Source organism: Nesterenkonia halotolerans, assembly GCF_014874065.1.
GTDB lineage: Bacteria > Actinomycetota > Actinomycetes > Actinomycetales > Micrococcaceae > Nesterenkonia > Nesterenkonia halotolerans.
In genome coordinates this window covers 1891226-1948896 of the sequence record NZ_JADBEE010000001.1, presented here as the reverse complement: position 1 = coordinate 1948896, position 57671 = coordinate 1891226, and the positions used below count along the sequence as shown (strand labels likewise).

Annotated in this window: 54 protein-coding genes and 2 tRNA genes (2 of these 56 running past the window's edge); 27 read left to right on the top strand and 29 right to left on the bottom strand. The window is 65.8% G+C overall.

All coding sequences use genetic code 11. The features are described 5' to 3' along the window. Positions 1–966, top strand: the 3' portion of a protein-coding gene (locus H4W26_RS08850; protein ID WP_192591691.1) for a glycerate kinase. 225 nt of this gene lie to the left of the window's left edge; the window shows 966 of its 1191 coding nt (coding positions 226–1191); the start codon falls outside the window, past its left edge; its stop codon occupies positions 964–966. Positions 967–1040: 74 nt separating this feature from the next. On the opposite strand, the gene H4W26_RS08845 is transcribed toward H4W26_RS08850, so the two are convergent. The 5 genes from H4W26_RS08845 to H4W26_RS08825 all read right to left on the bottom strand — a co-directional run bounded on the left by H4W26_RS08845 (position 1041) and on the right by H4W26_RS08825 (position 4389). Next, positions 1041–1811 carry a SurA N-terminal domain-containing protein gene (locus H4W26_RS08845; RefSeq protein WP_192591690.1) on the bottom strand — a complete coding sequence of 257 codons (771 nt, stop codon included), beginning with the start codon at positions 1809–1811 and terminating at the stop codon, positions 1041–1043. An 84-nt stretch (positions 1812–1895) separates the two neighbouring features. Then, entirely contained in the window at positions 1896–2222 is a 327-nt protein-coding gene (locus H4W26_RS08840; protein ID WP_192591689.1) for a DUF202 domain-containing protein, read from the bottom strand. After that, positions 2222–2599, bottom strand: a complete 378-nt coding sequence (locus H4W26_RS08835) for a YidH family protein (RefSeq protein ID WP_192591688.1) — start codon at positions 2597–2599, stop codon at positions 2222–2224. Before H4W26_RS08835 ends, H4W26_RS08840 begins: the two co-directional genes overlap by 1 nt. Positions 2600–2678: 79 nt before the next feature. Beyond that, positions 2679–3869, bottom strand: a complete 1191-nt coding sequence (locus H4W26_RS08830; protein WP_192591687.1) for a pirin family protein — start codon at positions 3867–3869, stop codon at positions 2679–2681. A gap of 97 nt (positions 3870–3966) precedes the next feature. Further along, positions 3967–4389, bottom strand: coding sequence for an organic hydroperoxide resistance protein (locus tag H4W26_RS08825; protein ID WP_192592100.1), 423 nt, complete (start codon positions 4387–4389; stop codon positions 3967–3969). Between the two features lie 100 nt (positions 4390–4489). Here H4W26_RS08825 and H4W26_RS08820 point away from each other — a divergent pair, with 100 nt between their 5' ends. From H4W26_RS08820 to H4W26_RS08810, 3 genes are all read left to right on the top strand, one after another. Beyond that, on the top strand, positions 4490–5869 hold the full coding sequence (locus H4W26_RS08820; protein ID WP_192591686.1) for a galactokinase: 1380 nt from the start codon (positions 4490–4492) through the stop codon (positions 5867–5869). Positions 5870–6065: 196 nt separating this feature from the next. Beyond that, positions 6066–6257 carry a hypothetical protein gene (locus tag H4W26_RS08815; RefSeq protein ID WP_192591685.1) on the top strand — a complete coding sequence of 64 codons (192 nt, stop codon included), beginning with the start codon at positions 6066–6068 and terminating at the stop codon, positions 6255–6257. A 52-nt stretch (positions 6258–6309) separates the two neighbouring features. Beyond that, on the top strand, positions 6310–6864 hold the full coding sequence (locus H4W26_RS08810) for a hypothetical protein (protein WP_192591684.1): 555 nt from the start codon (positions 6310–6312) through the stop codon (positions 6862–6864). 22 nt (positions 6865–6886) lie between these two features. On the opposite strand, the gene H4W26_RS08805 is transcribed toward H4W26_RS08810, so the two are convergent. After that, a complete protein-coding gene (locus H4W26_RS08805) occupies positions 6887–7843 on the bottom strand; it encodes a helix-turn-helix transcriptional regulator (RefSeq protein ID WP_192591683.1) in 957 nt (318 codons plus the stop codon). An 86-nt stretch (positions 7844–7929) separates the two neighbouring features. Between H4W26_RS08805 and H4W26_RS08800 the strand changes: the two genes are divergently transcribed. Beyond that, complete coding sequence (locus tag H4W26_RS08800) at positions 7930–8886, top strand: SDR family oxidoreductase (protein WP_192591682.1); 957 nt, start codon at positions 7930–7932, stop codon at positions 8884–8886. Between the two features lie 47 nt (positions 8887–8933). Here the strand turns inward: H4W26_RS08800 and dnaB are convergent, their stop codons facing one another. Together dnaB and H4W26_RS08790 are read right to left on the bottom strand one after the other, a co-directional pair. Next, a complete protein-coding gene (dnaB, locus tag H4W26_RS08795) occupies positions 8934–10295 on the bottom strand; it encodes a replicative DNA helicase (RefSeq protein WP_192591681.1) in 1362 nt (453 codons plus the stop codon). Then, positions 10292–11908 (bottom strand): peptide synthetase, encoded by a 1617-nt coding sequence (locus H4W26_RS08790; protein ID WP_192591680.1) that lies wholly within the window; start codon positions 11906–11908, stop codon positions 10292–10294. Before H4W26_RS08790 ends, dnaB begins: the two co-directional genes overlap by 4 nt. Positions 11909–11992: 84 nt before the next feature. Here H4W26_RS08790 and H4W26_RS08785 point away from each other — a divergent pair, with 84 nt between their 5' ends. Beyond that, positions 11993–12775, top strand: coding sequence for an alpha/beta fold hydrolase (locus H4W26_RS08785; protein WP_318779818.1), 783 nt, complete (start codon positions 11993–11995; stop codon positions 12773–12775). A 704-nt stretch (positions 12776–13479) separates the two neighbouring features. Next, positions 13480–14490, top strand: coding sequence for a glutaminase A (glsA, locus tag H4W26_RS08780; RefSeq protein ID WP_192591678.1), 1011 nt, complete (start codon positions 13480–13482; stop codon positions 14488–14490). A gap of 96 nt (positions 14491–14586) precedes the next feature. On the opposite strand, the gene H4W26_RS08775 is transcribed toward glsA, so the two are convergent. The 6 genes from H4W26_RS08775 to H4W26_RS08750 all read right to left on the bottom strand — a co-directional run bounded on the left by H4W26_RS08775 (position 14587) and on the right by H4W26_RS08750 (position 19267). Then, positions 14587–15708 (bottom strand): LLM class flavin-dependent oxidoreductase, encoded by a 1122-nt coding sequence (locus H4W26_RS08775; protein WP_192591677.1) that lies wholly within the window; start codon positions 15706–15708, stop codon positions 14587–14589. Between the two features lie 215 nt (positions 15709–15923). Further along, positions 15924–16376: a 50S ribosomal protein L9 gene (gene rplI, locus H4W26_RS08770; protein WP_192591676.1), complete on the bottom strand. Its 453-nt coding sequence runs from the start codon at positions 16374–16376 to the stop codon at positions 15924–15926. Between the two features lie 34 nt (positions 16377–16410). Next, positions 16411–16650 carry a 30S ribosomal protein S18 gene (gene rpsR, locus H4W26_RS08765; protein ID WP_036475751.1) on the bottom strand — a complete coding sequence of 80 codons (240 nt, stop codon included), beginning with the start codon at positions 16648–16650 and terminating at the stop codon, positions 16411–16413. Between the two features lie 111 nt (positions 16651–16761). Further along, positions 16762–17358 carry a single-stranded DNA-binding protein gene (locus H4W26_RS08760; RefSeq protein WP_192591675.1) on the bottom strand — a complete coding sequence of 199 codons (597 nt, stop codon included), beginning with the start codon at positions 17356–17358 and terminating at the stop codon, positions 16762–16764. Positions 17359–17415: 57 nt separating this feature from the next. After that, complete coding sequence (gene rpsF / locus H4W26_RS08755; RefSeq protein ID WP_192591674.1) at positions 17416–17715, bottom strand: 30S ribosomal protein S6; 300 nt, start codon at positions 17713–17715, stop codon at positions 17416–17418. Between the two features lie 232 nt (positions 17716–17947). Beyond that, positions 17948–19267 (bottom strand): M18 family aminopeptidase, encoded by a 1320-nt coding sequence (locus H4W26_RS08750; protein WP_225939653.1) that lies wholly within the window; start codon positions 19265–19267, stop codon positions 17948–17950. A gap of 39 nt (positions 19268–19306) precedes the next feature. Here H4W26_RS08750 and H4W26_RS08745 point away from each other — a divergent pair, with 39 nt between their 5' ends. Continuing rightward, complete coding sequence (locus tag H4W26_RS08745; protein ID WP_192591672.1) at positions 19307–19498, top strand: hypothetical protein; 192 nt, start codon at positions 19307–19309, stop codon at positions 19496–19498. A 49-nt stretch (positions 19499–19547) separates the two neighbouring features. Here the strand turns inward: H4W26_RS08745 and H4W26_RS08740 are convergent, their stop codons facing one another. The 5 genes from H4W26_RS08740 to H4W26_RS08720 form a co-directional block, all read right to left on the bottom strand. Next, complete coding sequence (locus H4W26_RS08740; protein ID WP_225939956.1) at positions 19548–20333, bottom strand: response regulator transcription factor; 786 nt, start codon at positions 20331–20333, stop codon at positions 19548–19550. Between the two features lie 89 nt (positions 20334–20422). After that, positions 20423–21802 carry a sensor histidine kinase gene (locus H4W26_RS08735; RefSeq protein WP_318779817.1) on the bottom strand — a complete coding sequence of 460 codons (1380 nt, stop codon included), beginning with the start codon at positions 21800–21802 and terminating at the stop codon, positions 20423–20425. A gap of 64 nt (positions 21803–21866) precedes the next feature. Then, positions 21867–22748: an ABC transporter permease gene (locus H4W26_RS08730; RefSeq protein ID WP_192591670.1), complete on the bottom strand. Its 882-nt coding sequence runs from the start codon at positions 22746–22748 to the stop codon at positions 21867–21869. Beyond that, positions 22745–23656: an ABC transporter ATP-binding protein gene (locus H4W26_RS08725; protein ID WP_192591669.1), complete on the bottom strand. Its 912-nt coding sequence runs from the start codon at positions 23654–23656 to the stop codon at positions 22745–22747. The genes H4W26_RS08730 and H4W26_RS08725 overlap by 4 nt, the downstream gene beginning before the upstream one ends. 34 nt (positions 23657–23690) lie before the next feature. Continuing rightward, the gene (locus H4W26_RS08720) at positions 23691–24947 is read right to left on the bottom strand and encodes a DUF418 domain-containing protein (protein ID WP_192591668.1); all 1257 of its coding nucleotides are present in this window, start codon (positions 24945–24947) and stop codon (positions 23691–23693) included. 154 nt (positions 24948–25101) lie between these two features. Between H4W26_RS08720 and H4W26_RS08715 the strand changes: the two genes are divergently transcribed. Further along, the gene (locus tag H4W26_RS08715; RefSeq protein ID WP_192591667.1) at positions 25102–25968 is read left to right on the top strand and encodes a potassium channel family protein; all 867 of its coding nucleotides are present in this window, start codon (positions 25102–25104) and stop codon (positions 25966–25968) included. A gap of 113 nt (positions 25969–26081) precedes the next feature. Here H4W26_RS08715 and H4W26_RS08710 read toward each other — a convergent pair whose 3' ends face one another. After that, positions 26082–27167, bottom strand: coding sequence for an inositol-3-phosphate synthase (locus H4W26_RS08710; protein WP_192591666.1), 1086 nt, complete (start codon positions 27165–27167; stop codon positions 26082–26084). A gap of 144 nt (positions 27168–27311) precedes the next feature. On the opposite strand from H4W26_RS08710, the gene H4W26_RS08705 reads away from it, so the two are divergent. Continuing rightward, complete coding sequence (locus H4W26_RS08705) at positions 27312–28790, top strand: glycosyltransferase family 87 protein (protein WP_192591665.1); 1479 nt, start codon at positions 27312–27314, stop codon at positions 28788–28790. Here H4W26_RS08705 and H4W26_RS08700 read toward each other — a convergent pair. Further along, a complete protein-coding gene (locus H4W26_RS08700) occupies positions 28762–30186 on the bottom strand; it encodes a CCA tRNA nucleotidyltransferase (protein ID WP_192591664.1) in 1425 nt (474 codons plus the stop codon). The genes H4W26_RS08705 and H4W26_RS08700 overlap by 29 nt on opposite strands. Before the next feature lie 127 nt (positions 30187–30313). On the opposite strand from H4W26_RS08700, the gene H4W26_RS08695 reads away from it, so the two are divergent. The 5 genes from H4W26_RS08695 (at position 30314) to trxA (ending at position 36077) form a co-directional block, all read left to right on the top strand. Then, positions 30314–30817 carry an NUDIX hydrolase gene (locus H4W26_RS08695; protein ID WP_225939652.1) on the top strand — a complete coding sequence of 168 codons (504 nt, stop codon included), beginning with the start codon at positions 30314–30316 and terminating at the stop codon, positions 30815–30817. A gap of 64 nt (positions 30818–30881) precedes the next feature. Then, entirely contained in the window at positions 30882–32636 is a 1755-nt protein-coding gene (murJ, locus tag H4W26_RS08690; RefSeq protein WP_225939651.1) for a murein biosynthesis integral membrane protein MurJ, read from the top strand. A gap of 70 nt (positions 32637–32706) precedes the next feature. Continuing rightward, positions 32707–34593 carry a discoidin domain-containing protein gene (locus H4W26_RS08685; protein WP_192591662.1) on the top strand — a complete coding sequence of 629 codons (1887 nt, stop codon included), beginning with the start codon at positions 32707–32709 and terminating at the stop codon, positions 34591–34593. A 132-nt stretch (positions 34594–34725) separates the two neighbouring features. Further along, positions 34726–35736 carry a thioredoxin-disulfide reductase gene (gene trxB / locus H4W26_RS08680; protein ID WP_378626001.1) on the top strand — a complete coding sequence of 337 codons (1011 nt, stop codon included), beginning with the start codon at positions 34726–34728 and terminating at the stop codon, positions 35734–35736. 14 nt (positions 35737–35750) lie between these two features. Then, the gene (trxA, locus tag H4W26_RS08675) at positions 35751–36077 is read left to right on the top strand and encodes a thioredoxin (protein WP_192591660.1); all 327 of its coding nucleotides are present in this window, start codon (positions 35751–35753) and stop codon (positions 36075–36077) included. Between the two features lie 84 nt (positions 36078–36161). Here the strand turns inward: trxA and H4W26_RS14150 are convergent, their stop codons facing one another. From H4W26_RS14150 to rpmH, 8 genes are all read right to left on the bottom strand, one after another. Next, positions 36162–37505: a ParB/RepB/Spo0J family partition protein gene (locus H4W26_RS14150; protein ID WP_192591659.1), complete on the bottom strand. Its 1344-nt coding sequence runs from the start codon at positions 37503–37505 to the stop codon at positions 36162–36164. Positions 37506–38187: 682 nt separating this feature from the next. Then, positions 38188–39078 (bottom strand): ParA family protein, encoded by an 891-nt coding sequence (locus H4W26_RS08665; protein ID WP_318779851.1) that lies wholly within the window; start codon positions 39076–39078, stop codon positions 38188–38190. A gap of 167 nt (positions 39079–39245) precedes the next feature. Continuing rightward, positions 39246–39998, bottom strand: coding sequence for a 16S rRNA (guanine(527)-N(7))-methyltransferase RsmG (gene rsmG / locus H4W26_RS08660; protein WP_192591658.1), 753 nt, complete (start codon positions 39996–39998; stop codon positions 39246–39248). Then, positions 39995–40633, bottom strand: coding sequence for a Jag family protein (locus H4W26_RS08655; protein ID WP_192591657.1), 639 nt, complete (start codon positions 40631–40633; stop codon positions 39995–39997). Before H4W26_RS08655 ends, rsmG begins: the two co-directional genes overlap by 4 nt. A gap of 2 nt (positions 40634–40635) precedes the next feature. After that, complete coding sequence (gene yidC, locus H4W26_RS08650) at positions 40636–41595, bottom strand: membrane protein insertase YidC (RefSeq protein WP_192591656.1); 960 nt, start codon at positions 41593–41595, stop codon at positions 40636–40638. A 68-nt stretch (positions 41596–41663) separates the two neighbouring features. After that, positions 41664–42137 (bottom strand): membrane protein insertion efficiency factor YidD, encoded by a 474-nt coding sequence (yidD, locus tag H4W26_RS08645; protein WP_192591655.1) that lies wholly within the window; start codon positions 42135–42137, stop codon positions 41664–41666. Continuing rightward, positions 42134–42529 carry a ribonuclease P protein component gene (rnpA, locus tag H4W26_RS08640; protein WP_192591654.1) on the bottom strand — a complete coding sequence of 132 codons (396 nt, stop codon included), beginning with the start codon at positions 42527–42529 and terminating at the stop codon, positions 42134–42136. The genes yidD and rnpA overlap by 4 nt, the downstream gene beginning before the upstream one ends. Positions 42530–42708: 179 nt before the next feature. Next, entirely contained in the window at positions 42709–42846 is a 138-nt protein-coding gene (gene rpmH / locus H4W26_RS08635) for a 50S ribosomal protein L34 (protein ID WP_192591653.1), read from the bottom strand. Between the two features lie 213 nt (positions 42847–43059). On the opposite strand from rpmH, the gene H4W26_RS08630 reads away from it, so the two are divergent. The 12 genes from H4W26_RS08630 to H4W26_RS08575 all read left to right on the top strand — a co-directional run. After that, entirely contained in the window at positions 43060–44040 is a 981-nt protein-coding gene (locus tag H4W26_RS08630; RefSeq protein WP_192591652.1) for an ABC transporter ATP-binding protein, read from the top strand. After that, on the top strand, positions 44037–45689 hold the full coding sequence (locus tag H4W26_RS08625; RefSeq protein WP_192591651.1) for an ABC transporter permease: 1653 nt from the start codon (positions 44037–44039) through the stop codon (positions 45687–45689). Before H4W26_RS08630 ends, H4W26_RS08625 begins: the two co-directional genes overlap by 4 nt. 53 nt (positions 45690–45742) lie before the next feature. Then, positions 45743–47464: a chromosomal replication initiator protein DnaA gene (gene dnaA, locus H4W26_RS08620; protein WP_318779816.1), complete on the top strand. Its 1722-nt coding sequence runs from the start codon at positions 45743–45745 to the stop codon at positions 47462–47464. Between the two features lie 670 nt (positions 47465–48134). After that, complete coding sequence (dnaN, locus tag H4W26_RS08615) at positions 48135–49262, top strand: DNA polymerase III subunit beta (RefSeq protein ID WP_192591649.1); 1128 nt, start codon at positions 48135–48137, stop codon at positions 49260–49262. Positions 49263–49283: 21 nt separating this feature from the next. Continuing rightward, entirely contained in the window at positions 49284–50513 is a 1230-nt protein-coding gene (recF, locus tag H4W26_RS08610; protein WP_192591648.1) for a DNA replication/repair protein RecF, read from the top strand. Next, positions 50500–51057: a DUF721 domain-containing protein gene (locus tag H4W26_RS08605; RefSeq protein ID WP_192591647.1), complete on the top strand. Its 558-nt coding sequence runs from the start codon at positions 50500–50502 to the stop codon at positions 51055–51057. Before recF ends, H4W26_RS08605 begins: the two co-directional genes overlap by 14 nt. Before the next feature lie 311 nt (positions 51058–51368). After that, on the top strand, positions 51369–53450 hold the full coding sequence (gene gyrB / locus H4W26_RS08600; RefSeq protein WP_192591646.1) for a DNA topoisomerase (ATP-hydrolyzing) subunit B: 2082 nt from the start codon (positions 51369–51371) through the stop codon (positions 53448–53450). A gap of 70 nt (positions 53451–53520) precedes the next feature. Then, complete coding sequence (gyrA, locus tag H4W26_RS08595) at positions 53521–56187, top strand: DNA gyrase subunit A (RefSeq protein ID WP_192591645.1); 2667 nt, start codon at positions 53521–53523, stop codon at positions 56185–56187. 12 nt (positions 56188–56199) lie between these two features. After that, positions 56200–56838 (top strand): DUF3566 domain-containing protein, encoded by a 639-nt coding sequence (locus tag H4W26_RS08590; RefSeq protein WP_192591644.1) that lies wholly within the window; start codon positions 56200–56202, stop codon positions 56836–56838. 128 nt (positions 56839–56966) lie between these two features. Further along, positions 56967–57040, top strand: a tRNA-Ile gene (locus H4W26_RS08585). A gap of 153 nt (positions 57041–57193) precedes the next feature. Next, positions 57194–57269, top strand: a tRNA-Ala gene (locus H4W26_RS08580). A 284-nt stretch (positions 57270–57553) separates the two neighbouring features. Then, on the top strand, positions 57554–57671 hold the start of the coding sequence (locus H4W26_RS08575; protein WP_192591643.1) for a hemolysin family protein. The gene runs 1244 nt beyond the window's last position; 118 of the gene's 1362 nt are visible here — the first part of the coding sequence; the start codon lies at positions 57554–57556; the stop codon falls past the right edge of the window.

The window sequence follows — 57671 nt, the reverse complement described above, 5'->3', positions numbered from 1 at the left end:
TCCGTGGAGGTGCTCGACGCGATCGGCCGTCCGGTGACAGCCCGGTATGGCCGGTCCCCCGACCGTCGGATCGGCATCATCGAGGCGGCGCAGGCCAATGGCCTCCCGCAGGTCGCAGATCAGCCGCTTCGGCCGCTGCGCGCGGACAGCTGGGGAGTGGGCCTCATCGCTCGCGAGCTCCTCGAAGATCCGCACTGTGCGGAGATCCTGCTCTGCATCGGCGGCTCGGCCACCACCGACGGCGGCACCGGACTCCTCCGCGCCCTGGGCGTGAGGTTCCTCGATGAAGGCTCGAAGCCGGTGAGCCCCGGCGGCACAGGGCTCGCTCAGATCGCCGCGATCGACACCTCAAAGCTCCATCCACGGGCGCAGAGCGTGCGCTGGCGCATCGCCGTGGACGTGGAGAACCCGCTCACCGGACCGCGCGGGGCGGCTGCGGTCTTCGGGCCTCAGAAGGGGGCGACGGCGGAGCAGGTCCAGCTCCTCGACGCGGGCCTGGCACACCTGGCAGACACGCTGGCGCGCCTGAGTGACCGGAACACACAGCAGCTGCAGGCCGCGCCGGGCTTCGGAGCAGCGGGCGGACTCCCCGTGACCCTGTCGGTCCTGCTCGAAGCCGAGATCCTGCCGGGCGCGCAGATGGTCGCCGAGGCAGTGGGACTCGAAGCGGCCCTCACGCAGGCGGACCTGGTGCTCACCGGGGAGGGGTCGCTGGACGCGCAGTCACTGGACGGAAAGGTCGTCCACGCGGTACGCCGCTACACCCCGGCGAGCGCCGCCGTCGTCGTCATTGCTGGAGCCGTCCAGCTCAGTCCCGCCCAGTGCCGCGACGCAGGGCTCACCGCGGCGTTCTCGATCGCCGCAGGGCCGGCAGGGCTCGATGAGCTGCTCCGCCGAGCACCCGAGCTGATCGAAGATGCCGCGGCGCAGGCCTGCGGACTGCTGCGGCACAGCGTTCGCAGCTAGGCGCCCGCTCCCAGAGCAGGCAGGTGGCGGCGCCCGCGCCCGGACTCAGCACGCGGCGCCTGTCCCTCAGAGGCTCAGAGGTGCGTCTCGATGTCGCCCTCGGAGCGAAGCTCCTCGACAAGGTCGATGGCGGCCTCGTTGCGTGCATCCGAGGTCGCCTGCTCCTCCACGTCCTCACGCGCGTCCTCGAAGGAGGGCAGCTCGGCCTGCTCTTCGCTGCCCGACTCCTCCTGGGCGGCGACGGCCTGGTCGTAGATCTCGCGGAGCTCCTCCTCGGAGGGCTCCTCGATCTCGAGGTCCGCGAGCAGCTGGTTGATCAGCACCTGGCTGCGCGCGTCCTCGGTCAGCTGCTCCGCAGACATGCCCTGCTCTTCGTAGGCCTCGATGAACTCATCGGCTGATTCCATGCCGTTGGACTCGGCCTGCTCGGTGACCAGCGCGTCGACGTCCTCATCGGAGGCCTCGAATCCCTGATCCCGCGCTTCCTGGAGCAGCAGCTCGTTGCCGATCATGGAATCCAGGGTCTGCTCCTTGAGCTCATCCTGGTCCGGCTCCTCGCCGGTCATCTGGGACTGCATCGCGAGCTGCTGGAACTGCGACTCATAGAGCACGGTGAAGTCCTCACCGCTGAGCTCATCGCCGTTGACCTCGGCGACGACGTCAGGAATGTCCTCGGTGTCGGCCTCCGGCATCTCCGGCTGCTCGCCGTTGGCACCCTGTCCCTCCTCCTGGGCGCCCTGGGATGCCGAGGCACCCTCCTCAGGCTCGGATTCGGATGCGTCGCCGCAGGCGGCGAGGGCCAGCACTCCGGCCAGGGCGAAACTTGTCATCAGTTTCTTCGGCACGACAAGGACCTCCTTGTTGGTAGTCGAGCGGGCAACGTAGCATCCCAGCCACAACGGTCAAACCAGGCAATGTCCGGCTGGCGTTCAGGCCAGGACGGCCAGCAGTCCCATGACTCCCAGCGCAATGGTGGCGCAGGTGGTGGCCAGCACGGCAGAGACGTCAGCCTCCACCCGCCCATCGGCGATTCCGCGGGACTGCCGCGAGTAGCGCAGCTTCTGCGTGAGGTAGATGCCACCGGCCACCAGGGCGCAGACGGCGGTGAGTCCGACCGTCCACAGTCCGTAATAGGGCATCCAGCGCAGAAACACCGCTCCGACCAGGGAGAACAGCAGCATCGTCCGGCCCCAGGACAGCACGGTCCGTTCGGGCTGGAGGCCAGGATCGGCATGCAGGGGGACGGTGGGGCGCATCAGGTGAGGACCACCAGCACGATGACCACGGCCATGGCGACGCCGCAGGCGAAGCTCAGCAACGGGATGATCAATGGCATCGGCAGCGGCCGACCCTGCCGCATGCTGCGTTCGATGTTGAGCCAGCGCAGAGCGGCCCCCACGCTGATCAGCAGTCCAACGCCGATGGTCAGCACCGAGATGATGGTCCGATAGGGGTCCTCAAAGACATCAGCGGCGAAGGCCTCCACCGCCACGCCTCCGGCCAGGAACGCGAGCGCCGTGCGGATCCAGGCGAGGAAGGTGCGCTCGTTGGCCAGGGTGAACCGTGGGTCAGGCTCCTGGCCCCGGGAGAGCAGGCGGCTGGACAGCCGTCCCCGCTGTGGATTCTCGCTCACTGTTCCTCCTGCTGCTCACCTGTTTCGCCGGTCCACCGGCCGCGCGAGACAAGTGTGTCATAGGCGCAGGTGCCTCAGCTCAGCCGCGCGGCTTCATCCGTGTGCTGGGCAATGCAGGGGCCGGAAGCGGCGCCGCCTGGCCCGGGGGGAAGTCCCCGAACTGCGGGAACAGCCTCCCGTCGGCGTATTGGGAGCCCGCCAGGGCGTCCCTGAGCTCACCGTGCACGGGGTCACCGAGCGCGCCGCTCGGGACTGACACCTGGTGTTCGGAACCGTCGGGCCGCGCTGCGCGTTCAGAGCCGACTGCGTGTGAGCCGGTGTCGGCATGGCTGTTCAGCGGCGAGTCCTGTGCGGGGGCTTCGAAGCCCATCTCCGTCTGGTAGGCGTCACGGAAGGCCACGATCTCCTCATGGCTGCGGCCCACGAAGTTCCACCACATGACGATCTGTTCCCCCAGCGGCTCCCCGCCGAGCAGCAGCGCCAGCACAGGCTCGTCCAGGGCCTCGATGCGCAGAGTGGTGGCGCCGGTCTCACTCACGCCCAGGTGATCCTCTGGCAGCAGCGTCCCGTTGAGCCGCACGGCACCCGAGATGCGCAGCAGTCCGTGCTCGTGGGCGGACGGCACGTCCAGCTCAAGGACCGTGCCAGGATCGAGTCGAAGTTCGGCTCCGGTCAGCGGGAGGTAGGTCTCGACCGGGGACCGCTGTCCGAGCAGCTCGCCCAGGAAGACCCGAGCCTTCCAGCCCGGACCCTGGACGGGATCTGTCCGGTGGGTGGCCAGCGAGGGTTCCACGAAGCGATGCTGATCCGGGAATGCGTACCAGAGCTGTGCTCCGTGGAGCACGGTGGTGTCCGTGGTGGAGTACTCCGAGTGGGTGATGCCGCTTCCAGCGTTCATCACCACCACCTCCCCCGGGCGCACCGTGGCCCAGTTCCCAGCAGAGTCCATATGGTCGATCCGGCCGTCGAAGAGCCAGGAGACGGTGGCCAGACCTGTGTGCGGGTGGCGGGGAACACGCATGGGCGTGGCCTCGGTCAGGTCATCGGGACCGTAGAAGTCGATGAAGCACCACGCCCCCACCAGCGAGCGTGCCCGCTGCGGCAAGGTGCGGCGGACGTTCATGGCACGCGGTCCACCGAGAGGGACAGTGCGAGGCTCCAGCAGCTCCACGCCCCCGTCGCCCCGGACGACGCCGTCGCGCAGACCCTCGTAGGTATAGGGCCCGTTGATGCAGACCTGTTCCTGATGTTCGAGGTCGGTGCTGCTCATTGCGTCTCCTCTTGGTGATGACCAGGCGTCACCTGAGTATTTCAAAATTCAAGCAATATGCCCAGGATGTCCGCCACCGGCGCAGAGCGCCGCCTGCTCAGTCGTCGGAGACGCTGACCCGCACCTCGATGTTGCCCCGGGTGGCCTTGGAATAGGGACACGAGGCGTGGGCCTTCTCCGCCAGCTGCTGAGCCTGAACCTGGTCGAGATGAGGGATCACCACCTCGATCTCCACGGCGAGACCGAAGCCGCCGTCGTCGTCCTTGCCGATGCTCACCCTGGCTCCGACTGAGGAATCCGTCACATCAGCACCCTCCTCCGAGGCGGCCTTGCGGAGCGCACCGTGGAAGCACGCGGCGTAGCCCAGCGCGAAGAGCTGCTCCGGGTTCGCCCCCTCCCCCGAACCGCCCATGGCCTGTGGAACGGCCATATCCAGGTCGATCCGGCCGTCTGAGGTGCGGCTGCGTCCGTTGCGGCCGTCACCGGTGGCCAAGGCCTCGGTGGTGTACACGGGTTCGATCGCCATGGAGAAATCCTCTCGCTCGTCCTGGTGGACCGCACCGCCGGGATGACTCCGGGACGGCACCGGTCAAGGCACAAGAACATCACAGCGTTCGTGAGTGGCACAATGGACCACCGTGCGAACTACCGATGCCGTCTGGCTTGCCCCTGGCGAGCCCCAAGAGATTCAGTCTGACCTGGTCAGCCGCTTCCATGAGGAGTACGGCCGGCCAGCTTCCGGCACCTGGTTCGCGCCCGGGCGGGCAAATCTCAACGGTGAGCACATCGATTTCCATGCGGGTCGCTGCCTGCCGATGGCCCTCGCCCACGGCACCTATGTGGCCGCCGCACCGCGCGAGGACGGTCTGCTCCGGCTGCGCACGCTGGACGCCTCCTTGGACGACGGCGTCACCACGGTCTTCGCGGATCAGATCGGCCTCCGCGCAGAGCCGGGGGCCGAGGACGCCCTGAAGGATGGCGCCGCAGGTCACTGGAGCCAGTACGTGCATGGGGCCCTCTGGGCGCTGCGCGAACTCGGCACCTCCCAGCCGGACTTCCAGGTCAGTGAAGGCTTCGGCGCGGACATCCTGGTGGTCTCCACGCTGCCCATCGGCGGCGGTCTGTCCTCCTCGGCCGCGCTGGAGTGCGCCAGCATTCTGGCCTTCGTCGCCCTGGGAACTCCGCTCGGGCAGCAGAACCCGCTCGACGATCTGAACGCGGCCTTGACTCGCGAACACCGCAAGCAGCTTGCGGCGGCCTGTGTGCGCGCCGAGGTGGAGGTCGTGGGTGCAGGCACGGGCGGCCTGGACCAGACTGCTGCCATGCGCGCCCGGGCAGGCAAGGTGCTGTCCCTGGACTGCCGGGACTTCAGCGTGCAGCCGCTCGACATCGGCTGCATCCTTCGCGGCTACCGCCTGATCGCCGTGGACACCGGGCAGGCGCACCGCCTGGCCGATGGACAGTTCAGCGATCGACGCGCCGACGCCGAGGCGGCGGCACAGCTGCTGGGCTTCGAGCGGCTTCGCGACGCCCTCCCGGAGAAGCCCCGCAAGGCGGACGTGCTCCATGTGCTCGAGGAGTTCGACCGCCTGGCCGAGCAGCTCGAATCCGTGGGCGGACGCGACATCGGAGCCTGCCGACGCCGTCTGCGTCATGCTCTCACCGAGATGGTGCGCTCTGAGAAGCTGCATCACCTGCTCTCCGGGGAGGCCTACGGCGTACGCCACATCACCTCCACGGTGGGCGACATCCTGACCGCTGGGCATATGAGCATGCGCGACGACGCCGAGGTCTCCTTCACCGTGGCGGACCTCGTGGTGGAGACGGCCCTGGCCCAGGGTGCTGAGGGCGCCCGACTGATCGGAGGCGGCTTCGGCGGATCGGTCCTGGTGCTGATCGCACCGGCGGGCCTCCCCCGGCTCACCGCGGCGCTGGAGAGGATCAGCCGCAATATCCGGCTGATCGACGTCGCGCCCTCCGCGGCCGCCCACGCGCTGTGACGGCCTTCCGTCGCAGCTGATTCCCCTGCATGACCCCCTGCGCCGGGACTCGAGCCGCAGGTGCCGCCGAAAGCCCCGCGCGGGCACAGGCAAGGTCCCACCTTGCGCACAGGTCCTTCTCAGAGACGCTTCCTAGAGTGAGAGAAGCGCGCGCGAACTTCTCTTGCGGCGCATCCCTGCCAAGCGAGGTGTACGAATGTCATCTCATCGAGCACGTCGCGACCGAGTGGAACCTCCTTCGGAACCGCACGTCCCGCCCAAGCCCGCCGAGCGGGACGAACCCGAGCTCGGACGCGCCAACTCGAGCCAGACGGTGGCAGTCACCCTCGGGGTGGGCATCGGACTGATCGTGTTCCTGCTCGCCCTTCCCTATCTCGGCTGGCTCTGATCCCCGAGGCGCTCCGTCCCGGTCACGACGGCAGCCGGTACGCTGTCAGGCTGTGAGCACCCCCAAGAAGAGCCCCGCCAGGAGGACTCCCCGCCGTTCGCCTGCTGGCGCGAAGAAGACCTCGACCGTCAGCAGAGGCGCAACCGCCAAGAAGAGCACAGCGGGGAAAAACACGACGACGCGGCGCCCCGCGGCCTCGAAGCCTGCCTCCAAGCCCCGCGCAACAACCTCGGCACCCCGCTCCTCGGCCTCAAAATCTCGCGCCACTCCCGCTCCGAGCAGCCCGCGGACCACGCTCCGTCGGCTCAGCGGCGAATGGGGGCGCTATCTCTGGGCGATCGTCGTCACCGTGGTCATCGCCGCCCTCATGTTCGAGTTCACCATGGTCTGGACCATAGGGGTGGGCTTCTACATGCTCGCCCTCGGGGAGTTCACCGGTCTCTGGCTGCTCGTCGGCGGGTGCGCTCTCGCCTGCACCCCCGCCGCGTTCGGGCTGCTCATCGCCACAGGCAGGTTCTGGACCGCACTGACACACTCACTCTGGATCGGACTGCTCTACGGCGGACTCGGATACGCCTTCCTCGACGTCATCCTCGGCATCGTCTAGGTCCGCGGCCAGACTCTGCGGGCTATCGATTGTGAGCCGCAAGCTGCTGCCCGCGCCGGAAAAGCTGCAGACGCAGGTCAGCGGGCGCGAGAACCTCGACCTCGGGCACTCCGAGCAGAGCTGCCGTCGCGACCTCCAGACTCTCCATCTGCAGCTCGACCGTGAGCCGAGCGGCGCCCTGGGCTGCGCCGTCGATCGCCCGACGCGTCTCGGACCCAGGCACTGCGGCCACCAGCGCGGCGGCGGAGCCGCTGGGTATCCTCAGCGTGACCGGCAACCTGCCCAACGAGGCCTCGAACGCAGTGCGGGAACGGCCCCAATGCTCCGCGAGCGAAAACTTCTCCGGGCGCCACCCAGGTTCCTCGAGCACGCGAGCCTCACGGACCCGGATCAGTCGATAGGTGCGCAGGCGGTGCCGATGCGCGGCAACGAGGTACCAGGCCTCGGTCTTGAGCACCAGACCCAGAGGGTCAAGGGTCCGGGTCACCGCCGTCGAGCCCGAGCGTGGACTCTCGTAGCGGATCCGCAGCCGACGGCCAGACCAGACAGCGCGCGCCACCTCGGTCAGCGCCACCGGGCGCTCAGGTTCGGTGAACCAACGCTCGTTGTCGACCAGGAAACGCTCCTGTACAGGCTGCACGACATCGGCCTGAAGTCGGTTGGCAGTCAGCATCTTCAATCTGGCCGTCGCGTAGTCCGACTCCAGTCCCAGCGCCCGGGAACCGGCATCACCCAAGAGCAGCGCCTGCAGCTCTGCGGCAGTCATGCCGGTGAGCGGTGACCTCCATCCGTCCACGAGACCCACGCCCCCACCGGGTCCAGTGCGCGTCCAGATCGGCACGCCGAGCTCATGCAGAGCGGCGATGTCGCGCTGGATCGTGCGCGGCGTGACTCCGTGACGTGCTGCCAGCTGCCGCACGTTCCTCTGCGGCGCCCGGCTGAGCTCCATCAGCAGAGCGAGAAGCCGAGTAGAGCGCATGAAGAGAGTCTAGATAATTGACGACACGAGATGTCGCCAATGCCTGGGAACCTGATGACCAGAGATCCCACGGCAAGGAGAACCCCATGACCGAACAAGATTCCGTGAACAACCTGCACGGTCGCATCGCCCTGGTGACCGGCGCGACCCGTGGCGCCGGACGGGCGATAGCCCGCGCACTCGCCGACGCCGGAGCCACCGTCTACTGCACCGGACGCTCCACTTCCCAGACCCCCTCCGATTATGGGCGTGCGGAGACGGTCCAGGAGACCGCCGACCTGATCACCGCAGCCGGCGGTAGAGCGATCCCGGTCATCACCGACCATCTGGACCCCGACGCCGTCCGTGCCCTGATCCAGCGCATCTCCGCGGAGCAGGACAGGCTCGACATCCTGGTCAATGACATCGGCGGGGAGGCGTACGTGAAGTTCGGGCTCCCGCTGTGGGACCACGACCTCGCCGAGGGGATGAAGCTGTTTCAGACGGGCTTCACCACGCATCTCTACACCAGCCACGCGGCGCTGCCGCTGCTGCTGAAGAACCGGGGATCCCTCGTCGTGGAGGTCACCGACGGGACCCGCAGCTATAACGCCTCACACTTCCGTGAGAGCGTGTTCCACGATCTCACCAAGACCACCGTGGATCGGCTCGCCTTCGCCCAGGGCCACGAGCTCGCCCCCCATGGCGGCACTGCCGTCTCGGTCTCCCCCGGCTGGCTTCGCTCCGAGATGATGCTCGATGCCTTCGGCGTCACTGAGCAGAACTGGCGCGAGTCGGCAGAGGCCAACCGGGGAAAACCAGACGCGCTCCCGCCGTATGAGTTCGTGATCTCAGAGACCCCGGCGCTGCTTGCTCGCGGGATCACCGCACTGGCAGCAGACCCCCGGCGCGCACGGTGGAACACACAATCCCTGAGCTCGTTCTCGCTGGCAGAGCACTACGGGCTCACCGATGTGGACGGTTCGCGGCCCGATGCATGGAGCTTCATCACCGACATGGAAACCACCCAGGTGGACCAGCTGGAAGTCCACAACTACCGCTGAATGAGCGCTCGCCCGGTGGTTCAGCCTGCCGAGGAGGACAGCGGCGCCTAGAAGTCTCGGGCCATGTCCTGGAACCGCGCGTAGTGGCCCTGGAAGGCCACGGTGATGTCCCTCGTGGGACCGTTACGGTTCTTGGCCACGATGATGTCGGCCTCACCGGCGCGCTCGGTCTCCTTGTCGTAGACCTCGGGGCGGTGCAGCAGCATGACCATATCGGCGTCCTGCTCGATGGAGCCGGATTCACGAAGATCGGAGACCTGAGGCTTCTTGTCCGGGCGGGACTCTGAACCACGGTTCAGCTGCGAGAGCGCGATGATCGGCACGTCAAGCTCCTTGGCCAGGAGCTTCAGGGTGCGGGAGAACTCGCTGACCTCCTGCTGGCGGGACTCCACGCGCTTGCCCGAGGAGAGCAGCTGCAGATAGTCCAGCACCACGAGCTTGAGGTTGTTGCGCTGCTTGAGCCGACGGCATTTCGCGCGGATCTCCATCAGCGACATGTTCGGGGAGTCATCGATGAACAGCGGCACGTCGTTGAGCCGGTCCACCGCCTCGGACATCTTCTCCCAGTCCTCGTCCCGGATGTTGCCCTTGCGCAGATCGGAGAACAGGATCCGCGACTCGGCCGAGAGCAGTCGCATGGCGATCTCGTTGCGTCCCATCTCCAGGGAGAAGAAGGCGGCGGTCATGCCGTTGGTCACCGCAGCGGCGCGCGCGAAGTCCAGCGCCAGGGTGGACTTGCCCATGGCGGGACGTGCGGCGATGATGATCATCTGCCCGCCGTGGAAGCCGTGGGTCAGGTCATCGAGATCGCGGAACCCGGTCGGGATGCCGGTGAGCCCGCCGTCGTGGGCCGAGTTCGTCTCGATCTCGTCGATGGTGGGGCCCAGCACCTCAGACAGCGAGACATAGTCCTCGCTCTGTCGGTTTTCGGCCACGTTGTAGATCTCGGACTGCGCCTGGTTGACGATGCCCTCGACCTCGCCGTCAGCGGTGTGGCCGAGCTGGACGATCTTGGTCCCGGCCTCGACCAGTCGGCGCAGGATCGCCCGTTCACGGACGATCTCGGCATAGAAGCCGGCGTTGGCGGCCGTGGGCACCGACTGAGCGAGGTTGTGCAGATACGCGGGTCCGCCGATGCGCTGGAGCTCGCCGCGCTTGGTGAGATGATCCGAGATCGTCACCACATCGGCGGGCTCCCCGCGGCCGTAGAGGTCGATGATCGCGTCATAGATGAGCTCATGCGCGGGACGGTAGAAGTCGGAGCCGCGGAGCACCTCGACGACGTCGGCGATGGCGTCCTTGGAGAGCATCATGCCGCCCAGGACCGACTGCTCCGCCACCATGTCCTGGGGAGGCGTGCGGGAGTCCGCCCCTGCCGGGGAACCGGTGTCGTAGAGCTCTGTAGTCACCCCTCCACGATACTCGGTGCACGCAGTCCCTCGACCACAGCATCGAGCCAGTTGTGCATAGTCTCTCGAGCCTGTTCGGTATCGGGGTAGCGGCAGCGCAGATGCAGTCCGGTCTCGTTGACCACGAACCAGATCATCACCCCGTCGGTCTGCACCACGGCAGAGACATGCTGGGCATTGAGCGCCTCGTCCACATTGATCGGCAGGCGCCGGTGATCGAGCCAGCTCATCGCGAACATTCCCGGTTCGGCCGGCATACCGCCGTACGGGCGCATGATCGGGGACATCGGGTGCGAGCCGAGTCTGATCGCCTCCTTCACCGCCCTATAGCTGGCGAGCAGGTCGTCGTCGTCGTTCTCCAGGACGGCGTTGGTGATGAACCAGCCCACGGAGTCGAACCAGCGCGGCTCGTCGCGGCTGTGCACCGGGAACACCGTGCGCAGCGGCTGGTCGCCCAGCTCACGGAAGAGCCGGGTCATCACCGAGACGGCGACGGCGATCAGCCGGACTCCTGCCGCCTTGGCGTGGTCCTCCAGCCGATCCAGCTCCGCAGTGTCCAGCACATCCCGAACTTCGACCTTCTCGCTGACCGGCAGTGAGATGTCACCCAGCGGCAGCGGAAAGGTGGGCATCACACCACCGCCGGCGTCGAGGATCTCCTGCCAGCGGGTGCGGATCTCCGCGGGGGGCATCGGCTTGTTCTCCCAGGCCGCCGTATGGGCGGAGAAGGGCTCAGGGATCGGAAGCTGCGCGGCGGGCGGACGTCCGGCGCGCAGATCGGCGAGCACAGCGGTGAAGTCGCGGACCAGGACCAGCAGAGACCACGCGTCGACGTGCGAATGGTCCGAACCGATGATGATCTGAGGCGAACCGGCCGTGTCCCGTACCGCCGCGGACTCGCCGTCGTCAATGACGCAGAGGCGGTGCGAGGGCCTGCCGAACGGATCGCAGACGGAATCGAAGTGGGCCCGCAGCGCCGCCTTGACCTCCGTGGCGCTGAGGTGCTCGCGCGCGGATTCCTGGCGAGAAGGGTGGGCGTCCGCGTTGAACCCGATCACCTGATACCCCGCATCGGGAGCCATCAGCTGCTCCCAGGTGCCAGGGCGAATCCCCACCTCACGGAGCAGAAGGTCGGTGTCGGGGCCTCCGGAGCGCTGATCGGAGTTCTCCGCGGACGGGTTCTCAGCGGACCGGTCCTGCGAGGACACCGCACTGGCCTCATCCCCCACGAACGCAGCGTGATCTGCACCACCATGACTCGAGCCGTCAGGCTCGCGCCAGTCGAAGACGGTGCGCAGGGTCCCGTGCCGGTGGATCACTTCGAGCCACGCCTGCGCGATCTCCTCCAGCGAGGCGGGCCCGTCGAGCTGAAAAGAGACCGCCATCCAGGACCCGGGGCGTGATCCGAAGCTGACATGGCGGTTCTGATCGAAGGAGACCGGCAGGCCGGCCGGTGGCTGGGCGGGTTGCGCAGCTGGTTCGGGCTGCGGCATGCCAAAGCCGACGCGGCGATCGGGACCCGGATCGCTCCCGGGCGTGGGCGCGGCCACGACTGAGTAGCTGGAGAGCCGTCCGGGTCGGGTGTGCATCTGCGCCACATTCGTCAACCGCATACGGCGTAGTCTAGGGGGCGTTCATCGCGCCTGAACCAAACAGGCGCAACTTGTTGTTCAGCTGAGATGCAGGAGTTCAATACCGTGGGGCTTTTCCAGACAGCCGGGGCGAAGCTTGCCTATGAGATCTCTGGGGACGGGCCCACCTTCGTGCAGCTCCATGGCCTGACCTCGTGTGCCTCCCGCGAGCAGCGCGCGGGTCTGGACATGACGCTGAGCCTGGCCGACTGTCGCGTGCTGCGCTATGACGCCCGCGGACACGGCTCCTCCATAGGGCGCGCTGTCCCGGAGGACTACCTCTGGCCGCGCCTCGCCGAGGATCTGCTCGATCTCCTGGACGAGGTGGCTCCCGGACAGAAGGTCCACGCCGCAGGGCCTTCGATGGGGGCGGCCACGCTCCTGTATGCCGCGCTGCAGGATCCACAGCGATTCAGCACGCTGACCCTGCTCGTACCGCCCACAGCCTGGGAGACTCGAGCGGGACAGGCCGACACCTATCAGCGTTCAGCCGCTCTCGTGGAGGATCAGGGGATCGGGGCCTTTGTGCGGGTGGGCCGTCAGGTGCTGCCGCCGCCGGCACTGGCGGACCGGCCCAAGGAACGGGTCCCCGCGGTGAGCCAGGAGCTTCTGCCGTCGATCTTCCGGGGCGCCGGCATCAGCGATCTTCCGACCCCCGAGCAGATCGCAGCTCTCGAGGTTCCCACACTGATCCTGGCCTGGGTGGATGACTACGCCCACCCCGTCTCCACTGCGGAGGAGCTGCATAGACTCATCCCCCGCTCGGAGCTGCAGATTGCGGAGACACCCGAGGAGCTCGACTCATGGCCTCGCAGAGTCGCCAACTTCATCGCCGCGCACCCCGCCTGAGCGTCGTCGTCTCGCGTGCTGACGTGGGGAACGGATCGCCGGGCGACGCAGCAGAATCACGTGGTGTGAACGCGTGATTCCCTTCCCTTGGCCGGTCTCCCGGCGACCCGATGTGTTGAGATCCAGCCGCTCACCCTGCTGAAGCACGTCGGCTCAGGGGGTGCGGAGCTCTGGATCTCCTCGGACTTCCCGAGTCCTCGGAAGCGGTGATCACGGGCCGACCCGCGAATCGCTTCCCGGCCCTCGCATCTCCGCTCGGGCCGCAGTCTGCGGCCCTTGTGAATGCGCGCTGAGCAGTGCCCAGCCAATATCCACATCCGAGGGACTTTCCACACTTTAGGTCCAGAGGGGAGCCGGGGCAATAGAACAAAAATCAACCCCTGTGGAAAAGGTGTGGACTACGCGGCGTGTCTTGTGCACAACATGTGCAGTAGGTTGTGGATATCGGTGGATAAGGTTCCACCAAACGGGTCTGACCAGCAGTGATGCAACGACACGCCTGTGCATCAAAATAATTACTGATCAGTTTTCCCGGCCTTCTGGCCACCTTGCCGTAACCCTGCCGTTAGGTGTATAGGCTCTGGTCCGCCTCGTTTTCCACAGATTCTCCACAACCTGGTAGGAACTCGTCCAGGAAACCCCCAGGTCAGCCGTCAGGCTCCAGGAGGTAGCGTAGGCAGACCAAGACCCCCAGGAGTATTCCAGTGCACGAATCGATCAACCGCTATCTCCACGAGGTCCTCCGCGAGTCCAGCCGGGACGTCACCGGCACGCTTGCGTCCTACATCCCTCGACTGCGCGACGCCGACGAGAACCTCCAGGCGCTGGCCCTGGCCACGACCGATGGACAGCAATGCTCGGCCGGCGATGACGAGCACCGCTTCACCATCCAGTCGATCTCCAAGCCCTTCGTCTATGCACTGGCACTGGACGACGTCGGACTGGAAAGAGTCCGCGAGATGGTGGGCATGGAACCCTCGGGTGAGGCCTTCAACGAGCTCTCTCTGGAGGGCGGCACCGGACGACCTCTGAACCCGATGATCAATGCTGGTGCCATCGCCACCCACCAGCTCGTGGACCACACCCGCCATGAGTCGCACCCCGGAGGCCGGGTGAGCGATTCCCGGACCTCTGCCGTGCGCAGTCGTACGGCTCGCATTCTGGAGGGGATGGCAGGTTTCGCCGGGCAGGAGCTCGACGTGGACTGGGACGCCGCCGAGGAGGAGTTTGCGACCACGTACCGGAATATGGCGATCGCCCACATGCTGAAGTCCCACGGCTCGCTGGACATCGAGCCGGAGGAGGCCGTGCGCGGCTACATCGACATCTGTTCGGTGCTGGTCACCGTCAAGGACATCGCCCGGATGGCCGCCACGCTCGCGAACAACGGCGTCAACCCCGAGACGGGGCAGCAGGTCGTCTCCGCCGAGGCGGCGCGGACCACGCTCGGGGTCATGGCCACCTGCGGCATGTATGACGCCTCGGGGCGCTGGCTGACCCAGATCGGCATCCCTGCAAAATCTGGCATCTCCGGAGGCATCATCGGCGTCCTGCCCGGTCAGGTCGGCATCGCGTCCTTTGCGCCGCGCCTTGATGAAGAGGGCAGCAGCGTCCAGGGGGTGGCGATGTTCCAGCACCTCTCCAACGAGCTCTCGCTGCACCTGTTGAGCAACCAGCGCATCAACGTCATCGAGGAGCTCCAGGCCCGCGCCTGAGCTGGCGCCTGCCGCCCCTGAGCTGGCGCCTGCCGCCCCTGAGGCGGCACCTGAGGTCTCACCGGAGCGGCGCCCCGGGCTGGGCGCCCGGGTGGATCAGGCGGCGTCCGCCCTGCCGCCGCCTGGCACGGGATCGAGACCCTCACGACGGCGGCGGGTCAGCGACTCGTGCGTGGGCGCCTCTGGGGTGCCAACAGGTGCCCGAGCGGCCACTTCGCGACGCAGGACCGGCACAACCTCCTCGCCCAGCATGTCGATCTGTTCCAACACGGTCTTCAGCGGCAGTCCCGCGTGATCGATCAGGAAGAGCTGGCGCTGATAATCGCCGGCGTATTCGCGGAAGCTCAGTGTGCGCTCGATGACCTGCTCGGGGGTGCCCACCGTCAGCGGAGTCTGCGCGCTGAAGTCCTCCAGCGAAGGCCCTCCACCGTACACGGGCGCCCGGTCGAAGTAGGGGCGGAACTCCCGCACGGCGTCCTGGGAGTTGTGCCGCATGAAGACCTGTCCGCCGAGTCCCACGATGGCCTGCTCCTCGGTGCCGTGTCCGTAGTGGGCGTAGCGGCTGCGGTAGAGCTCGATCATCCGCCCGGTGTGTTCCTTGTTCCAGAAGATGTTGTTGTGGAAGAAGCCGTCACCGTAATAAGCGGCCTGCTCAGCGATCTCCGGCGAACGGATCGAGCCGTGCCAGACGAAGGGCGGCACCTCGTCGAGCGGCCGTGGGGTGGAGGTGAATCCCTGCAGCGGGGTCCTGAAGCGCCCGGACCAGTCGACATCGGTCTCTCTCCACAGACGGTGCAGCAACGCGTAGTTCTCCACCGCCAGCGGGATGCCCGCGCGGATGTCTTTGCCGAACCAGGGATAGACCGGCCCGGTGTTTCCCCGACCCAGCGTGAGATCGATGCGGCCCTCGGCCAGATGCTGGGCGTAGGCGTAGTCCTCCGCGATCCGCACCGGGTCCGTGGTGGTGATCAGCGTCGTGGCGGTGGAGAGCTGGATCCTGCTGGTCTGCGCGGCGAGATGAGCCATCAGGATCGGAGGATTCGCGGGGGCCACGAACGGGGGGTTGTGGTGCTGACCCATGGCGAAGACGTCGAGTCCGACTTCTTCGGCCTTCTTCGCGATGGCCACCATGGACGTGATGCGCTCGTGCTCGGTGGGCACACGTCCTGTTGTCGGATCAGGCGTGATGTCGCCGATGCTGAAGACCCCGAACTGCATAGCTGCTCCCTGTGCTGCGCTGGATGAAACGTGTGACGAGCCGCGTGCTGCCTCTCTACAGCCTACTACTCAAAATTTGAAGTACTAAGAGCTCAACGCCCCGCCGCCGTCGGCCATTCCCGCTCGCGCACCGGGCATGACAATGCCCCGGTCCCTGAAGAGGGTGGCCGGGGCATTCTCAGCGTCAGCCGCACAGCGGCCGCAGCATCGCGCGATTACTTCGAGCCGACGACCTGAAGGTCGAGGGTTGCCGAGACATCGGCGTGCAGACGAACAGTCGCGGTGTAGTTGCCGACTGCCTTGATGCGGGTGGGGATCTCCACGGTGCGCTTGTCGATGGAGCCGAGACCCGAGGTCTCGACGGCATCGGCGATCTGCGCGGCACCGACGGTGCCGAACAGGCGACCGGAGTCGCCGGTCTTCACGGTGATCTTCACGGGGGCAGACTGCAGCGTGTTAGCCACTGCCTGTGCTTCCTCAACCGTGGCGATCTCGCGAGCCTTGCGAGCGGAGCGCAGACGCTCCACGTCCTTTTCGCCGCCCTTGGTCCAGGTCATTGCGAAGCCACGCGGCAACAGGTAGTTGCGTGCGTAGCCGCCCTTGACCTCGACGACATCGCCGGAAGCGCCGAGTCCGGTCACTTCCTGAGTCAGGATGAGCTTTGCCATTGGGTTGTTCCTTTCCTTCCCAGTCAGTCCCGGATCAGCCGCGGCCCGCGCCGGCGTACGGCAGCAGTGCGACTTCGCGAGCGTTCTTGATCGCCTGGGCGATCTTGCGCTGCTCCTGGACAGTCACGCCGGTGACACGGCGTGCGCGGATCTTGCCTCGGTCGGAAATGAACTTCCGCAGCAGGGCGGTGTCCTTGTAGTCGATGACCGTGATGTCAGCAGCCTTCAGCGGATTCGCCTTGGGCTTTGGCTTCTTGAGTTCAGCCTTTGCCATCTTGGTGCTCCTTTTCATAAGCGGAGCCCGCACCCTGTGGGATGCGGGATGGTGAATATGTACGGATGAGCCTTCAGTTCTCAGGCTGAGAGCGCCAGGCGCTCGTCAGGATCAGAACGGTGGCTCGTTGTTGTCAGGGGTGCCCCAGCTTCCGCCGCCGGAGGGCTGTCCGCCCCACGGGTCCTGCGGTGCGGAGTCGTTGCTCCACCCGCCGGACTGCGAGCCGCCGCCACCGCTTCCGCCGCCGAAGGAGTCTCCTCCTCCGCCGAAGCCGCCCGCTGGTGCGCCGCCGGCGTTTCCGCCGCCGAAGCCTCCACCGGACCCGGAACGGCCGCCTTGGCCGCCGCCCGAGCGCTGGACGCTGGCAGTGGCGAAGCGCAGCGAGGGACCGATCTCATCAACGTCGAGTTCCCAGGAGGTGCGGTTTTCGCCCTCCTTGGTCTGGAACGACCGAGCCTTCAGGCGACCCTGTGCGATGACGCGGGTGCCCTTGGTCAGGGATTCAGCGGCGTTCTCTGCGGCTTCACGCCACAGTGAACAGCGGACGAAGAGAGTCTCTCCGTCCTTCCACTCATTCGCCTGTCGGTCGAAGAACCGGGGTGTGGACGCAATGGCGAAGTTGGAGACCGCTGCACCCGAGGGGGTGAAGCGGAGCTCCGGGTCTGCCGTCAGATTGCCTACAACGGTGATGATGGTCTCGCCGGCCATGGATATGCTCCTTGGTTGCTGGTTCGCCCTGACAGGTGGATAGCTCCACCTGGAGGATTAATCGATCTTCTGTTCCTCGGGGCGAGTGATCTTGGTGCGCATGATCGTTTCGTTCAGGCGCAGCAGTCGGTCGAGCTCGGCAGCCGAGTCCGGGGTGGAGTGGAAGTTGACGACGGCGTAGACCGCTTCCGTCTTCTTCTGGATCTCGTAAGCCAACCGGCGACGTCCCCAGACGTCGACGTTGTCCACGGTGCCGCCGTCTTTCTTGACGATCTCCATGTACTTGCCGAGTGTCGGCTCCACGGTGCGCTCATCAACCTCGGGGTCGACGAGCACCATCAGTTCATAGTGACGCATGAGTGAACCCACCTCCTTCGGACTTGCGGTCACGGGATTTCCGTAACAGGAGGTTCTATTTGCATCTGTTGCTGGACTGACCCGTCGTGCCCGCAGTTTGTGGGCAGGAAGGATCGAGGTCAGACAACCTGCACCATGCTACAGGTTCTCCCCGCCGAGATGAACCCGAAGCCGGTGGACGAATCCGCCGGGGTCGATCATCCCGGGTGGGCCGGCCGCCCGATGCAGGGATTCACCCGGGCAGATCAAGGGTGAAGAAGCTTGCGACCGCGTCCCGCAGGTGGTGAAGATCTTCCACCCCGCACATCTCGCGCGCGGAGTGCATGGAGAGCAGCGCGATGCCGACGTCGACGGTGCGGATTCCGAGCCGGGTCGCGGTGATCGGTCCGATGGTGGAACCGCAGGGGAGATCGTTGTTGGAGACGAACTCCTGCGTCGGCACCCCGGCGGCTCGACAGACGGCGGCCCACATCGCGGCACCGGGTGCATCGGTGGTGTAGCGCTGATTGGCGTTGATCTTCAGCAGCGGCCCGCCGTTGGGCAGGGGACGGTTCGCCGGGTCGTGGCGTTCGGCGTAGTTCGGGTGCACGGCATGCCCAGCATCGCTGGAGAGGTGCCAGGAACCTGCGAGCGCCTGCGCACGCTGTGTGGCGGAGGCTCCGTCCTGTCCGACAGCTCGCCCCAGCCCCTCATAGATCCTGCCCAGGACCTCTTCCAGGAACGGGCCGGCAGCACCGGAGCGCGAGGCGGAACCGAGCTCCTCGTGGTCGAAGGCGGCCAGCATCGGGATGACCTGACCCTGCTCAGCCTCTGCCGCGACAGCCTCCAGGGCGGTCAGTCCAGCGTGGACGGAGGAGAGGTTGTCCAATCGACCCGAGGCGAGGAATTCCTCCTGGATCCCGAAGGTCCCCGGTGCCTGAGCATCGGCGAGGACGACGTCGTAGCCGTCCACCTGATCCGGCTCCACCCCTGCTGAGGCGGCGAGGACTGCCAGCACGTCTGCCTCGGCCGCCTGCTCGGAGGACCCGGCCAGCCCGAGCACCGGAGCGGTATGGGACTGCCTGCTCAGCGTCAGTCCCTCGTTGACCTGCCGATCAAGGTGGATGGCCAGCTGCGGGATGCGCGCCACCGGCCCGGTGGCGACGAGGTGGGTGACGCCGTCGCGTGTCACGAGTCGCCCCGCCAGGCGCAGTTCGCGATCCAGCCAGGAGTTCAGCAGCGGACCGCCATAGATCTCCACACCCGCCTGCAGCCATCCCTGCCGGAGGAGGGTGGACTTGGGCTTCAGCTTAAACCCGGGGGAATCGGTGTGCGCTCCGAGGACGCGCAGCGCGGTGGTGGGTCCAGCGCCTTCGGGCACCACCCAGGCAATCACCGCCCCGTCGCGCAGGACCACATAGCGGCCCGGTTCGATCGGCCAGTCCTGATGCTCGCCCAGCTGAGTGAAGCCGGCCTCCACCAGGCGCTCCGCGGCCTCCGCGGCCGCATGGTAGGAGGAGGGCGAGGCGGTGACGTAGTCCGACAGGTCTTCGATGTGGTCCCGAGTGCTCATGCCCGCCATCCTAATCGGCGGCCTTGCTAGCGTTGATCCATGTCAATGATGTGGACCGGCCTTGTCGTGAACCTCTTGATCTTCGCTGGGTTCCTGGTGGTGATCACCTTCGTGCTACATGCCATCATCCGGGCAGCGGTGCGCAACGGGATGCGTGATCACCAGGAATACCTCGAGAAGCGCACTCAGGAGACGCCTCCGGGAGGCCCCGGGGTGGACGGCTCAACTTGAGGGCCAGGTCCGGGGTGCGGCTGGTTCAGCCGCGGCCGGGCGAACTGGTCTAGGAGGGCCCGATCAGCCCGGTCTGGAACACGTAGACCACCACCTGCACGCGATCGCGCAGCTGCAGCTTGGTCAGGATTCTGCGCACATGGGTCTTGACCGTCGCCTCGGAGAGGAAGAACTTTGAGGCGATCTCGGCGTTCGAGAGACCCTCGGCCACCGCGAAGAGGACCTCGGTCTCGCGCTGGGTCAGCGGGTCTCGCAGGACGCCGTCGTCCATGGCCGCGGCGATCTCTTCGCCGTTCGGCAGAGACTCACCCGCCCTGTCTCGACGCGCCGCCTCGCGGCGTCCCGCTGCACCCGAGGAGCTCGGGGCCGCAGTCGCGGGCTGATCTGCGGCGGTCCCGACACTCCGCGGTTCGGCTCCGCGCAGATAGACGTCGAGCAGTCGCTGGGTGATCCGAGGTGCCACCACGGCATCACCTTCGGCCACCACGCGCACCGCATGGACCAGATCCTCAGGTGTCACGTCCTTGAGCAGGAAGGCGCTGGCTCCGGCCTGCAGCCCAGAGAAGGCGTACTCATCCAGATCGAAGGTGGTCAGGATGATGACCCGAGTCTGCGGAAACTCAGCGACCACCTTGGCCGTGGCCTCGATCCCGTCCATCCGCGGCATGCGGACATCCATGAGCAGCACATCGGGTCGCTGCTGCTCGGGCAGCCCGCGCAGAGTCTCCAGCGCCTCCACGCCATCGGCGGCCTCCGCCACAACCCGGAGGTCCTCCTCTCCCTCGAGGATGAGCCGGAAGCCCATCCGGAGCAGGTGCTGGTCATCGACCAGCATCACGTTCAGTGCTGCCCGCTCGTCGGGGTCCGCAGGCCCTGGAGCCTCAGCACGTGTGGCCGCGTCGTCATGAATGGGGTTCACCTGGTTCATCCCTTCTGCGGCGGTTCGAGATCCGCTCGCACCATCCAGCCCCGGCGAGGCGCCGGACCTGCGTAGACCGATCCGTTGTAGAAGCCTGCGCGCTCCTCCATCCCATGGATCCCCTGTCCGCTGCCCATCGATTCGCGGCGTTCGCCGTGGGCGGGGTGAAGCCCGTCGTCGGTGATGGTCAGCACCACCTGCCCGGTGGCGGGCATGCCCAGGGCGGCCTGGTCTGCGGAGCTCAGGCCTTCGGAGCGCAGTCGGCGGGCCTCCTCCGCGTCGGGGCCCGGGCGGTGCTCGATGGTCACCGTGACGTCGGTGACCTGGCGACCGTAGCGCAGCACATTGGTCAGCGACTCCTGGATGATCCGGTGCACGGTGAGTCCGAACCCGGCGTCCTCGGGCAGCTGCGGACCGGTGAGACTCACGGTGAGCGGGAGGCCCGCCTGCCGGAATCCCTCGTAGAGCTCCTCCAGGGAGTCTCCGATGGGCCGACGCGCGGCTTCGACGTCCTGGCCCTCGCGCAGCACCCCGATCACTCGGCGCATGTCTCCCAGGGCGGTGCGCCCGGTGTCGGAGAGCTCTTCGAGGACCTCCCCGGCGCGGTGGGGATCCTTGCGCGCCACGATGCGCGCGCCGTCGGCCAGGGAGATCATCACCGAGAGGGAATGGGCGATCACATCATGCATCTCTCGCGCGATCCGGTTGCGCTCGGCGACGCGGGCGTAGGACTGCGTGCGCCGGGCCCACTCCAGGACCTCCTGCTCGTGGCTGCGCCCGCGGCGCACCGCCGCACCGATTCCCGCGGAGATGCCCACACTGAAGAACAGTGTCACGGCGAGCACGCTGAAGGACTGGATCTCACTCAGGCCCATGGGCTCGTAGTAGTTCTCCATCCACCAGCTGCGCCCGTGCTCGGCGTTCCACTGATCATTGCGCAGGAAGGGCAGATATCCGAGCACGCAGGCCGGAAGCGAGATGAGCAGCCCGATGAGGAGCCCACGGTTCCGTGCCACGGCGTAGGCGGCGAAGCACAGACCGAGCATCTGGCCGCCCTGCCAGGGGTAGAGCAGCAGCATGCACCCCTCGGCGAGGGTGATCAGCGCAAGCGCCGGGATGGGGTGGGATCGCCGGAACAACAGTGCCCCGGCGATCACCCCGTAGCCGAGCAGCAGCCACCACGCGCGATCGCCCAGATCATAGAAGGCGTAGGGATAGACCCACAGGCTCAGCAAGAGGTAGACCCCGACGACGACGGCGTCCATGCACCTCGGGTGTCGGCGGAACCAGCCGCGCACGCCCCGTCGGCGCACGATGCCCAGCTCCTCGAAGCCGGGAGGCATCGACTGCCCCGCTGAGGGTTCGGGCGCGGCCTGAGTCTTCACAGCCTCGACTGTACCGAGTGGGTCTGCACGATCGGAGTCAGCCCGGTCTCGCCAGGCGTGGGGGTCAGGCATCCCGACGGCGGAAGACCAGCCAGCCCGGAATCACGGCAGCACCGGCCCACACCAGCAGCAGCAGTCCTGCCAGCGGCACCGGGAGGTCAGTGCTCATCGAGGCCGAGCCCGCAATGAACTGACGCTGCAGCGCGAAGATCTCGAAGCGCATCAGCTCGGTCACCCACCCTGCGCCGCCGCTGACGGCGAGCAGCAGGCCCAGCGCGATGGGGCCGCTGAAGAGCAGCAGGCAGTAGGTCACCACGGCCCCTGCGGTGCTGCGCAGCAGCGCACCCAGGCCGAAGCCGATCGCAGCGGTGATCACCACCACGGCCCAGCTGCTGAGCACCAGCCACCAGATCTCAGCACCCAGCAGCTCGGGCAGCACATCGTAGAAGCCGCTCAGCGGAAGCAGGACCACGAAGCTGAGCACCACCAGCACCGCTGTGAGCGCACCGATGAAGCCCAGCACCGCGAGCAGCTTCGCGAAGAAGAACATGGTCCGGTTCGGCACCGCCGCCAGCGAGGACCGGATGGAGCCCGAGGTATGTTCCGTGGTGATCGCCACGGCCGCGAGCGCCCCCATCAGCAGCGTGACCAGGGTGAAGGTGGAGAAGACGTTCTCGAAGAGGCTCAGACCGGTCTGAGGGGCATTCCCGCCGGTCAGCGACGCATCCGCCATGAGGAACCGGGTGCTGAACACGGTGGCGACCAGGGTCACGATCAGCAGCGCCACGGCGGCGGCGCAGAGCCACCAGTTCAGTCGCAGCGCGAGCAGCTTGAGCCACTCGGCGCGCAGCGCCCGGGTGAATGTCACCTCGGCGATCGCAGGTGCAGGTTGCTCAGGCTCTGCTGCGCCCGCAGTTCCGGTGGCGTGGGAGACGTGGGCGTTCATGAGAATCCTCCGGAGCGGTGTTCGACGTACTCCCCGGTCAGCTTCAGGTAGGAGTCTTCCAGGGAGGAATGCAGCGGTGTGAGCTCGTGGATCACCAGTCCCATCTCGAGGGCGCGGCGTCCGATGCTGCGGGCATCGAGCCCCCGCACCTCGAAGGTCTCCGCGTCCTGACAGACCAGTGTGACCTCCGGTCCGGCGAGTCCGTTCATCAGCTCCTGCGAGCTCTCGGTGCGCACGAGCACCCGCGTCTCCCCCGTGGCGTCGATGAAGTCACCCACCGGTTGATCAGCGATGATGCTGCCGCGACCGAGCACGATCAGGTGATCCGCGGTCTGCGCCATCTCAGACATCAGGTGTGAGGAGATGAAGACCGTGCGGCCTTGAGCGGCCAGCCGACGAACGAGCTGGCGCACCCAGCGCACGCCCTCCGGGTCCAGGCCGTTGATCGGCTCGTCGAAGATCAGCACCCCGGGGTCGCCGAGCAGCGCGGCCGCGATGCCGAGCCGCTGACTCATCCCCAGGGAGTACCCCTTGATCCGTTTGGACGCGACCGAGGTCAGGCCCGTCATCTCGATGACCTCATCCACCCGGGCATGGCTGATGTCATGGGTGGCGGCCAGGATGCGCAGCTGCTGGCGGCCGGTCCATCCCGGATGGGCCGCTCCGGCGTCGAGGACGGCGCCGACCTCACGCAGCGGCGCGCGGTGCTCGGCGAAGGCCTTGCCGTTGATCGTGATGCTGCCAGCAGTGGGGCGGTCCAGCCCCATGGCCATGCGCATGGTGGTCGACTTGCCCGCCCCGTTGGGGCCGAGGAAGCCGGTGACCTTGCCCGGGGCGAGCGCGAAGCTGATCCCGTCCACGGCAGTGGTCGCCCCGTAGGTCTTGCGCAGGCCCTTCGCTGTGATCATGCGTCCACGCTATGCCGACCCGCAGCAGGGCACATCACGCTGAAGGATGATTCCCACGCCTCGGTTCGGCGTAGGTCCACGCGCGCAGCGGAACCTCCACCGGGCCGCGGCCGAACCGACGCAGCCACATCCTCGAGAGCACGAGCTGCACCACCCACAGTCCGACGACGACGAGCCCCACCTGGCTCGCGCTCAGCTGACCCGCGAGCCCGAGGCCCAGCGGGGCCCCCAGGGCGGAGAAGAGCACCGCGAGCACCAGCGACTGGCCCAGATAGTTGCTCAGCGACATTCTTCCGGCCGGGGCCAGCGCCCGCACGAGCCAGCCGGACCGAGGCTGCCGCAGGATCAGCAGCGCCACCAGCACGTAGCCGGTGGCCTGGATCGGGCCGGCCAGGAAGATCAGCCCTCCGCTGAGCGTCTCCATGCCAAGTCCACCCGTGTCTGGCTGGCCCGGCCGATGCTGGATCCACGGGGCGCCCCAGGTCAGCCAGGCGGCGGTGACGCTCAGCAGCCCGCCCACTGCGAGCGCCGGAATCGCGAGGCGGAGCAGCCGCGCCGTCGGAATCTCGCCCGTCATGATGCGTTCCAGCACGCGTCCGCGCCCCACCACCAGGCCGAGCAGGAAGGCCGCGAAGGCCACCGGCCCCTGCACGATCAGCGTGGAGGGCGCGATGAGCGCGTAGGTGGAGAGCTGGAAGGCCAGATAGCTGCCGAGCCCTCCGGTGTAGGACTCCCGAACGTCCTGGGCCGAGGGGCTCAGTGCCGCGGCGTCGAGCGCAGCAGGATCCATCATGCCGGAGGACGCCAGCATCAGGGTCAGGCTGGCGAGGGCGAGGATCGCCAGTGCGACGATCAGCCAGAGCGCCGCGGCCAGTGTGAGCGCGGCGCGGGCGCCGATTCTGCGCAGGCCCAGCAGCGCGAATCCAAGCAGGGCATAGGCGAGCAGGATGTCACCGACGAACAGGAAGATGCCGTGGAGCAGGCCGAGGATGATCAGGCCGATGAAGCGGCGGACCGAGCGGGTGACTTCACTCGCTCCCGAGCGGTGGGCGGACCCCCACTGCAGCACGAAGGAGAGTCCGAAGAGGAAGGAGAAGACCACATAGGACTTGCCCTCAAAGAGCGCGGTGGCGGCGAACGCGACCCATTGATCCGCAGGCCCCGGGTCCACACCGGCGGAGCGGCCCGTGCCGCTGAGGTTCTCGGGGAAGGCGAAGTACCAGATGTTGACGGCCAGGATTCCCAGCAGCGCCAGGGCTCGCAGCGCGTCGACGGCATGAAGTCTCTGCATCCCTCCAAATTACGGGACACCCTCGCCTCCCTGCGCGTTTTACCTCCCCTTCCGTGGGGTACCGGGCCGACCGTGGGCCGGGTAATCCACGAAGGAGGCGGTAAAACGCTGGGCGGTAGGGTCGGGAGAGATTCGTCGAGAGTGGAGAGTGGCTGTGGAGACTGTGCTGATCATCGCGGGAATCGCCGTGATCCTGTTCGGACTGTGGGACATGTTCCACCAGCTTCTCCACCCGCGGGGACAGGGTCCGCTCAGTGGGCTGATCTTCACGGGCGTGTGGAAGATCGCCCGGGCCAGCGGCCACCGACTCGGCTTCGCTCTGGGGCCGGCCACGATGGTGGGCATCGTGATGCTCTGGGTGCTCATCCAGGGAGTGGGCTGGGCGCTGATCTACTACCCGCACGTCCCCGCCGGATTCCTCTACTCTGACGGCATCAACCCAGCAGACTATGCGCAGTTCGCCGAGGCGCTCTACATCTCACTGGTGACGCTGGCGACCCTGGGCTTCGGCGACGTGGTCGCGATCGGACCGACCCTGAGACTGGCCGCGCCGATCCAGGGCCTGACCGGGTTCGCGCTGCTCACAGGCGCGCTGACCTGGTTCATGCAGGTCTATCCGCCGCTCCTGCGTCGACGCTCCGCGGCGCTGACGCTGAAGGCACTCTCCGACGCCGGCTATGTGGAGAGGCTTTCGGAACTGGATTCGCACGCGGCCAGCGGGCAGCTCGACCTGGTTGCCGAGCAGATCTCCCAGGTCTGCGTGGACCTGGACCAGCACAGCGAGACCTACTACTTCCAGGTAGACACCCCGGAGGTCTCCTTCTCCCACCACCTGCCCTACGCGCTCGAGCTGCAACGCGCGGGTGCGGAGTCCACATCTCTGGAGGTGCGGATGACTGCAGCCAAGCTGGAGACGATGCTGGGCCAGCTGGGTGATGCCCTCAGCCCCGGATTCGTCTCGGGGGAGCAGCTCGATGAGATCTTCTCGGCCTACGCGGCCGATCATCCGCGCCGTGGCTGACCCTCTGCCCCCACCGTTTTACCGGGAGGTGCGTGAACTACCGGCCCGACCGCAGCCTAGGTAAACCACGCACGCCCCGGTAAAACGCTCAGAAGCGGGCGGGGCGAGTCCGATCAGCGCTCGACTTCACCTCGGATGAAGGCTTCGACCTTCTCGTGGGCGACGTCGTCGTGGAACTGCTCCGGCGGGGACTTCATGAAGTAGCTCGACGCCGAGAGCAGCGGGCCGCCGATTCCACGGTCCAGCCCGATCTTCGCCGCACGGATCGCATCGATGATGACACCCGCCGAGTTCGGTGAATCCCACACCTCGAGCTTGAGCTCGATCGACACCGGAGCATCGCCGAAGTTTCGACCCTCGAGGCGGATGAATGCCCACTTCCGGTCGTCGAGCCACTGGATGTAGTCGCTGGGGCCGATGTGGACATCACGGTCGGCCAGCTTTGCCGAGGTGTTCGAGGTGACGGCCTGGGTCTTGGAGACCTTCTTGGACTCCAGCCGGTCGCGCTCGAGCATGTTCTTGAAGTCCATGTTGCCGCCCACGTTCAGCTGGTACGTGCGGTCCAGGTGGACGCCGCGGTCCTCGAAGAGGTGTGCAAGCTCGCGATGGGTGATGGTGGCACCGATCTGGGATTTGATGTCGTCCCCGACGATCGGAACACCGGCGGCGGTGAACTTCTCCGCCCACTCGGGTGTGCCGGCGATGAACACTGGAAGCGCGTTGACGAAGGCGACGCCGGCGTCGATGGCTGCCTGCGCGTAGAAGCGGGCCGCGTCCTCCGAACCCACCGGGAGGTAGCAGACCAGCACCTCGACCTGCGCCTGCTTCAAGGCTGCCACGACGTCCACCGGCTCGGCGTCGGACTCTTCGATGGTCTCCCGGTAGTACTTTCCGAGCCCGTCAAGGGTCGGTCCGCGCTGCACGGTGACTCCGGTCTCGGGCACGTCGGCGATCTTGATGGTGTTGTTCTCGGAGGCGGAGATGGCCTCAGCCAGGTCCAGACCGACCTTCTTCGCGTCGACGTCGAAGGCAGCCACGAACTGCACGTCCGAGACGTGATAATCGCCGAAGCGCACGTGCATCAGACCCGGAACCTTCTGGTCATCGGGGGCGTCCTTGTAATACTCCACGCCCTGAACGAGGGATGCGGCGCAGTTTCCGACACCGACGACGGCGACCCGGATAGGTAGTTCTGCCAACTTGTTCTCCTAGTGGTTCTGGTGCTCAATGGTGATGACACCGACAGGCGCGGAAGGTGATCCCGGTCATGCCTGTGTCCCTGATCGAGAAGCCTATAGCCCCACAGAGCTCGCCGTGATCAGCCGGGGGTTATCGTTGAGCCGATGACTCCCGCTGAGAAGGACCGACCCCCGGTGGCTCCGAGCCGGGAGGATCCGCTGCTGCGGCACCTCTCGGACCGTCTCGGCGGACCCGTGGGCAGCCGGCTGCGTCCACGCTGGCGCCCTGCTCCGGTGCTGCTCGGCCTCACCGTGCTGGCGATTCTGCTCTCCGCACTGACCAGTCAATATTGCCGGATCAATGGCTGGGGCGGGGTGGAGGTCTATCACGCGGGCTGCTACTCGGACATCAGCGCCCTCTACGGACAGCGAGGACTCGCTGAGTCTCCCTGGAGCCCGTTGATCTCCCCGGGATACTTCGAGTACCCGGTGCTCACCAGCCTGGTGGCGGCCCTCGCGGCAGCGCTGACTCACGTCCTGCTCGGGCTCGAGTTCCTGGAGGGAATCGTCTGGGAGGCCGGGCGCGCGTCGCTGCTGTACTGGGATCTCAGCTTTGCGGTCGCTGCACTGGTCTGGCTGGTGCTGGTGCTCATCGTGATGAAGGCCGCCGGGGGCCGCCCTTGGGACGCCGCGATCGTGGCGACCTCTCCGGCGATCATCTTCGGCATCGGCATCAACTGGGACATCTGGGCGGTCACCGCGCTGGCGCTGGCGATCCTGGGCTTCAGCCGCGGGGCCCATGTGAGCGCCGGGGTGATGATCGGCGTCGGAGTCTCCTTCAAGCTCTTCCCACTGTTCATGCTGGGGGCGGTGCTGGTGCTGGTGCTGCGCCGAGACTCTCCCCTGGGCATCGGGGTGTTTCTGCGCACCCTGCTCGGCGCTGTGGCGAGCTGGCTGCTGCTCAACGTCCCGGCGATGCTTGTCAGTTTCAGCTCCTGGGCACAGTTCTTCGAACTCTCGGCAGAGCGCGGTGCCGGATACTCCTCCCCCTGGCATATCTGGCAGGTGATCGCCGAGGAGTCGGGAGGCAGCGGACTCACGGCGGAGACCATCTCGGCATGGTCCTTCACGCTCTTCGCCGCCAGCTGCGTCGCGATCCTGATCCTGGGACTCCTCGCCCCCGAACCGCCACGAATGGTCCAGCTGCTGTTCCTGATCCTCGCGGCGTTCCTGCTGGTCAACAAGGTCTATTCGCCGCAGTTCATGATCTGGCTGGTGCCGCTGATCGCGCTGGCCGTCCCGCGCTGGCGAGACGCACTGATCTGGCAGGGATTCCAGGTGCTGCACTTCTGGGCCATCTGGATGTACCTGGCCAGCGGGGTCGGAGACCAGGATCCGCAGCACTCCTTCGACTCGATGCTCTATGTGGCTGCGGTCCTGGGCCATATCGGCGCGACCCTGTATCTGATGATCCAAGTGGTGATGGACATCCTTCGTCCCGCGCGTGACCCGGTCGCGCGCTCCGCCATGCCGACGAAGACGCCGGCCCAGGCACAGGCACAGGTACGGGCACAGCCCGAGGCTGAGCCCCAGCCCGAATCACCCCCGGCGTCGTCTACTGCTGGGCCGCGGACCATTCCTTGAGGATCTGCACTGCCTGCTCCTGCGGCACCGGACCATGTTCCATGCGGTGCTCGAGCAGGAACCTGTAGGCCTGGCCCACCTCCGGCCCCGGCGCGATCCCCAGCACCTGCATGATCTGTTCACCGTCCAGGTGCGGACGGATCCGGTCCAGCTCCTCCCGCTCGGCAAGCTCAGCGATCCGAGCTTCGAGATCGTCGTAGGCGTGGTCCAGGCGCGCCGCCTTCTTGCGGTTCCTGGTGGTGACATCCGAGCGGGTCAGCCGGTGCAGCCGCTGGAGCTGATCCCCGGCGTCGGTGACGTAGCGCCGCACGGCCGAATCACTCCACCCCTGGTCGCCGTAGCCATAGAAGCGCATATGCAGCTCCACCAGGAGGCAGACGGCGGTGATGCTGGCCTTGTCGAACTTCAGCGCCTGCATGCGACGCCGGGTCTGCTTCGCGCCCACCACGTCGTGATGCCGGAAGCTGACCCCGCCGCCCGGCTCGAAGCGGCGGGTCTTGGGCTTGCCGACGTCGTGCATCAGCGCCGCGAAGCGCAGCACGAAGTCGGGACCGGGCACCGGGCCGTCGTCGTCGGTCTCCAATGAACAGGCCTGTTCGAGCACCTTGAGCGAATGCTGGTAGACGTCCTTGTGCCGGTGGTGCTCGTCATCGGTGAGCTTCAGTGCGGGCACCTCGGGAAGCATGATCTCCGCGAGGCCTGACTCCACCAACAGATCGATCCCGGCGCTCGGGTGGACCCCGCAGATCAGCTTCACCAGCTCCTCGCGCACCCGCTCGGCGGAGACGATCTCCACGCGGGCAGCCATCTCAATCATGGCTTCACGCACCTCAGGGGCCACTTCCATGCCCAGCTGTGAGGTGAAGCGGGCAGCGCGCATCATTCGCAGCGGGTCGTCCGAGAAGGACTCCTGAGGGGTGGCCGGGGTGCGCAGCACACGCTGGTGCAGATCCGACACGCCCGAATGCGGATCGACGAGTTCGAAGCTCGGCAGCTTCAGCGCCATGGCATTGACAGTGAAGTCTCGCCGGACGAGATCCTCACCCAGGTCGGTCCCGAAGTTGACCTGTGGCTTGCGGGAGGTCGGGTCATAGGCCTCGGCACGATAGGTCGTGACTTCGATGGTGTCCTGGCCCTTGCGCAGCCCGATGGTGCCGAAATCGCGCCCGATGTCCCAATGGGCCTCGGCCCATCCCGACACGGTGGCGATGATCTGGTCCGGGGTCGCGTCGGTGGTGAAGTCCAGGTCCGGCGAGGTGCGACCGAGGAAGAGGTCTCGCACCGGACCGCCGACCAGTGAGAGCTCGAATCCGCGCGCGGCGAAGAGTTCGCCGAGTTCGACGACGACGTCCGGCAGCCAGGCGCCGTCAGGGAAACCAGAGGGGAGGTAAGGCATAGCGAAAACAGTGTCCCATACGCCCGCAGGCCGGGCCCGCCGTGCTCAGACCGGCACTCCCATTAGAGTGTTCTGTATGAACAGACCGGAGAGCGGTGGTGAACGGCGCACCCCATTGACAGTGTCAATGGGCGCACGTCGACTGCCGAACCGGCAGTCCTCCCGGCAGCAGGGAAGCCTTCCCACGGTCGAAGAGGTCAGCGCCGGCGGGGTCATCATCCGCCCAGCGGCCACCGGATTCGATGTGGCGATCATCGCCCGCTACAACCGCGGCGGTCGGCTGGAGTGGTGCCTGCCCAAGGGTCACCCGGAAGGCGTGGAGACCCACGAGCAGGCGGCGCTGCGTGAGGTGGCCGAGGAGACTGGGGTCGAGGGTGCCATCCTGACATCGCTGGGCAGCATCGAATACTGGTTCACCGTCCCCACCCACCGGGTCCACAAGACCGTGCACCACTACCTCATGGAGGCGGTGGGCGGAGAGCTGAGCATCGAGAACGATCCAGATCATGAGGCCGTGGACGTCGCCTGGGTCAACATGGACGACCTGGACCGCACGCTCTCCTTCCCCAATGAGCGGCGCATCGTGGCGCTGGCCCGACAAGTCATCGATGAGACGGTGCAGTCGAGCTGAGCCACCCACCTGCCCCTGCCTGACGCGGCAGATCCCGGGGTGACTGGGCTATAGTCCACTGACGATGACAGCTACTTCCCCGCAGCAGACCGACACCGGACCGCCGCCACCTCCGCCCGAGGGACCCACCAGCGATCAGAGCCACCTCCCGGCACAGGGGCTGGCGCGGGCCAGTGCGATCATGGCGGCCGGCACCCTGGTCTCGCGAGTGCTGGGATTCGTCCGCACCGCCCTGCTGGCCGTGGCGATCGGCAACACCACGCTCGTGGCTGACATCTTCGAGAAGTCCAACACGATCCCCAACGTCGTCTACCTCCTGCTCGCAGGCGGCATGTTCAACGTGGTCCTGGTCCCGCAGCTGATCAAGGCTGCGCGGCGACCGGACCGCGGTGCGGACTACACCTCTCGTCTCCTGACCCTGACCATCGTGGTGCTGGCCGCCTTTGCGGTGCTGATCACCCTGGCGGCCTACCCGATCATCGCCACCCTCACCCGGGGGTGGACCGAACCGATGCTCGCCCTGGGCACCGCCTTCGCGGTGTGGACGCTGCCGCAGATCTTCTTCTACGGGCTCTATGCGGTGACCGGGCAGGTGCTCAATGCCAACGCCCGTTTCGGCTGGTACATGTGGGCTCCGGTGCTCAACAACGTGATCGCCATCGGCGTGATCATCAGCTTCATCATCACCTTCGGGCAATACTCTTCCGACGATAACCAACTCACGGAGTGGACCGCACAGCAGACCATCTGGCTCGCCGCCGGACACACCGTGGGCATCATCGCCCAGGCGGCGCTGCTGCTCTGGCCGCTGTCTCGGCTGGGCCTGCGGCTGCGCCCGAAGTTCGGGCTCAAGGGGATGGGCCTGGCCTCCACCGGCAAGATCGCCGGGTGGACGCTGGTCACCATGCTGATCGGCAACCTCGCGAATCTGGCCTATATGCGCCTGATCTCGGGGGCGACGGCGGCCCGGCAGGATCTCGGGCAGCTCAGCTCTGCGGTGCCCGGTGAGACTGCTGCCAATGTCGCCGAACTGATTGCCATCCTTCCGCACTCGGTCTTCGTGCTCTCCATCGCGACGGTGCTGTTCAACCAGCTCGCCCGCGCCATGGACCTGGGTCGCTACGGTCGCGCCCGGGAGATCATCAACGAGGGACTGCGGATCTTCGCGATACCGGTGATGTTCTGCATGGTGGCAGTGCTGGTTCTGGCAGGCCAGCTGGGAAGGATCTTCGCCGGCTCGGCTGCCGATGCGAACCTGGCGGGTGCGGCCATCGGCCAGCTCCTGGTGCTGCTCGCCCTGGGCATGCCCTTCCGGTCCGCCAGCTTCTACCTGATGCGCGTGTTCTACTCCGCCGAGGACGCCAAGACTCCCATGATGATCTACGCGATCATCGCCGTCGTGGGTCTCACCACTGCCTATGGGCTGGCCACTGTCGTCCCTGAGCAGGACATCGCCTACCTGGTGATCGGGCTCTTCTCTGCCCTGCACATCCTGCAGTACCTGATCTGTCACCTGCTGGTGGTCCGCCGCTGGGGCGGATTCGACTTTGCCTCGGTGCTCAGCGCCTATCTGCGTTCGGGCGCGTGTGCGGCAGTGGCGGGGGCCGCCGGGGCCGGAACGCTCTGGCTGCTCGGCGGATACTCCTGGGGCTTCGCCTGGGAGTCGATCTTCACCGCCGTGGTGAGCTGCGCCGTCGTCGGGGTGGTGATGGCTCTGGTCTACGTGCTGATGCTGCGCGCCCTGAAGGTGGATGAGTTCACCGCGGCGATCGCGCCGCTGGCACGGAGGATCCCTGCATTGTCCAGGCTCGCCCGGTAAGCTTGCCCCCGATGTGAACCTGACCGCTTCCAATGAGCGGACAGGATATTTCCCGGACCCAGGAGGACTTGTGGCGCAGCCTTTCGGCGTCGGCGATGTTGTTGGTGGGCGCTATCGCATCACCCATCATGTGGTGACGTCTGCCGATCAGGACATCGTCTTCCAGGCGAGCGACGAGGTCCTGGACCGCAATGTCAGCATCCTGTTGGCGTCTCGGTCCAATGCCAAGCAGGTGGCGACCTCAGCCCGCGAGCTCGCCACCGGGGCGCGCGACTCCGACGTGCAGGTCCTCGATCTCGGCCTCGCCGACGAGCGCACCTATCTGATCTCCTCCCTGGTGGACCCCAATCACCTCCTGGACCTCGTGGTGCCGGACTCCGCGCCCTACGTCGAGCCCTTCTTCACCGACTCCCTGGGCTCCGAGCTCTTCGGGCAGTCCCGCGTGATGGAGCCGGAGACCTTCGACGACGACGACGAGTACTACGCCGCCCTGCACGGGGACTCCGATCGCCCCGAGGATCCAGCGCGACGCTTCCGTCGGCGCCGCCCGGCCTTCCTCGACAAGGTCTCGGATTCGTTGAACCGCAGGCTGAACTCTGAGAACGATGCCGCGGCCCTCGCCATGGCTGCAGAGCAGGTCGATCAGGCGCGCGAAGAGGCCGCCACGTTCCTGCGCCATGACATGGAGGTGCTCCCGGCAGACGCCGCGGGTGACACCGGCGAGGACTTCTCGGCCCACCTCGAGGCCCAACCAGCCACACCGCGGGAGGCCGACCTCCGCCGTGGGACTGGCAGTGCCTCCGCCGGGGCTGCCGCGGCAGGCACCGCCGCACTGGCGTCCTCCACCGTCGCCGAGCCCTCCGCATCCGAGCAGTCCGGAACCGGGGAGTCCGCAGCCGGGGGCACAGACGATGCACTAACGAGCCCACACGGCGACGACGAGGTCCTGCCGGACGGTGAAGAGGTCGTGGACAACCCGCCCGATTCACCGGTCGACGACTTTGATGCACCGCCCACCCCGCCCACTGCAGGAGGCGGACCTCAGACCGCGCCGGCGCGCCTTCGCGATGCACTCTCCTTCACCGGATTGATCCGCCCGGTTCCCAGCCTGGAAGAAGAAGCCGCACTTCAGCCTCCCCAGTCGGCAGCTCAGCACCCGGGGGCATCGCAGCAGCAGGCATCTCCCAGCGTCACCGCCGATGCGGCATCCACCCATGGAGGGCCCGGCTCGGGGGACGATGAGGATGAGGCCCCCGATGCTGACTTCCGCGATGAGAAACCAGGTCCACGACGCTGGATCCTCGCGGTCGCGCTGGCGGCGGTCCTCGTGGTGGTCGCTGTCGTGATGTTCTTGAGCCTGCGCGGAGGCGAAGTCGAGGACGCCTCCGCCCCTGCAGAGGAGGAGCAGGACGCTGCTGAGGAACAGCCGTCCGAAGAGCCTGCTGAATCCGAAGAGGCCGCGCCGAGCGAGGAGGCCTCACCCAGCGCGGAGACTGGTCCCGAGCCGGCCATCGTCGGTGTCACCCGCGTCGTGCCTGACGCGCCGGATCTCATCGCGGACCGCGATGGACAGCTTCCCAATCTCTTCGACGGCGATACCTCCACCTCCTGGGTCACCCTGTCCTTCGCCACGGAGGACTTCGGGGGCTTCAGCTCCAATGTGGCCCTCGTTGCCGAGCTCGAAGAGCCCACCACAGTCTCCGCCGTGACTCTCACCCAGGAGGGTGAGTCCTCGGGTGGAAGCTTCGAAGTGCTGACCAATGACACAGCAAGCCTCGACGGGGCCCAAGAAGTGGGTACCGGCACCTTGAACTGGAACGAGACCACCGTCGAGCTCGAGGGCGAGACTGAGGCGTCCTACATCATCATCAACATCACCGAGCTGCCCACACAGGAGTCCCCGGATCAGGCGGGACTGCCCTACAGCGTGGAGCTCAGCGAGATCAGCGTCGACTGATGACCTGCCCGCCGCAGGGCGGGGACACCAGTGGGGGCACAGGGATGGCTCCAGTAGGCTGGCGGGTGAAGGAATAGGTTGAACATCGATGATGTTCAATATTCCAGATACCACGACCGTTGCTAAGGACATGTGATTGTGACTGAACAGACCCCTGACCAGGTACATGATGTGGTCATCGTCGGCTCCGGCCCGGCGGGCTACACCGCAGCCGTCTATATGGCCCGCGCGAACCTGAATCCCATCGTGCTGACAGGCTCCGTGACCGCCGGCGGCGAGCTGATGAACACCACGGACGTCGAGAACTTTCCAGGCTTCCCCGAGGGCATCATGGGGCCGGATCTCATGATGAACATGGAACAGCAGGCGCGACGCTTCGGCGCCGACATTCGTCACGAGGACGCCACAGAGCTGATCCTGGACCGTCCTATCAAGCAGATCACCACGGGTGCCGGGGACGTCTTGCATGCCCGCGCCGTGGTGCTGGCCACCGGGTCTGCCTACCGCGAGCTCGGTGTCCCCGGGGAGAAGGAGCTCTCGGGTCACGGAGTCAGCTGGTGCGCGACCTGCGACGGCTTCTTCTTCCGCGAACAGAACATCGCCGTGGTCGGTGGCGGTGACTCTGCCATGGAGGAAGCGCTGTTCCTGACAAAGTTCGCCTCTCAGGTCACCGTGCTGCATCGCCGCGAGGAGCTCCGTGCCTCGCAGATCATGGTGGACCGTGCCAAGGCCAATGAGAAGATCTCGTTCGTCTGGAACACCGAGGTGACCGAGGTCCAGGGAGAGGGGAAGGTCAACCGCCTGATCCTGCGCGACACCGTCACGGGAGAGCCTTCAGCTCTGGACGTGACAGGTCTGTTCGTGGCGATTGGTCATGACCCACGAACAGCTCTCTTCAAGGACCAGATCACACTCACCGAAGACGGCACAGCCTGGGTCGATGGGCGCAGCTCAAGGACCTCGCTGCCGGGTGTCTTTGCCGCCGGTGATGTGCTCGACCCGACCTACCGCCAGGCCATCACGGCCGCAGGCTCCGGCTGCGTGGCGGCCCTCGATGTGGAGCACTGGCTGGCGGACAACGTTCCTACCGACGCCGCAGAGGTCCCGGCTGATGAGACCCATAACGCCCCTGTACCTCTCTAAGGAAGGAGATCTATATGTCAGATCTCAAGAATGTCACTGACGCCAGCTTCGAGCAGGACGTCCTGCAGGCCGACAAGCCCGTGCTCGTCGACTTCTGGGCCGAGTGGTGCGGTCCCTGCCGCATGCTGACACCCATCCTCGAAGAGCTCGCCGCGGAGAACCCGGAGAAGATCCAGGTGGTGAAGGTCAACGTGGATGAGAACCCGGGGACCGCTGCGAAGTTCGGCATCACCTCGATCCCAGCGGTCTATGCCTTCAAGGACGGCGAGCACGTCCAGTCCTCCATCGGCGCCAAGCCGAAGCAGGTTCTGGAGCAGGAGTTCGCTGACCTGCTGAGCTGAACAGCTGACAAGCCGGTCTAGACGGCAAAAGAGCGGGCCCGGAACGAATCATCGTTCCGGGCCCGCTCTGTTTCACGTGAAACGTCAGCTTCGGCTGCCGATCATGTCCATCAACCGGTGCAGATCATCAATAGAGCCGAAGTCAATCGCGATGCGGCCCTTCTTTGCTCCCAGGGTGATCTTGACCTGGGTGTCGAGTCGATCCGTCAGCGCATCAGAGAACTCCTCGAGTTGTTGCACCCGGGGGCTCTTCGTCCACTCGCGCCCCAAATCCTCTGATGAGCCCTGGTCTCGCTGGGCAAGCGTCACCGCCTCTTCGGTCGCGCGCACCGAGAGTCCCTCAGCCACGATCCGGCCAGCCAGCTGCTCCATCTGCTCCGGTGACTTCAACCCGAGCAGCGCCCTGGCGTGTCCCGATGAGAGCACACCCGCAGCAACTCGCCGCTGCACCGCGGGAGGGAGCTTCATGAGTCTCAAAGTATTGCTGATCTGGGGTCGGGAGCGTCCGATGCGCTCCGCCAGTTCATCCTGCGTGCAGTTGAAGTCGTCCAGGAGCTGCCGATACGCCGCCGCCTCTTCCAACGGGTTCAGCTGAGACCGGTGGATGTTCTCCAAGAGAGCGTCCCGCAGAAGGTCGTCATCCTTGGTCGTTCTGACGATCGCAGGAACCGTCTCGAGGTTCGCAGCCTTCGAGGCACGCCAGCGTCGCTCTCCCATGACCAGCTCGTAGAGACCCTCGCCCGCCGGCCGGACAACGACCGGCTGCAGCATGCCGATCTCGCGGATCGAATGGATGAGCTCATCCATGTGCTCTTCGTCGAATTCCTGACGCGGCTGGCGTGGGTTCGGCACGATCGAATCCACAGGTATTGATCGGAATTCGGCGCCATCCACCGATCCGCCGGTTTCACGTGAAACGGAGCTGGTCCACGCACCGTCCTGTCCCAGTTTCTCAACGGATTCCGAGGATTCCACCGCCGAATGAGCGCCTTCATGAGCCTCCGGAACACCGCTCACCGAAGATGGTTGGTTCTCCACCGCCTGGGCACCACTTTGCGGAGCAGCCTGCCGCTCAGCGGCCTTAGCAGCCCCGCGCGAGAGCACGTCCGGCATCGGCGCTCGTTGTCCGGCACCTGGTCGTCGGGATGACGTCACCGATCGTTGGATGACCGTAGAATCGCGGGCTACATACGGCCCTTCGAGATCCGATTTCGCGGAAAAGAACACATCGATCGGACGGGGAGCACTCGATCGGCCTTCTGCAGTTTCACGTGAAACAGGACCGGATGATGTCTGCTTCTCAGTCTCTGAGGCCAACGAGGCAGTCTCAGCGCCCTCCTTCTGCTGCTGGTACTCCTGATCTTGGGAATCACTGTTGATCAGCGCACCTAGACCCCGTCCCAAACCGCGCCGTTTACGTTCCGCCATGCAGGGGCCTCCTAGAGACATTGACCTCAACCCGCGTGAGCTCAGCGCGGTAGGTCCCATTCTACGGAGATTTTGTCAGTGATCATGCCAGCGACAGTGATAGAAGCACGTTTCACGTGAAACGGGAGGCAATTTCGTGATGCGCTGCAAGCCCCATGGCGCACTTGCTGCCCAGGGAGAGGTCACCAAGGCTTTTCACGTGAAACTTCAGCTCACCACCCGACGGGTCTAACCTCGGTTTCACGTGAAACCGCGCCGCGATAGCGGTCGGCTCGACATGATCGATTGCGAGCATCGCGAGTCCCGGAGAGGCCGAGGGGTGCATGGCCGCCAAGCGGACACACTCAGAGAACTCATCCACAGGATGGAATACGAACTCACCGCAGTTTCACGTGAAGAGGCACACCACGCTGAAACAGAGCCCGCCATGTCGGCGTTTCACGTGAAACAGTCCTCGGGCTAGCACCGACGAATTCTGGTGTTGGCCGACCCTGGATGAGCTGACGTACCGACTGAACAGTTGGACACCGATTCGCGGCCGGCACGAAGATGATCGCGAGCGTCCGTCCAGGTCCCGTTGTTTCACGTGAAACCGAGGCGCGCAGAAGCTCAAGACTGCTGAGCCTCGTTTCACGTGAAACGCAGCCCCTTCACCACCCGCTGCGTGATGGCATGTCGCCGGTCAGGAGCGCTGAACCAGCTCTGCCGCTGCTTCAAGATAGGCGAGCGCTCCGGTGGAGGAACGGTCGTAGCTGATCACCGACTGCTGATAGGAGGGTGCCTCGGAGATGCGAACGCTGCGCGGGATCACGGCCTTCAGCACCGACTCCGGGAAATGTTCCCGAACCTCTTCGGCGACCTGCGATGCAAGGTTCGTTCGCCCGTCATACATGGTCAGCAGGATGGTGGAGACCTTGAGCGGCGGGTTCAGGTGCTTCTGAATCATCCCGATGTTGTTGAGCAGCTGGCTCAGGCCCTCCAGGGCGTAGTACTCGCACTGGATCGGTATCAACACCTCTTGCGCGGCGACAAAGGCATTGACAGTGAGGAGTCCGAGGCTTGGGGGGCAGTCGATGAACACGAAATCCAGCCGCTCCAGGCTATTGTCCTCGCGGTAGCGGTAGTACTCGGCCAGGGCACGCTGTAGCCGCTGTTCCCGAGCCACCAGGGATACCAGCTCGATCTCTGCACCGGCGAGATGGATGGTAGCGGGGACTACCTGCAGGCGAGGGATGTCTGGACAGTCAGCCACCACGTCGGCGAGGGCGAAGTCCTCAATCAGCACGTCGTACACGGAGTCGGTGTCCGCGGAGTGCTCAACTCCCAACGCGGTCGAGGCGTTGCCCTGGGGATCGATGTCGATGACCAAGACGTTGAATCCCTGATCGGCCAGGGCCGCCGAGAGATTGACCGTGCTGGTGGTCTTTCCGACTCCGCCCTTCTGGTTCGAGACGGTGATCGCACGCGTGTGCTCGGGTCGATCCAGCTCCGTGGAGACCAGCTTCTTGCGACGGCGATTCTCGTCTGCCAGCTCGGCCGCCAGGGGAGAAGAGGCCGCGAATGAATCGAGGATCGAAGACCCTTCAGCCGCACTGGCAGCGTCGCCGGCGGCCTTTGCGGTACCACTTGTTTCACGTGAAACGCGGTTCTCTTGCACGGGCCACCTCTCCTTAGTCACGAATCGTTCCTTCATGCACACGAGGACTCCTGGCGGCACGCGCCGCGCAGGCATGCACGAGTCTAGGCCACCCGAGCGGAGCGGCGACGGCAACGGACCACCGTGCTCGGCTCTTCGAGCAGACCCTCGCCCAGCAGCTCGACGGTCGGCTTCTGAAGCTTGTATCTGCTGAATGACTTGGATGCCGCCTCGATCTCGGCGCGCACGCTGCGACCCTTGAGGAGCAGCAGCTCGCCGTCGTCATCCAACAGAGGCACTGTAAGGGGCAAAAGCTTTTTGAGTGCTGTCACGGCGCGCGCAGTGACCACGTCGGCCATCACTTCATCGGTGACTTCCTCTGCTCGGGCGCGAATCAGCTGGACGTTGTCCAGGTCCAGGTCCTGCACCACGGTGCTGAGCCATTCGACTCGACGCTCCATCGGTTCGATGAGGATGAACTCCACGTCGGGGCGTGCAATCGCGAGCGCAAGTCCCGGCAGTCCCGCCCCTGAACCCACATCCGCGACGGTGGTGTCAGCGGTGAGCTCTGGCGCCAGAACGGCGCAGTTGAGCACATGACGAGACCAGATGCGGGGGACCTCGCGCGGACCGAGCAGTCCGTGATCGATACCCGTGGAGCACAGGTGCCCCACGTATCGTTCGGCGAGCTCCAACCGGTCGCCGAAAAGCGTCAAGGCCGCCGCGCGTTCCGGTTCGGTGAGCTCGGGAGTCTCCTCCACGGTCTCTGGGGTGTCTGCTGAGTCCTCTTCTGCGAAGCGAGTCTGTGCAGACTCCTCATTCACCGAGTCGTCGTCTACCCGCGGGTGCTCGCTCATGAGGCTGAGATCACGACGTGGCGACGTTTGCCTTCGCCCTCGGATTCGCTGATCAGACCGGAGTCGGCGACGAAATCGTGCACGATCTTCCGCTCGTAAGCACTCATGGGCTCCAGGTGCACGTCCTCCCTGCGATCCTGAACCTTTGCGATGGCGTCCTCAGCGAGCTGCTTGAGCTCCGACTGACGACGGTCGCGGTGACCTGAGATGTCCAGGACGAGGCGTGTCCGATCGCCCGTGGCTGTCAGCACCGCCAGACGGGTCAGCTCCTGCAGCGCGTCGAGCACCTCGCCATCGCGGCCGACTAGATCGTCAAGCTCATCTCCACCGTCTTCGGTGAGGATCGAGACATAAGTGCGTCCACCTCGGACCTCGATGTCGATGTCCCCGTCGAGGTCAGCGATGTCGAGCAGCTCCTCGAGGTAGTCAGCCGCGATGTCGCCCTCGTCCGTGGCGCCTTCTGCGGGGGCCCGATCCGTGGCTGCCTCGTCTGCACCCTCAGAGTCATCGTCGGCACCCTTGGAGTCCGGTGCCACGGGCTCGGCTGCTGCAGCTGGCGCTTCCTCGGCCTCGGCGGGGACAATACCCTGCTCCGCGCCGTCGGCCTGGGGCAACTGTGTCTCGTTCTCGCTCATGACTACTTCTTCCTCTTCTTCTTCTTCGCCGGCTGAGAGGTCTGGCCCAGGTGCTTGCCGGTCGGCTTGGGCTGCTCCACGGGCTTCGCGGCCTCATTGAATGGCGGGAGGCCGCGGGCGGAACGGCGCAGGTTGAGTTCCTTCTCTGCCAGGGAGCCCGGGGTCGGGTTGTTCCGGATGACCCACCACTGCTGGCCCATGGTCCAGAAGTTCGTCGCCGTCCAGTAGACGAGCACACCCACGGGGAAGTTCACGCCACCGATGACGAAGACCAGCGGAAGCACATAGAGCATCATCTTCTGGGTCTGTGCGAACTGCCCCGTCAGCGCAGCCTCGGACATGTTCTTGCTCATCAGCTGCTTCTGGGTGAAGAACTGGGTGGCCACCATGGTGACGATCATGATCGAGGTCAGGATGACGACGTCCCAGCGCGTAGGGTCCGCGCTGAACGAGGGCAGGAACATGTCCGACATGCTCACGCCGAAGATCGAGGACCCGTCGAAGCTCTGCACTTCATCGGCACTGAGCGCGCCGTAGCCCTGCTGCTGGTTCTGCTCCTCGCGCATCCGGTTGAGCATCCAGAAGAGCGCGAAGAAGATCGGCATCTGCGCCAGGAGCGGAAGACACGTCATGAACGGGTTCACATTGTGCTTCTTGAACAGCGCCTGCTGCTCCTGGGCCATCTGCTGGCGGGAGACGGCGTCCTTCTTGCCCTTGTACTTCGCCTGCAGCTTCTGCACCTCAGGCTGGATGACCTGCATCCCTCGCTGGGACTTGATCTGCTTGACGAACAGCGGGATCAAGATGATGCGGATCACGAGCACGAGCAGGACGATGGACAGAACCCAGTTCCATCCCGAGTCATAGGGCAGCCCGATGGCGGACAGCAGGCCATGGAAGGTGCTCAGGATGAAGGAGACGGCCCAGGTGAAGGGCCACATGATTGTGTCGAAAAAGCCCATGTATCTCTCAGATGTTGTGGCCAGGCGTCATGCCGAAGCAGCCTGCCGGCTCAAGGGTGGTGAGGACGTCAGTCATCATCACCGCGGGGAATCGGTGGGTGGTTTGTCTCTATGATCGTCGGTACTGCACCCTGCGGCCAAATCCTTGCGGTGGCTGGCACTGGGTCTACCCCGCCTCCGGTGAACGGATTGCATCGCAACACCCTCCACGCGGTGAGCGGAACCCCACGAATCACTCCGTGGGCGGTCACTGCTTCGAGCCCATAGGCGGAACAGCTGGGATAGAAGCTGCAGACCTGCCCATAGAGCGGGGAGATGACCTTTCGGTACCCCCTGATCAGCAGGGCGAGCAGCGTCGAGGGGCCGACGCGAAGCCAGCCCCAATAGCCGCGGCGCAGCTGACTCTCGTCGACGTCAGTGGTCGGCCGTCCAGGAGTTTCACCCCGCGCCACGTAGTAGCTGGAATGCCTGATCCATGTGGACTCCGGGGAGCCGGGGGGCTCCGGGAAGGCGTCGGCTTCGCGGGAGGAGTCAGCGCTCATTGCTGTCCCCGCTGTCGCGACGTCTTGCGCAGCGCCCGCTCCGCGGCACTGTGCACCGCAGAGCTCAACTCCTTGTGATCCAGGTCGACGATCTCGGGAAATGCCCGGATGACCATGTCCAGCTGGCCTCCCTCGGGTGCTGCGAGAGCATCATCTCGCATGAGGTCGAAGATGATGTGCCGCAGCCGCCGCTGCACGCGGTGCCGGACGACGGCGTTCCCCACGGCCTTGGAGACGACGAGACCGCACCGCCATGGATCGGTCCCTGCAGCTGAACGATGTGGCCCGATCCTCACGGCCACCATCACACCGCCGCCTCCGGCGCGCGAGCCCTGCCGCATGGTGTCCCGATGATCGCGCGAGGAGGTGAGCCGGTGTTCTTTGGGGAGCACGGCGCTCGGCCTCCATTCGCTGCGTCCTGGTTCCTGCGGATTGTGCCCTCGGCAGCGGCACATGCGCACACCAGATGCACGAACGGCCCGTTCCCATATTCTGCGGGACGGGCCGTGTGTAGGTCCAGGTGCGGTGCACCGGAACCATCTGACCGTGGGTCAGCGTGAATTGCTCTAGATCAGGCCGAAAGTTCCTTGCGGCCCTTGTTGCGACGCGTCGAGATGATCGACCGGCCGGCACGGGTGCGCATACGGGAACGGAAGCCGTGCTTGCGGCTGCGACGGCGGTTGCTCGGCTGGAAAGTCCGCTTGCTCACTGTGTACTCCCACTTGGATGGTTTGAAGTCATTCGGGCCCCGGACAAGTTCCTGCGTGCAGGCACGGCAGAACCGTGGGGCGACCTGTCAACACTAGGGTTTCCCCGGCGCGCCGTCAAGTCTGCCGGGGCGGCCTGTGCACCATTGGCTGCCGCGCCACCGAGATCTATCGTAGTGTCCCCGGCTGCCGCTGGGTCCGTGGAGGGAAGACTCATGACTGCCGATCACCCCGTGATTCACGTGAAAGGTCTGATCAAGTCATTTGGACGGGTGCACGCTCTGGACGGTCTGGACCTCAGCGTCGCAGCTGGTGAAGTCCATGGCTTCCTGGGACCCAACGGTGCCGGGAAATCTACGGCGCTGCGGGTGCTTCTGGGCCAGCTGCGCGCAGACTCCGGAGTCGCACGCGTGTTCGGCGGGGACCCGTGGCGTGACGCCGTGGCACTGCACCGTCGGCTCGCCTACGTGCCCGGCGACGTCGAGCTCTGGCCGAGCCTGACCGGTGGCGAAGTGATCGACCTGTTCCTGCGACTGCGCAGCCGTGATGCAGGCACCCGATACACGACACGTCGCCGGGACGATCTCATCGACCGCTTCGGTCTGGATCCACGCAAGAAGACCCGCACCTACTCGAAGGGCAACCGGCAGAAGGTCGCGCTGATCGCAGCGCTGGCCGCCGACGTCGACCTGCTGCTCCTCGATGAGCCCACCTCGGGCCTGGATCCGCTGATGGAGGTGGTCTTCCAAGAGGTCATCGCCGAGACAACGGCCCAGGGCACGTCAGTCCTGCTCTCAAGTCACATCCTGGCCCAGGTGGAGGTGCTCTCAGACCGGTTGTCGATCATTCGTGAGGGACGGATCGTGGAGTCTGGAAGCCTCACCGAGCTTCGCCACATGACTCGCACCACAGTGGAGGTGGAGACGAAGATGCTGCCGGAGAGACTGTCCCAGCTCGAGGGAGTCCATGACGTGCGCCTGGACGCGGACTCGCGCCGCGCCGTCGTCGAGATCGACGGCGAGCATCTGGGAGAGGTGATGGCGTATCTGACCTCCCTGGGAGTCCGCTCGCTGACTGCCCACCCACCGACACTGGAGCAGCTGCTGATCCGTCACTACGGGGCCGCCGCCGGACACCATCACGCGGGAACGGGTCCGAGGGGCAGGCCAGGGCACATCACCACGGAGAGATCATGAACGCCGCAGCCCGGTGGGCCCCCACGGTCACCGGGTCCTCTGTCCAGGAAAGCCTCACCGGAACCGTCCTTCTGCTGCGCTTCATGCTCCGGCAGGATCGTCTCCGGCTGAGCCTCTGGGTCCTGGGGATCGGGCTGATGAGCTTCTACGTGGCCAATGCGGTGCAGGCCATCGTCAGCGACGAGGAGGAGCTCGTGCAGATGGCCGGGGTCTTCACCGATCCGGTGGGCCGGTTGATGACAGGGCCCGCCTACGGGATGGCGGAGCCCACCTTCGAGCGGTTCTACGCCGCTGGATACGCGCTGTTCATCTATCTGCTCATCGCCCTGATGAGCCTCTTCACTGTTACTCGCCACACCCGTGGTGAAGAGGCGTCCGGGCGTGCGGAGCTGCTTCGTGCGAATGTCCTGGGACGTCACGCGACGCTCGCCGCCGCCGTCCTCTTGGTCTTCCTGAGCACCATCTGCGCAACATTCCTGGTCATGCTCGGGGCCCTCTCCGGGGGCTTCGCCGTCCCAGGTTCCCTGCTTATCGCGGGTTCAGGAGCCGCCGTCGGCCTGTTCTTCGCCGCCGTCGGTGCGGTCTCAGCCCAGTTGACCGAAGCCTCTCGCGCCGCGTCGGCCGTCGCAGGCTCGGTGCTCGGGCTGAGCTATCTGATCCGGATGGGTGGGGACGCCGCAGCCCCCGGTGGCACGACGCTCTCCTGGTTCTCACCCCTGGGCTGGTCTCAACAGACGGCCCCCTATGTCCAGGACCGCTGGTGGCCTCTGCTGCTGCCTGGTGCCCTCACCGTGGCAGGGCTGCTGTGGGCCTTTCACCTGAGCACCCGCCGGGACCTCGGCGCGGGTCTGTTCCCCGGCAGACCCGGACCCGCGCGCGCCAGGCCCTCGCTGGGGACCCCGCTGGGAATCGCGTGGGAGAGTCTGCGCGGAGGTCTGCGCGGGTGGGGTCTGGCCCTTGTCCTGTGTGGCGCGATGTTCGGCGGCTACGCCCAGACCATGGTCGAAGCGGCCGGTGATCTCCCCGAACAGTTCCAGCAGGTCTTCACCGGCGAATCCCTGATGCTCGGCTACCTGGCCTATATCGGTCTCTTTCTGGCGATCTTGGTGGCTGCGGCAGGCGTGAACGCAGTGCAACAGATCCGCGGTGAAGAATCACAGGGTCGCGCCGCGATGCTGCTCACGGCTCCGTTGGGCCGCAGAGGCTGGCTGATCGCCCACGTGGCGGTGCTTGTGCTGGGGCTGGCCCTGATCCTGCTGCTGGTGGGTCTGGCGACCGGGGGCGCGGCTGCGGCGGTGCTGCATCAGGACCGCGCGCAGCACTTCGTCGACCTCCTGCTCGCCAGCCTGCACCAGGGCCCTGCGGTGCTGGCCGTGCTCGGGCTGGTCGTCGCCGTCTTCGGCTGGGCACCGCGGTTCACCGGGGTCATCGGGTGGGCCGTGGTCGGCTATGCCGCGGTGATGACAAACTTCGGACGGCTCTTGGATCTGCCCGGCGTGATGCAGAACTTCAACGTCTTCTCGCACCTGTCCCCATACCCGGTGGAACCTGTGACATGGGCCCCGGTCCTCGTCCTGAGCGCGCTCGGCGTGGCCGGTCTCATGCTCGGTGTGCTCGGCTGGCAGCGCCGGGAGATCACCAGCGGATGAGCCGGGATGACGGGGGAGATCGGACTTTTCCCACAGCTCTCTCCACAGAAGCTGTGGAATACTATGTGCAGAATTTCGCCGATATCCACGAGGGGAGCAGCGTGCCTGCTGAGTCAGAGGTCGATGTGCCGCGGAAGTGGCAGCAGGTGCTTGCCGAGCTCCGAGAGAATCATGGCATCGCCGGCCTGCGGCTGACCGACGTCGGGCGGGCAGTGCCGCAGGGGGAACAGCTTCTGGGCGAGACTCTGCTGCTCACCGTTGCGGTGCCCCACGAACGGGTTCGCGAGCTCATGCAGTCGACCCTGGCCGCCCAGCTCGGTGACGCGATGCGCACGGTCTTCGGCAAGGACGTCCTCTGTGCCTATGTCATCGACCCGGAACTCGCGACGCGGCAGCGCGAGCTGGGAGTAGCAGCGAGCGCGAACTCGGCGCCCTCTGCGGCTTCAGCCTCCTCCACCGCAGTCGATGATCTCTACCCGGGGGAAGTCCGCACCGAGAACCCTCGACACCGCCCGGAGTCCGAGGGCTACGACCGCCCAGAACGCTCCGAGCGACCGGAACGCGTCGGGATCGGGATGAGCAGGGAACGGGACGAGTACGGTGAGCCCAGCTTCGCCCCCACGGACTATTCACAGTACGAACGCACCGCGCAGCCCCAGCGGGACGCCCGGCTGGCCGAGCGTCGTCCCCCCAGCCGACCAGCCCCACCGGCCTCCTTCACCGCGAGCGGCAGCGAGCACTACGAGACCTCACGGCTGAATCCCCGGTATACCTTTGACACCTTCGTCATCGGCTCCTCCAACCGCTTCGCCCACGCTGCGGCGAATGCGGTCGCAGAAGCTCCCGCCAAGGCCTACAACCCGCTGTTCATCTACGGCGACTCGGGACTGGGCAAGACGCATCTGCTGCACGCCATAGGCCACTATGCGCAGCGGCTCTACTCCGGGATCCGCGTCCGCTACGTGAACTCGGAGGAGTTCACCAACGACTTCATCAATTCGATCCGTGACGACGAAGGTGCCAGCTTCAAGCACCTCTACCGCAACGTCGACATCCTGCTGCTGGATGACATCCAGTTCCTCGCCGATAAAGAGCGCACCGTGGAGGAGTTCTTCCACACCTTCAACACCCTCTACAACAACAACAAGCAGGTCGTGATCACCTCGGATCTGCCTCCCAAACGTCTCTCCGGCTTCGAGGAGCGGCTGAGATCTCGGTTCGAGCTGGGCCTCATCACCGACATCCAGCCCCCCGAGCTTGAGACCCGCATCGCGATTCTGCGCAAGAAGGCCACCGCGGAGAACTTCTCCTGTCCAGATGACGTCCTTGAGTACATCGGTTCAAAGATCTCCTCGAACATCCGGGAGCTCGAGGGGGCCCTCATCCGCGTCACGGCCTACGCCGCGCTGAACAAGCAGGCGGTGGACCTCGCGCTGGCGGAGCAGGTCATGCGGGACCTGATCTCGGATGACCACGCTCAGGAGATCACGGCCGACCAGATCATCAACGCCACGGCGGACTACTTCACCTTCAGCGTCGAGGAGCTGATCTCCAAGTCACGCAACCGCAAGCTGGTCAACGCCCGGCAGATCGCGATGTACCTGCTGCGCGAACTCACGGAGATGTCCCTCCCCAAGATCGGACAGGCCCTCGGCGGGCGAGACCACACGACCGTGATGTACGCCGAGCGAAAGATCCGCGAACTCATGGCAGAGCGTCGGGCCGTGTTCAACCAGGTCACGGAGCTCACGAACAAGATCAAGCAGCAGCGGTAGCGCGCGTCGAGGTGCTCGGCGAGCCGAGAGATCGGCAGGCGACAGTTCAGGCGCCTCATATCCGCTGGCTGAACAGCTGTGGATAAGACCCTGCTCCACAACTCACAACCATGTCATTCCGCATGGACCCTGGGATCAGGGACCTCTCCGTCAGACCATCTCCACAGGTTTTCCCACATATCCACAGGCGGCCGTGGAGTTTTCCAGGTTTTAGTTAACACCTGTGGATAAAACGGTGCAGTTCGCAGTGCACAACGCGCTGACATTGGGGACTACACCGCCCTGGCTGGGGAGATGCCTCCTGGATGCTGTTGAAATCTCCACTGCTCGTGCACAGTCGAAGCGAGGATCCTCCACCTCATGGTGCACAGCCAGATCCCAGCAGACAACGGCAAGCAGCGGTTTATCCACAGTTTCCACAGCACCTGTTAACACTTCTGACCCTTAACCCTTTAAATGACAGAGAACAGTCACCGTTCCCAGTCCACGCTTCGCTCGAAATCCCAGATCTTGTGGGCGCACGCCTCATTCGAGGCTCATATGGTGCTCGTCTCAGTCCTTGCTAGCTTCTGCGGTTCGATTGCAGGTAAGCTCGACACTCGACACAACCCGCAGATGCTTGACATTCACCGACCCGGCTGTCGAAGCGCAACAAGGAAGGCAGGGATCAGTGGAGTTCACTGTTGAACGGGATGTTCTTTCCGAAGCGGTTTCCTGGGCCGCCCGTTCCCTCTCCCCTCGACCACCTGCACCGGTGCTGGCAGGTCTGCACATCACTGCAGCCGACCAGACGGTCACCATCTCAAGCTTCGATCATGAGATCTCCGCCCAGCTGCATATCGAGGCCGATGTCACGCAGCCTGGGACGATCCTGGTCTCCGGGCGTCTGCTCAACGACATCGTGAAATCTCTGCCGAACGCCCCCGTGACGGTGCAGCTGCAGGATTCGCGGGTCCAGCTGACCTGCCGGTCCTCAAAGTTCACCCTGTCCACGATGCCGGTGGACGAGTATCCAGAGCTCCCTGGCATGCCGGAGCTTGCAGGCACCGTGGATGGAGCCGCCTTCGCTCGCGCCGTCTCCCAGGTGATCACCGCTGCCTCGAAAGACGACACCCTCCCGATCCTCACCGGCGTGAAGGTGGAGATCGAGGGCGACACGATCACCTTCCTGGCCACTGACCGCTATCGCCTCGCGATGCGCGAGATCAACTGGTCCCCTGCTGCGCCGGATATCTCCACGTCAGTGCTGATCAAGGCGAAGACGCTCAACGATGTCGCGAAGTCCCTCGCCGGTGCCGGTTCGCTGCAGATCGCTCTCTCGGAGTCCGCAGAACTCGTCGGCTTCTCCTCTGGAGGACGGCGCACCACCTCGGTGCTGGTCGACGGGGACTACCCCAAGATTCGCCAGCTCTTCCCCGAGGACACCCCGATCCACGCAGTGGTCAACACCGCGGAGTTCATCGAGGCGGCCCGCCGCGTCTCGCTGGTGTCTGAGCGCAACGGCCATGTGCGGCTGCAGTTCACCCAGGACAATGAGGTCATCCTCGACGCCGGTGTGGATGATGCGGCCTCCGCCTCGGAGGTCATCCCCGCGACGCTGAGCGGCGAATCGATCACCGTGGGCTTCAACCCCGCATACCTGAACGAGGGACTCAACGTCATCGATTCGGAGTTCCTGCGCTTTTCGTTCGTCTCTGCGCCCAAGCCCGCGATGATCACGGGGCAGGCCGAAGCTGAGGGTGAGAAGTCCATTGATTTCCGGTATCTGCTGATGCCGGTGCGTCTGATCAACCAGTAGCCGCGGGCAGCCGAGGAGACCATGCGGCTGTCACAGCTCACCCTCACCGACTTCCGCAGCTACGCCCACGCGCAGCTGCAGCTGCAGCCTGGACCCAACGTCCTGCTGGGGTTCAACGGTGTGGGGAAGACCAACATCGCCGAGGCCATCGGCTACCTGTCCACCTTGAGCTCCCACCGGGTGAGTCAGGATGGCCCGCTCGTCCGGCATGGCGAGAAGCAGGCCATCATCCGTGCTGACGCCCATCGGGGCGCTCGTCAGGCCCTGCTCGAGGTCGAGATCAATCCGGGACGCAGCAATCGTGCTCGGATCAATCGTGGAAATCCGGTCCGTGCCACCGATGTGCTGGGGATACTGCGCACGGTGCTCTTCGCCCCGGAGGATCTGGAGCTGATCAAGGGCGGACCCACGCTGCGGAGGCGCCTCTTCGATGATCTGGCGGTTCAGCTGCGGCCAGCGCTGGGGCGAGTGCGCCTTGACTACGAGAAGGTGCTCAAACAGCGCAATGCGCTGCTCAAGTCCATCCGCCACGAGGGCTTCACCTCCACGCATGAAGCCACCCTCGCGGTCTGGGATCATCAGCTCTCCGAGGCTGGAGCGCATCTGCTCAAGGCGCGCCTGGAGATGCTCACCGCGCTGCGCCCCCATGTGGCCACAGCCTATGAGCAGCTCTCCGGGAGCGTGCGCACGGCGAGGGTGCAATACGTGAGCTCGCTGGAGGAAGACCTCCCCCAGGACTCGCTCTCGGCCTCCGAGACGGGCGACGGCGTTGCCAGTGACGCGTCCAGGCCGGATGTCTCGGCGCTGGAGACCCTCACCCGGCAGGAGCTGGCATCCCTGATGCTGCAGCGGCTGCAGGGTTCTCGGCGGGCCGAGCGGGACCGGGCGATGACCCTGGTGGGCCCGCATCGTGACGATGTGAACTTCAGCCTGGACCAGGTGCCGGTGAAGGGCTTCGCCTCCCATGGCGAGACCTGGTCCTTCGCACTGGCTCTGCGACTCGGTGCCTACCGGGTGATGGTCGATGACGATCCCGAGGAGGGTGCCCGGCCGGTGCTGATCCTGGACGACGTCTTCGCGGAGCTGGATGCGCGCCGTCGTCGTCGTCTTGCCGAGCTCGCCGCGGAGGCGGAACAGCTGATCGTGACGGCAGCAGTGGACGACGACGTCCCAGAGGCCCTGCTGGGCAATGCGCTGCGGGTCGAATCGGTGGACCAGATCAGCCAGGTGTCAGTCCATGAGCAGCCTTGAGGATCGGCTCCAGGATCACGAGGACGCCGCCAAGATTCTGCTTGCCCGGATGCGCGCCGCGGCGAAGGGGCGCGGCGAACATCGGCTCCGCGGCACACCCAAGGGCACCTCATTGGCGGGAGATCCGCGCAGCAGCAGCTCGGACAAGCAGAAGCGAGCCGCGGCGTCGGGCTCCCGGTCTGCTGATCGGCGGGATCCCAACCTGCTCGGCGGCGTGGTCGACGGACTGATCAAGACTCGCGGCTGGAGCTCTCCGGTGGCGGTGGGATCCGTCGTCGCTCGCTGGGAACAGCTGGTCGGCACCGCGATCGCCGAGCACTGCAAGCCGGAGAAGTTCGAGAACGGTGTGGTGGAGGTGATCTGTGATTCCTCCGCCTGGGCGACGAATCTGAAGCTGATGCAGCCACAACTCATGGACGTGTTCAACCGCGAGCTCGGACCCGGGATCGTGACGGGGCTGAGCATCCGCGGTCCGCAGGCGCCGAGCTGGAAGAAGGGCCTGTACTCGGTGCGCGGCAGGGGCCCGCGCGACACCTACGGATGAGTCCACAGCGGGTCCCGTCCGCAGCGGCCAGAGTGGTGGACGCCTGAATCGCCAGGCTGCGATATGCCGCACTGGGGGCCACAGGGTGGAACCGATCCCTACCGGGAGGCCTCCGAATTGCTTCCAGGCCCCTTCGCTGGTCTCCAGACGCAGGATCTATGCCCTCAGAGCGCCCGAAAAATGCAGATTTGGCCCCAGGGCGCGGTAGACTGGAGCAACGGCCCGAGCGCATCCGCCACTCGGGCTGGTCTGTGTCATGACAAGGTCAGCTCCCACGACCTTCCCGGCGACTCAAGGAGACGGCATAGCCCGTGACCTCGGCTAACGAGAACAAGCAGCACCAGGGTACCTACGGCGCCTCGGACATCACCGTCCTGGAGGGCCTGGAGGCAGTTCGCAAGCGTCCCGGCATGTACATCGGCTCCACCGGAGAGCGCGGCCTGCACCACCTGGTCTATGAAGTCGTCGACAACTCTGTGGATGAGGCGCTGGCCGGCTACTGCTCACACATCCAGGTCACGCTGCAGGAGGACGGCGGCGTGCGCGTCGAGGATGACGGCCGCGGCATCCCTGTGGACATGCATCCCAAGGAGGGACGCCCCACGGTCGAGGTCGTGATGACCGTGCTGCACGCGGGCGGCAAGTTCGGCGGCAGCGGCTACGCGGTCTCCGGCGGCCTGCACGGCGTGGGCATCTCCGTGGTCAACGCACTCTCCTCCAAGGTCCGCACCACCGTGCGCCGGCAGGGCTACGAGTGGAGCATCGGCTTCGGCAACGGCGGCGAGACCACCCATGAACTGACCCGCGGCGCTGAGACCGAGGCCACCGGCACCACTCAGATCTTCTTCCCGGATCCGCAGATCTTCGAGAGCACCGAGTTCGACTTCGAGACCCTGCGCGCGCGGTTCCAGCAGATGGCGTTCCTGAACAAGGGTCTGCGCATCACCCTGCGCGACGAGCGCAACATCGCCGGCAACGAGGTGGTCCACGACGAGATCCTCGAGGGACATCACGAGGATGACGCCCCCGCCGAGCTGGAGCCCACCGAGGCCGGTGGCGGCCATGACGGCATCATCGAGACCCCCAAGGGCCGGGTCGTCGTCTACCAGTACGACGCCGGACTGCTCGACTACGTCAATCACCTCAACGCCACGAAACGGGCCGAACACGTCCACGACGACGTCATCGCCTTCGAGGCCGAGGACACCGAGCGCGGGATGGCCGCCGAGCTTGCGATGCAGTGGACGCTGTCCTACTCGGAATCGGTGCACACCTACGCCAACACGATCAACACCCATGAGGGCGGCACCCACGAAGAGGGTTTCCGTGCCGCGATGACCACGTTGATCAACAAATACTCCCGCGACAAGCAGATCCTGCGCGAGAAGGACGACAACCTCACCGGTGAGGACATCCGCGAGGGACTCACCGCGGTGATCTCGGTGAAGCTGCGCGAGCCGCAGTTCGAGGGCCAGACCAAGACCAAGCTGGGCAACACCGAGGCGCGCGGATTCGTCCAGCGCGTGGTCAACGACTACCTCGGAGACTGGCTGGAGCGGAACCCGGGCCCCGCTCGAGACATCGTGCGCAAGGCCCAGTCCGCCGCCCACGCCCGCGTGGCGGCCCGCAAGGCCCGCGAGAACGCCCGGCGCAAGTCGCCCCTGGAGACCATGGGCATGCCCGGCAAGCTGGCGGACTGCTCCTCCAAGGACCCCTCCGAGTCTGAGATCTACCTGGTCGAGGGCGACTCGGCCGGTGGTTCGGCCAAGCGCGGCCGTGACCCGCGCACCCAGGCGATCCTTCCGCTGCGCGGGAAGATCCTCAACGTGGAGCGGGCCCGGCTCGACCGAGCCATGGGCAACCAAGAGGTCCAGTCGATGATCACCGCCTTCGGCACCGGCATCGGCGAGGACTTCGATCAGGCCAAGCTGCGCTATCACAAGATCGTGCTGATGGCCGATGCCGATGTGGACGGGCAGCACATCACCACGCTGATGCTGACCCTGCTCTTCCGCTACATGCGTCCGCTGATCGAGCACGGCAACGTCTTCCTGGCCCAGCCGCCGCTGTACAAGATCAAGTGGCAGTCCGGCCCCATGGACTACGTGTACACCGATGCCGAGCGGGACAAGGCCCTCTCCGAGGGTCGCGCCAAGGGGCGCAAGCTGCCCAAGGAGCTCGGCATCCAGCGCTACAAGGGCCTGGGCGAGATGGACTACTCGGAGCTGTGGGAGACCACCATGGATCCCGAGCACCGCACACTGCTTCAGGTCTCCATGGAAGACGCGGCCGCCGCTGATGAGGTGTTCTCCATCCTCATGGGTGAAGACGTCGAATCCCGCCGCGGATTCATCCAGCAGAACGCCAAGGACGTCCGCTTCCTCGACATCTGATCCGCTGCACGCCCCGCAGGCCGCAGCTCGAGCTCGGATGCCGAATTCCGCATAAGGGAGAACACCACACGTGAGTGACAACACCGAAGAACCCCAGGATCCGCAGGGCGGTCCCAGTGAGGCCGTGGAGGGCGTCGTCGTCGACGACATCGTGACCCACGACCGGATCCGGCAGATCGATCTGCAGACCGAGATGAAGCGGTCTTACCTGGACTACGCGATGGCCGTGATCGTCGGCCGCGCGCTGCCCGATGTCCGCGACGGGCTCAAGCCCGTGCACCGTCGCGTGCTCTACGCGATGTACGACGGCGGCTACCGCCCGGACCGCTCCTTCAACAAGTGCGCCCGCGTGGTCGGCGATGTGATGGGCAATTATCACCCGCACGGCGACTCGGCGATCTACGACGCCCTGTCCCGGCTGATCCAGGACTGGGTCATGCGCTACCCGCTGGCCACCGGTCAGGGGAACTTCGGCAACCCCGGCGACGACGGCCCGGCCGCCCCGCGTTATACCGAGACCAAGATGGCGCAGCTGGCCATGGAGATGGTCCGGGACATCAACGAGAACACCGTCGATTTCCAGGACAACTACGACGGCAAGCAGCAGGAGCCTGTGGTCCTGCCGTCCCGCTTCCCGAACCTGCTGGTCAACGGCTCCTCCGGCATCGCCGTGGGCATGGCCACCAACATTCCTCCACACAACCTGCGCGAGGTCGCCGATGGTGTGAAGTGGTACCTGCAGAACCCGCAGGCCTCCCGCGAGGAGCTCCTCGAGGCGCTGCTGCAGCGGATCAAGGGACCCGACTTCCCCACCGGAGCCCAGATCCTGGGCACCCGCGGGATCGAAGAGGCCTACCGCACCGGCCGCGGCTCGATCACCATGCGCGCAGTGGTCAACGTCGAAGAGATCCAGGGGCGCACCTGCCTGGTCGTCACCGAGCTGCCGTACCACGCGAACCCCGACAACCTGGCGCGGAAGATCGCGCTGCTGGTCAAGGACGGCAAGGTCTCCGGCATCGCGGATCTGCGCGACGAGTCCTCCGGACGCACCGGTCAGCGCCTCGTCGTCGTGCTCAAGCGCGACGCCGTGGCCAAGGTGGTGCTGAACAACCTCTATAAGCACACCCAGCTGCAGGAGAACTTCTCCGCGAACATGCTGGCCCTGGTGGACGGGATTCCGCGCACGCTGAGCCTGGACGCCTTCGTGCACCACTGGGTCACCCACCAGATCGACGTCATCGTCCGGCGCACCCAGTTCCGCCTCGACAAGGCCCAGCGCGAGGCGCACATCAAGGTGGGTCTGCTCAAGGCGCTCGATGACCTGGACCGCGTGATCTCCACGATCCGCGCCTCCTCCACCGTCGAAGAGGCCCGGCAGAACCTCAAGGCGCTGCTGGACATCGACGACGATCAGGCCCAGGCCATCCTCGACATGCAGCTGCGCAAGCTCGCCGCGCTGGAGCGACAGCGCCTGCAGGATGAGTACGACGAGTTGATGACCATGATCGCGGACTTCCAGGACATCCTGGCCTCCGAGGACCGGCAGCGCCGGATCATCAGCGCCGAGCTGGACACGATCGTGGACAAGCACGGAGACGACCGGCGCACGCACATCCAGCTCGGCTACGACGGCGACATGTCCATGGAGGATCTGATCCCCCAGGAGGACGTCGTGGTCTCGATCACCCGCGACGGCTACGTCAAGCGGACCAAGATCGACAACTACCGGGCCCAGCACCGCGGCGGCAAGGGTGTCCGCGGCGCGCAGCTGCGTGCCGATGACATCGTGGAGCATTTCTTCGTCACCACCACGCACCACTGGATCCTGTTCTTCACCAATCTCGGTCGGGTCTACCGGACCAAGTGCTATGACCTGATGGAGTCCGGACGCGATTCCAAGGGCCAGCATGTCGCGAACATCGTGGCCTTCCAGCCCGATGAGTACATCGCCGGAGTCCTTCCGCTGCGCACCTACGAGGACGCGCCGTACCTGGTGCTCGCCACCAAGCGCGGCCTGGTGAAGAAGACGGTGCTCACCGACTACGACACCCCGCGTCAGGCGGGTGTGATCGCCATCAACCTGCGCGAGGATGACGAGCTGGTCTCCTCCAAGCTGGTCTCCGCAGAGGATGACCTGATGCTGGTCTCCCGCAAGGGTCAGTCCCTGCGCTTCACCGCCACCGACGAGGCGCTGCGTCCCATGGGACGCGCCACCTCCGGTGTGACCGGCATGAAGTTCCGCGAGGAGGACGAGCTGCTCGCCGCCGATGTGATCACCGAGAACTCCTATGTCTTCGTGGTGACCGAGGCCGGCTACGCCAAGCGCTCCGACGTCAGCGAGTACCGGGTGCAGGGCCGCGGAGGCCTGGGCATCAAGGTCGGCAAGCTGGTGGAAGATCGCGGCGACCTGGTCGGTGCGATGGTCGTGGAGGACGACGACGAGGTGCTCGTCGTCATGGAATCCGGCATGGTGGTGCGTTCACCCGTCTCAGGCGTACCCTCCAAGGGACGCGACACGATGGGGGTCATCTTCGCGAAGCCGCGCAAGAAGGATCGGATCCTGAAGGTGGCGCGCAGCTCGGGAGTGGCCCTGGCCGCGACCGGCGAGGCTGAGGCAGCAGAATCCGAGACACCGGAACCCGATTCAGCCTCGGCTGACAGTCCAGACTCCGCCGATGCAGTAGCGTTGGTCCCTGATGAAGCGGACCGAGATGAAGCGGACCGAGAGAACGCCTGATGGAGGTCTTCAGTGAGCGCAAGCAACGGCGCAGGTAATTCAGGGAGCCAGTCAGGCTCTTCCGCGGCGCGACCGGCCAACCGGTTCCCCGCGCCGCGGCCTCGCGCCCAGGCAGCCGGGGGCGCCACCACGGCGAATCGACCGCAGAATGCGCAGCCGGGAAGCGCAGAGGCTCGTCCCAGCGCAGGCTCGCGTCCGCCGCAGGGTCGTCCCGTGGCGGGTCAGCGCCCTGCCGGATCTCGTCCCCAGCCGGGGCTCGTGCGTCCCACGCCCAAGGCCAAGGTGCGCAAGGCTCGACTGCTGATCTCCAAGGTCGACCCCTGGTCGGTGCTGAAGATGAGCTTCCTGCTCTCGGTGGCGCTGGGAATCATGACCGTCGTCGCTGCGGTCACCCTGTGGTCGGTCATGGATGTGACCGGCATCTTCAACCGGGTCAATGAGCTGCTGGGTCAGATCCTCGGCACTGAGGGCGGCGGCGGCACCTTCCGGGTGGAGGAGCTGGTGACCATCGGACAGGTCGCGTCCTTCGCCACGATCATCGCGGTGATCAACGTGGTGCTGCTGACGGTCCTCTCCATGCTGGCAGCTGTGCTCTACAACCTCTCCGCCTCCCTGGTGGGCGGCGTGGGGGTCACGCTGACCGACGACTGAGTCCGACTCCGGGACTGGGCGCTGCCTCATGCCCGCTGGCACGCCGCCGATTTGGTTCGGCCGACGTCAGCGATGTAATGTGTAGTGGTCGTCCTGATGAGGATGACGCACCTTTTATGAGGTGTCGGGGGCGTATAGCTCAGGCGGTTAGAGCGCATCGCTGATAACGATGAGGTCGGAGGTTCAAGTCCTCCTACGCCCACCCCGGACTCCAGGAGGAAGCAATGAAGCGCATTGTGCTGATGGCTTTCTCCGTGGCGGGAATCCTCGGTTATCGCCAGTGGCGACGGGCCGAGGATGCTCGGAAAGTCTGGTCTCGGGCCACAGATTCGGTCTGATAGCCTGAGAAAAATCTGGGGGCATGGCGCAATTGGTAGCGCACCTGCTTTGCAAGCAGGGGGTTAGGGGTTCGAGTCCCCTTGCCTCCACCAGATGGGATCAAGCTGAAGAAGACGGCTCCTCACACCTGCGGGTGGGAGGAGCCGTTTTTCTATCCGCACCCGCAGAGCCGGTTCTCGGCGCTGTGCAGACCATCTGTCTCCGAACCCCGTTCGGCTATAGTTTTCATTGACCAGCTGTTCACACGACTGAAGAGGTGCCTGACACAGGTGTACGACTTACCACGCGCAGTACTTGATCGCCGACGACACTGTCCCCCGAGTACTGCGAATGAAGGTCCTCTCGACCGCCGCAGCGCCACACTGGTGGTCGCCCGGTGATCGCCCTCCTGCTCCTGCTCCTCGGCATTGTGCTGATCCTGCTGATCATCGCCGCGAACGGCTACTTCGTGGCCCAAGAGTTCGCGTACATGTCGGTGGACCGCAACCGCCTGC

What these genes read in the sequence shown, in the direction of transcription:
- H4W26_RS08840 (WP_192591689.1), bottom strand. Translation starts at nt 2,222, where the DNA reads ATGCGCCCCACCGTCCCCCTGCATGCCGATCCTGGCCTCCAGCCCGAA.
- H4W26_RS08830 (WP_192591687.1), bottom strand. Translation starts at nt 3,869, where the DNA reads ATGAGCAGCACCGACCTCGAACATCAGGAACAGGTCTGCATCAACGGG.
- H4W26_RS08815 (WP_192591685.1), top strand. Translation starts at nt 6,066, where the DNA reads ATGTCATCTCATCGAGCACGTCGCGACCGAGTGGAACCTCCTTCGGAA.
- H4W26_RS08805 (WP_192591683.1), bottom strand. Translation starts at nt 7,843, where the DNA reads ATGCGCTCTACTCGGCTTCTCGCTCTGCTGATGGAGCTCAGCCGGGCG.
- H4W26_RS08800 (WP_192591682.1), top strand. Translation starts at nt 7,930, where the DNA reads ATGACCGAACAAGATTCCGTGAACAACCTGCACGGTCGCATCGCCCTG.
- H4W26_RS08790 (WP_192591680.1), bottom strand. Translation starts at nt 11,908, where the DNA reads ATGCGGTTGACGAATGTGGCGCAGATGCACACCCGACCCGGACGGCTC.
- H4W26_RS08775 (WP_192591677.1), bottom strand. Translation starts at nt 15,708, where the DNA reads ATGCAGTTCGGGGTCTTCAGCATCGGCGACATCACGCCTGATCCGACA.
- rplI (WP_192591676.1), bottom strand. Translation starts at nt 16,376, where the DNA reads ATGGCAAAGCTCATCCTGACTCAGGAAGTGACCGGACTCGGCGCTTCC.
- rpsR (WP_036475751.1), bottom strand. Translation starts at nt 16,650, where the DNA reads ATGGCAAAGGCTGAACTCAAGAAGCCAAAGCCCAAGGCGAATCCGCTG.
- H4W26_RS08760 (WP_192591675.1), bottom strand. Translation starts at nt 17,358, where the DNA reads ATGGCCGGCGAGACCATCATCACCGTTGTAGGCAATCTGACGGCAGAC.
- rpsF (WP_192591674.1), bottom strand. Translation starts at nt 17,715, where the DNA reads ATGCGTCACTATGAACTGATGGTGCTCGTCGACCCCGAGGTTGATGAG.
- H4W26_RS08750 (WP_225939653.1), bottom strand. Translation starts at nt 19,267, where the DNA reads ATGAGCACTCGGGACCACATCGAAGACCTGTCGGACTACGTCACCGCC.
- H4W26_RS08745 (WP_192591672.1), top strand. Translation starts at nt 19,307, where the DNA reads ATGTCAATGATGTGGACCGGCCTTGTCGTGAACCTCTTGATCTTCGCT.
- H4W26_RS08740 (WP_225939956.1), bottom strand. Translation starts at nt 20,333, where the DNA reads ATGCTGGTCGATGACCAGCACCTGCTCCGGATGGGCTTCCGGCTCATC.
- H4W26_RS08730 (WP_192591670.1), bottom strand. Translation starts at nt 22,748, where the DNA reads ATGAACGCCCACGTCTCCCACGCCACCGGAACTGCGGGCGCAGCAGAG.
- H4W26_RS08725 (WP_192591669.1), bottom strand. Translation starts at nt 23,656, where the DNA reads ATGATCACAGCGAAGGGCCTGCGCAAGACCTACGGGGCGACCACTGCC.
- H4W26_RS08720 (WP_192591668.1), bottom strand. Translation starts at nt 24,947, where the DNA reads ATGCAGAGACTTCATGCCGTCGACGCGCTGCGAGCCCTGGCGCTGCTG.
- H4W26_RS08705 (WP_192591665.1), top strand. Translation starts at nt 27,312, where the DNA reads ATGACTCCCGCTGAGAAGGACCGACCCCCGGTGGCTCCGAGCCGGGAG.
- H4W26_RS08700 (WP_192591664.1), bottom strand. Translation starts at nt 30,186, where the DNA reads ATGCCTTACCTCCCCTCTGGTTTCCCTGACGGCGCCTGGCTGCCGGAC.
- H4W26_RS08695 (WP_225939652.1), top strand. Translation starts at nt 30,314, where the DNA reads ATGGGCGCACGTCGACTGCCGAACCGGCAGTCCTCCCGGCAGCAGGGA.
- murJ (WP_225939651.1), top strand. Translation starts at nt 30,882, where the DNA reads ATGACAGCTACTTCCCCGCAGCAGACCGACACCGGACCGCCGCCACCT.
- trxA (WP_192591660.1), top strand. Translation starts at nt 35,751, where the DNA reads ATGTCAGATCTCAAGAATGTCACTGACGCCAGCTTCGAGCAGGACGTC.
- H4W26_RS14150 (WP_192591659.1), bottom strand. Translation starts at nt 37,505, where the DNA reads ATGGCGGAACGTAAACGGCGCGGTTTGGGACGGGGTCTAGGTGCGCTG.
- rsmG (WP_192591658.1), bottom strand. Translation starts at nt 39,998, where the DNA reads ATGAGCGAGCACCCGCGGGTAGACGACGACTCGGTGAATGAGGAGTCT.
- H4W26_RS08655 (WP_192591657.1), bottom strand. Translation starts at nt 40,633, where the DNA reads ATGAGCGAGAACGAGACACAGTTGCCCCAGGCCGACGGCGCGGAGCAG.
- yidC (WP_192591656.1), bottom strand. Translation starts at nt 41,595, where the DNA reads ATGGGCTTTTTCGACACAATCATGTGGCCCTTCACCTGGGCCGTCTCC.
- yidD (WP_192591655.1), bottom strand. Translation starts at nt 42,137, where the DNA reads ATGAGCGCTGACTCCTCCCGCGAAGCCGACGCCTTCCCGGAGCCCCCC.
- H4W26_RS08630 (WP_192591652.1), top strand. Translation starts at nt 43,060, where the DNA reads ATGACTGCCGATCACCCCGTGATTCACGTGAAAGGTCTGATCAAGTCA.
- H4W26_RS08625 (WP_192591651.1), top strand. Translation starts at nt 44,037, where the DNA reads ATGAACGCCGCAGCCCGGTGGGCCCCCACGGTCACCGGGTCCTCTGTC.
- recF (WP_192591648.1), top strand. Translation starts at nt 49,284, where the DNA reads ATGCGGCTGTCACAGCTCACCCTCACCGACTTCCGCAGCTACGCCCAC.
- H4W26_RS08605 (WP_192591647.1), top strand. Translation starts at nt 50,500, where the DNA reads ATGAGCAGCCTTGAGGATCGGCTCCAGGATCACGAGGACGCCGCCAAG.